A 54,561-nucleotide genomic window follows, 5' to 3' on the forward strand; every position below is an offset into this window, starting at 1 on the left:
GCGAGGCGTCGGTACCGAATACGCGCTTACCGGGTGCGTCCGTGTAAAACACCTCCCACGAGCGAATGGTGTCAACGGCGATTTTCGCCTCGCCGTCGTGTTCGATGAGGATGACCGACGAGCCATTGTTCTCGCCAAAGGCCTCGTCACCATCTGCCTTGTAGCGCTCGAACAGCCACTCTGCCGGTGGCTTCGTGACCGGATTTGGTGGGAACACTTCCCCCCAGATGACACAGAGGCCGTCGTCACCGTTGTAGATGGACGTGCGGCCGTCGATGCCAAGGCCGATGTCTCTGACACCGACGGTGACAACGTCGCCACTGAGCACGCGGTCGAACTCGTATTCCGAGCGATAGCGCGTGAAGTCGTCCCGGTCGCCGAACACACCGAATAGTTCTTTTTTCATTGTAGTCCCTCCTGAGAGCTCTTGCTGATTACTCGACCGTGACGCTCTTTGCAAGGTTCCGTGGCTTGTCGATAGACCGCTCTAAGGTCGCGGCCATGTGGTACGACAGCAACTGGAGATGCACGTTAGAGAGGAGCGCCGAGAGTTTTGGATGGGTGTCGGGCACCGCGAGGTGTGCATCTGCAACCTCGATTTCGGCGCTTGGCTCCTTCCCAACGGTGATGACCGGCGCACCACGAGCGGCGGCTTCCTCTGCGTTCTGAATCGTCTTCTCGTCTTTCTCACCCGTGAGGATGGCGAACACCGGCGTTTTGTCCGTGACGAGCGCGAGCGGGCCGTGTTTGAGTTCGCCCGCCGCGAAGCCCTCTGCGTGCTCGTAGGTGATCTCTTTGAACTTGAGCGCGCCTTCTAACGCCGTCGGGTGGCCGAGGCCACGACCGATGAAGAAGAACGACTCATCGTCGACGTAGTCCGCCATGAGCGGTTCTGCGCGGGTGGCCTCTAACACCTGGTCGAGGTGGCGCGGGAGTTCTTCGATACCGCGGAGCAACTCTTTGCGGTCTGCGGTTGGCTCGCCGCCGTCTACGTCTTCGAGGATGCGCTCTGCGAGGAGCGTGAGCGTGACCGCCTGTGAGGAGAACGTCTTGGTCGCGGCGACCCCGATCTCGGGACCGGCGCGGATGAACAGCGCGTCGTCTGCTTCGCGGGCAGCCGACGAGCCAACGACGTTCGTCACGGCGAGCGTGCGGGCACCGCGCTCTTTGGCGAGGCGCAGCGCGCTCATCGTGTCTGCGGTTTCACCACTCTGGGTGACGGCGATGACGAGCGAGTCCTCCGTGAGGAGTTCCGACTGGCCGTTGTACTCGCTGCCGAGGAACGGCTGGGCGTGGACGCCGCCCTCTGAGAGTTGATGTGCGCCGTACATCGCGGCGTGATACGACGTGCCGCACGCGACGAACTGGATGTGGTCTACGTCAGAGAATGCGCCTGCAGGGAAGTCTTCGAGCGTGACCTGCTCGTTTTCGACGTCCACGCGGCCTTTGATGGTTTTCGAGAGTGCCTCAGGCTGCGTGAAAATCTCCTTTTGCATGTAGTGGTCGTAGCCGTCTTTCTCTGCGTCCTCTGCGTCCCAATCGACTTCTTCGACTTCGCGCTCGATTGGGTTGCCTGCGAGGTCGGTGACTTCGACACCGTCTTCGTCTACGATGACCACGTCGCCCTCCTCGACGAACATGACCTTGTCCGTAAAGTCGAGGAACGCCGGAACGTCGCTCGCGATGTAGTACTCGCCGTCGTTGAGGCCAACGACCAGCGGCGATCCCTGTCGGGCGGTGTAAATCTTCTTTTCGCCCTCAGGGAGCATGGCGATGGCGTAGCTGCCTTCGAGTTTCCGGATGGTCTTGCGGAAGGCTTCGTCAGTCGTGTGGCCGTCTGCTTTGAACTCCTCGATGAGGTGTGGGATGACTTCCGTGTCCGTCTGACTCGTGAACGTGTGACCGTTCGCCTTCAGTTCGTTGCGGAGGGCTTCGTAGTTCTCGATGATGCCGTTGTGGACAACCGCAATGTCGCCCGTGCAGTCTTCGTGGGGGTGGGCGTTGTCCTGCGTCGGCTCGCCGTGGGTCGACCAGCGCGTGTGGCCAATTCCGGCGTTGCCGTTCGGGGCGTTGTTCCCGATGAGGTTCTTCAGCTCCGAAATCTCACCGGCTTCTTTGCGGATTTTGATGCCCGTACCGTTCTGGATGGCAATTCCGGCCGAATCGTACCCGCGGTACTCGAGGTTTTCGAGGCCGGTCAGGATGTCGTCGAATGCATCGTCGCTGCCGATGCGGGCAATAATGCCACACATTATCCGACCCTCCCGTCATGAGCTCGGGCACGTGGCTGTCTCGATTGGGCTGTCAGAAGCCACGCGGAGGGCTGCGGGGAGACAACGGCCGCAGTCGTGGCGGAGGTTGGCTGTCGGTTCATGGATGAATTGGATGAGTTCATTTGCATGGATGGGTGGGGCCAGTGGGCGACCCTTGAACTACCCTTCCGACTATGCCTCCCTTACTATACACCGGCTAAGCGGCCGTTTATTTATCATCTAAGCTTACCACTCGCGGGCGTGAGAGCGGCGTTTCATGAACAACGATGGCATTCAGGCCGCAAACTGTCCAAAAAAGCAGTCAGTCTTCGAGCTGTGATTTTGCGGCATCCGGCTCGTGACCGGAGAGCGTGACGATGTTGCCACGCCCGATACGGAAGCGGCTGATAGCGCCGTTTTCTTCCATCTTCGAGAGTTCGCGGCTGACTTTGGCCTTCGACCAGCCCGACTCATCGACGATGTCCGTCTGTTTCATCTGCCCGCCGCGTTGGGTGAGCAACTGATTGATGAATTTATCAGGCGGAACCAGGTCTGCGTCTGGGATGGCCGGTTCGTCCGTCTCTACGGGTTCGGGGTCGGGGCCTGCGTCTGCGGCTTCTGCCGGAACGGCCGGACTGAGCGAGTCTTTGGCCGCGCCGACCGGAATCACCTCTTCGCGTTGCCACCACGCGAGCCCGGCAATGCCACCGAGGCCAAGCAGTGTCCCGGTTCCGAGCATCCAAACGGTGAGACCGTTGAGTGGGTCTGTCCCCCAGGAATACTCAGTTTGGTCTGACAGTCCGTCGCCGTCGGTGTCTGTGATGAGCAGGCTCGTCCCCAGCCTCGATTCTAAGCCGTCGTTGAGCCCGTCACTGTCAGTATCTGCGTTGAGTGGGTCTGAATCGGTCTTCGCTTCGGTGGCGTCGTCGAGTCCATCGCTGTCGGTATCGACGCGCGTCGGGTCGGTGCCGAGCGACCGTTCTTCCCCGTCGGTCAGCCCGTCATTGTCCGTATCTGCGTCGAGTGGGTCGGTGACCTCTAACTCCTCACCGTCGGTGACGCCATCACCGTCAGAGTCGGGGTTGAGCGGGTCTGTCCCGCGCTGGAGTTCGATGCCATCGCGGGCACCGTCATCGTCTGAATCGTCCTTGTTGGCGATGGTTTGGTACTGCGTGACCTCCTCACCGTCGGTGAGGCCGTCTTGGTCTGTATCAGAGGCGGTGTAGTCGAGGCCGAGTGCGACCTCCTTCTCGTTGGTCAGGCCGTCGTCATCCTCATCGCCGCCTTTCTGCATCACGTAAATCGGGATGGTTTTCGTGTCGAGGAGTTTGCGATCGAATGACTGGATGTTGTAGAGGTCGATTTTGAGGTCGTGTGGTCCCGTTGTCTGTGCACTGAGATTCGCCACGGACAACGACACCGAGCCTGCAGAGTTCTGTGTTGATTTGTCTCTACAGGCGAGTTCCGTTGTCGTCCCGTCGCCAGATTCGACTTGTGACAGACAGATGCGATAGCTCTGGGTGTCTGCACTCGGCGTAAAGGTCACGTTAACGGCCTGTGCATCCGCTTGCCAGACGTACGTCGTCCCGTTTTTCGTTTCGACGATCCCTGCGCCGGTGTGCGTTACGTTCGTTATGCTAGCGGCGGCTTCTTGCTGATTGGTCGTGGCAACGGCCCCCCCGGCAAAGCCAGAGAAAAGAACGGCACAGGCGATAAAAAGCAACACGACGTGTCGTACTGACTCAGTTTTCATACCCGGGCTGCCCTCCAGCGAAACAGCCTGCCCGCAGACTGCCTCGACGTGGCGTTACCAGCGAAAACCCGGCGCTCTTGGCGAGTAGCCAACCCGTCCAGGAGTGCCGTGAATTGTGGTTCATTGTGTTTGTAATCGCGTCCACGCAACGGTGATTGATTGGCCCCTAAATGTACCGTGCCCACGACGGAACCGTTTTATTACTGGTTCAAAGGTGGTGAGAGGTTAATATATTTCGTCTGGAAGCCCCAACCGTCACAGATTACAGATGGTCTGTTTCTCGTATTAGTCTTTTGGAAAATATAAGGAAACGCGAATGTAATGATTAGTAGATACGAAAGCGAAGAAAGTCGGCGTGAAAACGGAGCGCAGTTACGCAATTCGGGCCATGACCGCCTGCCCTGCCGCACTCAAGGCGAACGCGGTGACGACGAGGACAACTATCGCAAACTGCGGAATAATCGAGGCGGGAATGAGGCCTGCAGAGGAGGCAAGAAGCGTGAGTGTGCTCAGCCCTGAGAGGCCGAGGTAGTAGTCGCTCCACTCAAACTCGTAGTCACCGAGCGGTGCGGTTGACGAGTCGGTCTCAACTGGAGCGGTGGTGTCAGCGTCGGCCTCGGCTGCGAGTTGGGGGATGTCGATGTACTCACAGAGGTCTGCGACGTGGGGCGTCGTCTCGATGAGACCACGGCTCTGGTTGTATTCGATGACGCCTTCGTCGTCGAGTTTGGGGAGGTGGGTCTGGTAGAGGGCGATGTAGACGCGCTGGCGCTCGTCAGAGTGCAGCTGTTGGACGGTGGTGTCGTTTTCCCACGCCGCAACCTGCTCTGCCACGTCGCGCATCTCGACGGTGCCCGTCTGCTCGTTCAGGTACGCGAGAGCCATGCGTCGGCGTTCGTTCTGGAGGAGGTGGAACGTGTTGTCTTTCGAGAGGGGGGTGACGGTTTCTGTGGGGTCGCCGCCAAATTCCGACGAGAGAGCGGCGTCGGTGTTCTGGGGTTGGGTGCTCATGGTTACTCCACTCTACCGGTGGTTCCACGATAAAGGGGGCCGGTGATTGCAGTAGGTTACGTCGTGTTTCAAGCGTTTAATTCGGTTGTAAAACCGTTTCTAAGCGTTCAAAACACCAGGATTCGAGACAACCTGATTTTAACCGGCAAATATTGCACTGTTCGTGCGCAGGAACGGCTTACGGAGGGGCAAAGCCGCGGTAAGCAATCACACGGTCAGCGCCTTAGCTGCCGTATAATAAGGAGGTTAGCCAGTTGAGCGAAGTACAGAGCCCGACTGCTGGGGACACCCCCGGCACGGGAGATCGAGAACCATGAAAGCAAAACAAAAACTCCTGACCATTGTCGGTGTGGTCGGAATCGTCCTCGCGTTGAAACGCCTCAGCTCGTCCGGTGAGCCAACCACGGAGGCGACAGCATGAACTCCACAGTTGACGACCTCGAAATCCAACAGTCGGCCGCCACCCAGAATGCGGACGTAACAGACGGTGCGACCATCGCCGTCGTCGGCCTCGGCTACGTTGGCCTCCCACTCGCTGTCGCGTTCGACCGCGTGGGTCACACCGTTATCGGCTTCGACATCAGCGAACAGAAGGTCGAAACCCTGAACGATGGCACGGACACCACTGGCGACCTCGGCGACGACGCAATCGCAGCGAGCGAAGTCGCGTTCACGACCGACCCGACGGCTATCAACGAGGCCGAGTACGTCACGATTGCCGTCCCGACGCCAATCGACGACCTGAAAAATCCGAATCTGGACTACGTCGAGAGCGCCGCGCGCACCGTTGGCAAACACATGTCCACCGGAACGACGGTCGTCCTCGAATCGACGGTCTACCCCGGCGCGACCCGCGACGTCGTCATCCCCGCCCTCGAAGACGAATCCGGTCTTCGCAACGGTGAGGACTTCTTCGTTGGCTACTCCCCAGAACGCGCAACCCCCGGCGACGAAGAACACGGCCTCGCGCAGGTCGTGAAAATCGTCTCCGGCCAGAACGACGCCGTCTGTGACGACCTCGCAGACCTCTACGGCACCGTCGTGGACGCAGGCATCCACAAGGCCGCCTCCATCGAGACCGCAGAGGCCGCAAAGGCCGTCGAGAACGTCCAGCGTGACATCAACATCGCACTCGTGAACGAACTCGCGATGATTTTCGACAAGATTGGCCTCGACACCCACGCGGTGCTCGAAGCCGCCGGGACGAAGTGGAACTTCCACGACTACCGCCCCGGCCTCGTCGGTGGTCACTGCATCCCCGTTGACCCGTTCTTCCTCGCCTACCGCGCAGAACAGGAAGGCGTCTCGCCCGACCTGACGCTCACGGGCCGCGAGGTCAACGAGCGCATGCCCGCTCACGTCGCAAACCAGACCATCAAGGCGCTCAACGAGAGCGGCAAAGTCCTCAAAGACAGCCGCATCCTCATCCTCGGCCTCTCGTACAAGCCGGATGTCGCAGACATCCGCACCTCGAAGGTCACGGAGATAATCGAGGCGCTCGACGAGTACCAAATCGACATCGCCGGGTTCGACCCACACGCGGACCCAGCTGCGATGCGCGAGGCCTTCGGCATCGACATCCAGGACGAACTCGACTTCGCCGACGTCGATGGTGTCCTCCTCACGACCGGTCACACGGCGTTCATGGACATCGACCTCGGTGACATGGTCAGCCAGATGACCGGCACCCCAGTGGTCGTCGACGTGGACAACTTCTTCGACCCAGCGGCTGCGGCTGACAAGGAGTTTACCTTCCGGAGGGTCTGAACATGTATCGGGGGCACACGGTCGGCGTTGTCGTGCCAGCGTACAATGAGGAGGGTTTCGTCGGTGACGTCATCGACGAGATTCCCGAATACGTTGACCGCATCTACGCTGTCGATGACGCCTCCGCAGACGGAACGTGGACGGAGATTCGTGAGGCAGCAGCCCGCCTGAACCGCGCCGAAGCAGATACGGCGCGCGTCGCGGACGGTGGCCTCGCGTTCGACCGTCGTGTCGTCCCGATACAGCACGAAATCAATCGGGGAGCCGGTGGTGCCCTCAAAACGGGCTACCGCCGCGCGCTGGAAGACGGCGTTGACGTGACTTCTACGTTGGACGCCGACGGCCAGATGGACCCCGACCGACTCACCGACCTTCTCGATCCCATCGTTGCCGGAGAGGCAGACTACACGAAAGGAAACCGGCTCGCAGAGCCCGCGTTTCTGGACGCCATGCCTCGCTTTCGGCTCGTCGGAAACGTGCTGCTCTCGTTTCTGACGAAAATTGCGAGTGGCTACTGGCAAATCGCCGATTCACAGAACGGCTACACCGCCATCAGCCACGACGCGCTCGAAGCCGTTGACATTCAAAGCCTCTACGAGTACTACGGCTACTGCAACGAGCTTCTGGTGCGACTCAACATCCACGACATGCGGGTCGCCGACGTGGCGATGCCCGCAGAGTACGGCGATGAGGAGAGTTCCATTGACTACACCAGCTACATCCCGAAGGTGTCTGGCATGTTGTTCCGGAACTTCCTCTCCCGACTCAAGAAAAAATACCTCGTGACGGGCTTTCACCCGCTGGCGCTGTTTTACCTCGCGGGCATCGGCACGCTCGGGTTGACGGGCATTTTCCTGCTCACAACCCTCGTGACCCTGTTTACCGCGGGGTCCGCGTTCGTGGCGTTCGCCACGACCATCGTGACGGGGCTGTTCGCAACGCTGTTCGTCCTGCTTGCGATTAGCTTCGACCACGCCGCAAATGAGCACCTGGAGGTGCCCGCCTGATGCGGGTGATGGTTACTATCCAACATCCGGCTCACGTCCACTTCTTCCGCCACGCAATCGCGGAGTTGGAGGACGACGGCCACGAAGTCCACGTCTTCGCCCGCGACAAGGAGATGGCCCTCGACTTGCTCTCCCGCTTCGACATCGACCACGAAGTGCTCGCGGGAACGGGCAGTGGCCTCTCCCAACTCGCCCGCGTGCAAGCCGTCTACGAGGCGCGCCTCCTGAACCGAGCCCGCGACATCGAACCCGACGTCATCACCGCCATCGGCGGGGTGGCGGCGGCCCACGTCTCACGGCTCGTCGGCGCGAAGAGTCTCGTGTTCTACGACACAGAACACGCAACCATCATCAAGGGGCTTGCCTACCCGTTCGCCCACCGCATCGCAACCCCTGATTGCTACCGCGACACGATTGGCCCCCACCAACGGCGCTACCCGAGCTATCACGAACTCGCCTACCTCCACCCCGACCGCTTCGAGGTGGACGAGTCGAAAGTGCCCGAGGTCGCGGAAACCGACGACAAGTTGGTCGTCCTCAGACTCATCGAGTGGGGCGCGTCCCACGACATGGGCAAGGGCGGCTTCGACGATGTCGAAGAAGTCGTCTCACGGCTCGAAGCCGCGGGCGCAGAAGTCGTCATCACCGCAGAGGGCGACTTCCCCGACGCGCTCGCCGCAAAGCAGATTTCGGTGGCTCCCCACGAAATTCACCACCTGCTCGGCGCAGCCGACCTATTTATCGGCGAGGGTGCGACGATGGCCGCCGAAAGTGCGGTGCTCGGCACGCCCGCCGTTTACGTAAACTCCCTCACTATGGGCTACACTGACGAATTAGACGAGGCGTACGGCCTCCTGTTCAACTGCAACGGCGAGAATCGCCACGAGCAGGCACTCGAGACGGCCGTCTCGCTCCTCGAAGGCGACACCGACTGGGCGGCAAAACGCGAATCCCTCCTCGCGGACAAGGTCGATACGACCGACGTCATCCGCGAGCAATTACGCGAGGTGACCGCATGAAAGCCCTCCAACTCGTCACGACCCCGCGCCCGTTTTTCGACCAGCAAGTTGAGGGCTTAGAATCGCGGGGTATTTCGGCCCCTGTTCGCGCGATTCCCCGGCCCGAAACCGGTGGCCGCGGCCCGCGCGAATTGCTCGAATACGTCCCCGATGTGCTCAAAGCCTCCCTTGATGGCGCAGACGTGGTGCATGCGAACTTCGGCCTCACAGCCCCGTTCGCGCTCGCCCAGCCGCGTCGCCCCGTCGTCATGACGTTTTGGGGCACCGACCTCATGGGGCCGACGTGGCTCCAGAAGGTTTCAGAGCAGTGTGCTCGCTACGCCGACGCGGTGGTCGTGCCCTCGAAGACGCTCTCTGAACGCCTCGACATCGAGCATACAGTGATCCCCTTTGGCGTTGACACAGACCTCTTCCGACCCATCGACCGTGCCGAAGCGCGCGAGCACCTTGGTTGGGACACAGACGAAACCGTGGCGCTGTTTCCGTACGAGACCGACCGCGACGTGAAAGACTACCCACGAGCAAAGCGGGTGGTCTCCGCCGCGGAAGGTACTGTTACCATCAAACCGATTTCAGGAGTTGACTACGACGAGATGCCGTACTATTTCAACGCAAGCGACCTCGTGCTCGTCACCTCGAAACGCGAGAGCGGGCCGATGGTCGTGAAAGAAGCCGCGGCGTGTAACGTGCCCGTGGTCTCGACCGACGTGGGGTTCGCCCGCGACGTGCTCGAACCGGTGGCGAACAGCTTCGTTGGCAACACCGACGCCGAACTCACCGCTGCCGTGGAGAAGGTTTCTGCCGCAGAAACCCGCTCTGACGGCCGTGAGACCATCGACTGTCTGAGCATCGACGAGATGACCGACCGGCTCCTGTCGGTGTATCACGACGTGACCTGCCCGATGGCGGAGGTGCGCCATGGGTAGACTCAAGCGATTGCTGGCCTACCGGCATCTCGACAAGGACGCCGCCATCCTCGGGCTCCTGCTAGCGATTGGGCTGTTCCCGCTGCGCTTTTTCGCCTCCCAAATCTATATCAAGACGATTCCGCTCGTCCTCGGGACGGCGTGTATCCTCTACTTGCTGACGCTGCGCTTCGAAGGCGGCGACACGGCAGGTCACCCGACGTTACCGGTTGGCCTCTCACGACTGCTCCCGAGCATCGTCTTCACCGGTATCGCGGCGCTCATCATGATTGCGTCGCTCGGCGGCGGGCGTGTCTCGATATTCTTCGACCTGTCGAGCATTATCGGGGTGCTCATCCTGTTCCAGATACTGTTCGCCCCGGACGAAGACATCCGCCCGCGGTGGTTGCTCGCCCAGATTGTGACGTTCGCCGTCGTGCTCCGACTCTCCGCGCTGTTCACCTCGCCGGGGTACATCGGCATCGACATCTGGACGCACATGGAGCAGATTGCGCGGCCGATTTACGAACAGCGCAGTCTGGCGGCGATTTCCGATGACAAACACTACGCTGCGCCGTTCTTCCACCTGCTGGTTGTCGGGGTCGCCATCCTGTTCGAGGTGTCGCTGCGCGACGCGCTCTACCTCTCGCTCGGGCTGGCGATGCCGTTTGCCGTGTTGCTCATCTACTCGACGACAAGACTGCTCGTCGCCACCCGCTGGGCGCTGTTCGCCGCCGCCATCTACGGCGTGGGCGACTACGTGCTCGAATGGGGACTGCACCTCATTCCGACGAGCCACGGCCTCCTGCTGTTCCTCGCCGTGCTCTATGCGATGGTACGGGTGATGCAGACTGAACACGAACTCAAAGACCTCGTGTTGCTGTTGTTCTTCAGCATGGCACTCATCATGACCCACCAGGTGTCGTCGTTCATCATGATGGTGGTCGTCGGCTCTGCGGTCGTCGCCCAAATAATCCTAAGCCTCGACCTGTTCAAGCCCGATGCCGTCCGTCCCGACGCGGTGAGCTTCACTCCGGCGGTAAACCTCTCGGGGCTGCTCGTGTTCGACGCCGGGTTCATCACGTTCATGTGGTCGTTCACCCCGTATCGCGGGAACTCGTTCCTCGAAACGGTGTTGAGCTATCTGAGTCGAACGCTCGGTGACACCGCTGGCTTCCTGAACCTTGCGAGCGGTAGCGGAGCGGGAAGCTCTGCCGGAGCCAGTTCTGGCCCGACGCTCGTCGAGCAAATCGCGCTCTACGTGGACACGATTGGCTTCCTCCTCTTGCTGTTTGTCGCAATCGTCGGGTGTCTCTACGTCCTGCGCCGCGAGCGCTCCAGACACTCGGTGTTCACCCTGCTCATCGCGAGCGTCATCATGCTCGTGTTCGTGCTTGGCCTGCCGATGTTCGGGATTCGTAACTTCATCCCACAACGCTGGTTCGCGTTCCTCTACGCACCGCTCGCCATCATGGGTGCAATTGGCGTCCGGCACATGTCCTTTAACCTCTATCCGAAGGTCGTGGTCGCCGTCATGCTCATGTTCGTCCTCATCTTCCCGGGGATGATGATTATGTCGAGCCACGGGGCCATCGACAACCCGGTCTTCGACCAAGACCGTGCTCGGCTCAGCTACACCGAACAGGAACTCGACGCCGTCCACACAGTCGGGACGATGACTGGCCGCCCGGATTCAGAGGAGATTCGCCCGAACGAGGTGATCTACACGGACCATCCGTACCAGACGGTGTTCTTCCGCTCTGACACCTACATGGCCGATGCGGCCGTCGTGAACGATACAGACCCCGTCACCCACGACGTGGTGATGTATCGCGCGGCCCAGAACGAGGAAGCGACGTTCTTCCAGAACTATCCGGAAGGAAGCAACACGAGCGTCGCGAAAATCCGCAACATCCCGCAAGACCGCCTCTGCCGGGTGGGCATGGACAACCTCTACTCGAACGGCGACGTGGTGCTCTGTTCGAACGGGGCGATCTAATCGCGGCTTTGTATTGAAATCACGCGACCACTTCTTGGACATTGACGCTGTAGAGCGTCTCCTCGATTGTACAGTAGTACTGGTTTCGTTCGCCCCATCGTCCCTTTGCAGTGAGACGGAATTTGAGTTCCATCGCGGCGTCGGGAACGGGGTCTGAAGCGTCATAGTGGTGATTCTCCAAGAGGTCGTCCAACACCGCCCGCTCCTCGCTTGGAAGGTCGTCCGGGTTCAGCGTCGCAGCCACAAACGGCGCGATACGCTTGCCGAGTGCGGTCGGCGAGCCTGCGTCAAGCCGGGCTGCTGCGTACTCGTAGGTGACCATCTCGACCGACTGTGTCCCGCGGAATTCGATGGCGTAGTACTCGGCATCGTATTCGACGAAGGAGGGGTCGTCATCGATGAGTTGTGACTGTTCGACGGCTGTCTTTGAGTCGTACACGTAGCCGTACCCGGCGCTGAAACAGCCCTCTTGGGCGAACGTATCTTCTCCGAGAAACAGGAACGATGCTTGGTCTTCCGCAGAGAGATTTTCGAAGGCAACCGCTTCGTTTCGCGCGCGTTGGGCGTCCCATTTCGCACTGCGCGGGCACTTCGAAATAGCGTCGAGAGTGAATTGCTGTGCGGTCGCCTCCTGCCGTTCGGTCGCTTCGACCGACAGGTGATACGTCTCGTCACCTGTGGAGACGAACTCGTGGCCGTTCATTCCGGGGCCATCGTACGACTGTCTGGTGGCGGTTCCCTCCTCGACGAGGTCCGTGATTAGCACCTGCGTCGCTTCGTCAAACGAGCCGATATCGCGTGTAACTCGCTTCCCGAGGTGTTCGTACGTGGGTTCGAACAGCGTGAGTTCGAGGGACCGGCCGCCGCCCGTCACCGCCTGTTGGTCTTCTGTGGTCGTGCTCGTCGTGGGCGTCTGCGTCTCGTCGGTTGGCACTGGCGCAGGCGGCGGCGTGTCCGTCTCTTCGGGCGTCCCTGAAGAAGCTCCGAGACAACCAGCGACCCCCACCGAGAGTGCGCCAGCGCACACAGCGAGGAGACGGCGACGGGTAGGCGGCGAGGGCATGATATGATACCTCACTAAGGTATTCGTATAAGTTTTCTGTGGCGTGGGTACTGTTTTCCCCACGCCTGAGAGACTGCCTGCCATGGAGAAAGCCCTGTACTTCGACCTCGACGGAACCCTGCTTCAGTACGGCGACTACTCGGCCATCGTTAGCGAGGCGTTCGAACAAGTGGTTGACCGCGTTGACCCCGCGTGGCACGAGATTCGGAGCAACGCATTCTTCGACGCCTTCGAGCGATTCGACCCAAACCCCTACGAGACGGGGATGGCCGCGGTGGTCGAACACGCGAACCTCGATGCGTCCGCAGAAACGCTTGCAGAGGCGTGGCTTGCGGCCGAGCTCGACGCGACAGAACCAACGCCTGCAGCCCACGACCTGCTCTCGGAGTTGGCAACGAAGTACCAACTCGGCGTGCTCACGAACGGCGTCACCCACGTCCAAGAGCGTAAGCTCGCCCACCACGGCCTCGACGAGTATTTTGATACCATCGTCTGCTCGTACGACGTGGGCGCGCACAAGCCCGACCCGGCGATGTTCGAGGTCGCAAAAGACCGACTCGACGCCGATGCGTACGTCATGGTTGGCGACGACCGCGATGCGGACATGCGCCCGGCTGTCGAGGCAGGATTCATGCCGATTTACGTAAACGAGGGTGCGGAACTGCCGGTGGAGGTTCGCGGTCTCTCAGGGCTTGCCGCGCTCGCGGGGCTGTTCGGATAAGTTAGTTTTCAGGCTGTGAGCCACCGGCGAGGAGGACGAACAGCAAGCCGAGGACAGCGACGAGGCCGACACCCGCGGCGAGAACGGTCTTTCCTTGGCCGTTCTCGCGGATGCCATTTTGCGTCGCCCAGAGGATGCCGGGGTAGTGGCGGGTGCGGGCGTTCGACCGGACGAAGTACTGGAGGCCGGTCATGATGTTGCCTTCGTTGAGATAGAGTTTGGCGAGCACGAGATTGTGGCTCCCGCGCACATCGTGACCTTTTGCCTCTAAGTCGTCAACGACGTCCGAGAATTTCTCTAAGTACTTCTCGTCGGCCTCACGCACGATGTCCGCCGGCGGGTCGCCCGATTCGTGACGGACGACGAGCGGTTCTGCGACGTGGGCGAGTTTCCCCTCGCGCAGGACGCGCATCAGGAACTCGGGGTCTTGGAACCGCCGGAAGGTGGTGTCGAAGCCCTCGATTTTGCGTGCCACGTCCGTCCGAACCATGAGCGTCGAACCCGCGCTCGTGTGCAGGCGGTCTGCGAGCACCTCTTCGACGAGTTCGTCGCCGCCTTCGGTCGGGGTGTCGGGGTCGGATTTCGAGAGGAACGAGGCGGCGAGCGAGCGCATCGGGCCGCTCGTGCCTTTCGTCTTCATGTCCACGTCGCAGTAGACCGCGACCCAGTCGTCGCCTTTCGATTCGAGATAGTCCACCTGTCGTTCGAGTTTGAGCGGCAGCCACTCGTCGTCAGAATCAAGGAAGGCGACGTATTCGCCCTCCGCGTGCTCGATACCAGTGTTTCGCGCGGCGGGTGCGCCCTGATTTTCCTCGTGTTCGACGAATTTTACGCGGTCGTCGTCGTAGCCGGTGACGACCTCCTTCGTGTCGTCCGTCGAGCCGTCGTCCACGACGAGTAGTTCGAAGTCGTCGTAGGTCTGGGCGAGGACGCTGTCGATGGCGTGAGTCACCTCTTCGCTGCGGTTGTAGGTTGGAATGACGACGCTTACGGTGGGCATCAGTGAGCGAACACAGACACTCCCCCACCGTTATTATCGGGGGATTAAGGTCAGTCTGCGCGAGCGTAGCGAACCATGTCCGAGAGCACCGGTGCGCCGTCGTACACCCAGAGCGCGATGACGCCGAATACGAGCGAGAGTTCGAACACGACCAACGGTGTGAGCCCCTGGGTGGCGAGGTGGTGTATCCAGCGGAAGAAGTACACCGCGGCCCGGCCGATGAGGCCGCCTTGGTCGGTGCTGTAGGCGGGTAGCGAGACGACCGGCCAGAGCACTCTGCCCACGATTAATGGCTCGTTGAGCAGCAGTGGCTCGTAGATGAGGTCGCCCACGAGGTGCGAGAGGTGTGCGATGGTGTACGCCGCCACCAGTCGGCGATTTCGCCCGTTCGTGAGCAACAACGCCCCGGCGAGCAGCGGCCCCATGATGAGGATGGAGTGCATGATGCCGTGGCCCGTCGGCGTGAGGCCGAACGTCCAGCTCAGGGGCTTATCGACGAGGTCGGGTGCCTGTGAGCCCAGCGCGACGAGGAACGCCGCGGCACCGTCGGGTGAGCGACGGTAGACGGTGTGGGCGAAAAGCGAGTACAACAGGTACGCGAAGGCGAGGTGTTCCCACGGCCACATTAGCTTGGGCGTGCGTAAACGGGCTGCGTGGATAGCTGTTGTGACGTGGCCGCGGGCGGCTCGATGTCGCCGCCGCCGTTTACCGTCACCCAGCGGTGGATGCTCCGGTAGGCGTTGTCAGCAGACGGGTTCTCCGGCACGTCGCCCTTGTAGAGGTAGAACGCCATCCGGAGGTTGCCGCCGGTCAGGGTCGGCTCGACGGTGAGGTTCTGGGTGGCGTTCTCACCGTCTGCGACCGATATCTCTTGGCGGAGGAGTTCCTCTTCTTCGACCACCTGTAACTCGCCGTTGTCGGCTTGCTCGACGCGCTGGAGTTCGCCAACGACGGTGTAAGTCACGTCTTCACCTTCTTCGTTGTTGATGCCGATTGGCACCGCAGCGGACTGGCCAGCGGCGAACGGGCCAGGAGCCTCCGCTGATTGGCCGGTCGGCACGGAGGCGTAGTAGAGCGCCGAGAACTCTTCAGACTGCGGCGGGACGGTCGCCGCGAACCCGGCGCTTGCGGCGACCAGCAGCAGGCTGACCGCGAGGAAGATAGTTGGAATTTTCGAGCGTCCCGAGCCAAGCGACCCGGTGTGGCTTGCCGAATCCGTGCGCATCCCGAGCGACGGACGATATTGGCGTTCTGCGGGGAGCAAGAGGCGAAGCACGAGCGCCACCACCGCCAACACGAGCGTGAGCGCGCTCACGCCGAGGAGGATTGGCGTGGCTTCGAGCGCCCACACAAAGTTCAGGACGAAGACGACGAACGGCACGAGCGCGAGGCTGGCAACGATAGACAGTCCAATGCGTTCGACCCCACTCATCCCGTAGTTTCCGGGGAGCTTGCGGAGTCCTTTTTTCGGGTCGTCGCGGTCGTGTGCGCCATCTTCAGGGATGCGACCGGGGTAGAGAGCAGAAACCATCGCATACCCCGGCAACACCAAGATGAGTGGCAGCCCAATGAGAATGCGAAGGGTGCCACTCACGCCCGCGACGAGGATGGCGGCGTCGGCAAGCAGCGTCAGCGCCACGACCAGCAGTAAGTCCGTCGGAAACGGCGTTCTCGACTCGCTCATTGATTCTTACCAGACTCCTCTCTACCTTTATTATCGGCTCCGTAAGCGCCGTCATCGCCGCGTCGTATGCGACGCAGTCCCACTCCTAACGTGGAGAGCCCAATGCCCACCGGGAGGGCGAATCCGGCTGTCGAGTTCGTGCTGGTGGTCGACTCGGTCGTTGATTCGGTCGTTGTCGAATTCACCAGTTCGGTCGTCGTTGTGGTGGTCGAAGTCGTCGTCGTTGTCGTCGTGGAAGTCGTGGTCGTCGTTGGCTCTTCCGTCGTCGTTGTCGTCGGCTCCTCTGTGGTCGTGGTTGTCGTCGGCTCTTCCGTAGTTGTTGTCGTCGGCTCCTCTGTGGTCGAGGTCGTCGGTTCCTCTGTCGTCGTGGTCGTACTCGTCGTTGGCTCTTCGGTGGTCGCCGTGGAAGTGGTGGCACTCTCAGTCGTCGTAGTCGAGGCTGTCGTACCGCCACCGTCGTCCGTTTGTGTGGTAGCTTCGGTCGGCTCTGTAGTCGCCGTGCTGTCGGTCTGCGTCGGCGTCTGCGTGGCTGCCGTACTCGTGTCGTTGGTCTGGTTCAGCCCGGGCACGTTCACGTCTGGGCTGTCCACCGAGCCGAGGTCTGGCCCCATGACGGCGAAGGCAATCCCCGAGATGAACAGCACCATGCCAATGAACACGAGGACGTACTGGAGCGAGTCGTTGCCGAACATCGACCCACTGCTCTCGTAGCGGTCGCGCAGCCGAACAACTGGGCGCGCAAGGCTGCCGGGCAGCGCAGACGAGAGGATGTCGAGCACCTCGCCGATGCCGAGAGCGCCCGTGACGAACGCCAAGGTGAGGAAGATGACGAGGCCGACCGGCGGCACGACGATGAGCGTCACGATGTCGCCAGAGATGAACGGCACGAGGGTCTGCGGGATGTAACTCGGCAGCGCGAGGATGGGAATGGCAGCGAGGCCGGTCGTGAGAGCGATTCGGCCGAGACGCGCATCAGAAAGCGGGTTAAACCCGATCTTCCGCGCAGACCAGATGTGAAACAGGAACATCGACGCGTAGCCGATACTCGTTGCAATCGCCGCGCCGTGCATCCCGTACATCGGAATGAGGACGATGTTTAATCCAAGGTTGATGACCGCGGCGGTCGCCGTGGCGATAATCGGCAGCTTCAGGTCGCCTTTCCCCTGTCCGATGGCGAGGATCGGGCGCGCAACGGCGAACCCGAGTGCTCCAGGAAGGAGGAGCAAGAGCGGTTCGACGGCGGGCGTCGCTGCCTCACCGAAGTACACCGGCACCGCGATGTGGGCAATCGAGTAGAGCCCGAGTGCCATCACGGCGGTGAGCAGGAGGGTGTACCGCGTCGCGCGTGCCGCGAGTTCTGAAATCTGTCCAGTCCGGTTTTGCGACCACATCTTCGAGGTCGAGTGAACGAATACCATCTGTATCGAGGTGGGGACGAACCACAGGAACTCAGCGAGTTTGAGCGCCGCTTTGTAGTGGCCAACCTGCGTGCTGTCGGTGAGCGCCCCGAGCAGGAGGATGTCCGTGTGATAAAGCGACATCAGACAGAAGATGAGGACAATCGAGAGCGAATTGAACGCGACCAGTTCGCGCCACGGGAAGCCCCGTGGGGTGCGCCGAACCACGTTCAACAGCGTGCTCTTGCGGTGGACGACGATGAATCCGAGAAACATCACGAGCGCACTGCCGAGCACCTGTCCGGCAAGCGCGCCCATGACCCCATAACCGTAGTAGACGGCGGGGATGGCGATGACGACAAACGTGACTTCATACAGGATTTTGAGCGGTTCAGAGTAGCGTTCGAGGCCGAATCCCATGAGCGTCCGTCTGACGAACGTCCGAAACTGCGCGACGATGACGAGCACCGCGAGGACGTAGAAGTACGGAACGAACTCCGCGGAGAAAAAGCGCGCGACGAGACCACTTTCTGCGAGGAGAACGAGCACACCCGCACCGGCCAGCGCGAGCACGAGCCCCATGCGGAAGTAAAAGCCGATGACGTGGCCACTCCAGTTGTCGAACGTACGGTCTTCGGGGATGTACTTGCGCACGCCGTCTGCGACCCCTGAGCTCACGAAAATCATGAACATCATGAAGATCGAGAGCACGAAGGCGTACTCACCATACTGGGCGGGGCCCATGAGACGATAGAGGATGGGCGTCGTCGCGAGTCCAAGGACGAGGATGAAAACCTTCGACCCGAAAATCGAGAGAAAGCCGCTTAGAATACTACGTTGCACACTATCACCTGTCGCTTGGTTTCGGCGGCGAGCGCACGCTGGCAGACCTGGGACGTGCGACGATTCATTCGCTTCTCGCTTGTGTTCACGGGGTGTTTATTATACGGGGGGTAAGGTTGGCTGGTTGCTGCGTTCGGTGGTGAGAAACGTGCGTGGCTATGCGTAGCCGAGGTCTTGCAGCCGCTCTTGGACCACGTCTGCGGTTTCCTCGCGCGCGGTGTCCTCCGTGTCGTCACCGACGGTTATCTCCTTTCGCTCGCCGTTCTGGTAGGTGTGCCACGGGATGGTCGTGAGTTCCGGCGTGTGGAGCTCCGTTGGATGACCGTACTCCTTCATCGGGATGGGCGAGGAGCGTTCGCCAATCATCTCGGCGTGGTCTGCGGTGACGACGGTCTTGCCTTGCAGAGTTTCTAAGAGGTCTTCGACGATTGGCATACAGAGGTCGAAGTTCTCCTCGTAGGCCTGCCAGAGGATGTCGTCGTCAAGCGTGACCTCGCCGTTTAAGACGCGATTCCAGAAGTCGAGGCTGTCTAAGTCCATGTACTTCTGGCCAGTCTCACCGATGAACGGGTAGTGGGGCTGGATGAAGTGGCCGACAATTTTCTTGTTTGGATAGGTCTCTGCGGCTTCCTTCATGCGTTTTGCCACGGTCTCCGGGCGGACGGTGCGGAACTCGTCGTCCCAGCCGTCGTCCTGCCAAATGTGTTCGACCGCATGGAACTGCACGTCCACGCGGTCGCGCTTGCGGTAGAGTTGGGGGTTCGCAGTGATGTACACCGTGTCGCGCAGGTCTGCGCCGTCAAGATACGTGTCGAGCCACTCGATGGTGGAGGACACTTTCGATTTTTTCTGTTCGAGCGTCCCGGGGAGGGTGTGGCGCTGGGCGAAGGTGTCGTAGCGACACGCATCGAGGATGATGAGGTTGTCCCAGTCTTCTTCGAACATCTCGACGCCGTCGTTTTTCCCCTTCTTCTTGCGCGAGCGATAGTAGTACTTGTTCAGCTCGCGGACGACCAGATGCGGTTCGCTCAGGCCACGGCGGATGCGGTTCGCCAGTGCGGACTTCTGCATGGCTGGTTCTCATCAACCTACCACCTTTCTTATTCGCCGCATAAACGGGGAGAAACGACCGAGGCGTGTTAGCTGGTGTCGTTGCCGTACATCCGTAAGCCAGCACAGCCTTTGTCCCAGACGCCGCGTCTGATGTCGCTCTTTTTGATGGTTACGTCAGAACTCTGGTCGTTTAGCTTGACGGCCTTGTACCCCGTCATCGATTGGGCGTCCATGCCCTCCATCCACGCGCCGGAGCCGTTTACGACGAACGGGATGTGCGAGGCGGTCTGTTTTCCTTTGTAGACGAGGGTGTTGTCGCCATTCAGCACCATTGCCCGGCGATAGTGTTCGCCCTGCTGGTTGAAGTTCACCACGCGGAACTCACAGTCATTGCGGTTACACCGGAGGGCGTGTCGCCACACGTCACCCTGTGCGTCGCCGGAGATATCGACGTACTCACAGAGGACGGTGCCCGCGTCAGAGCCGTTGATTTGGATGGCGTTGCCGCCGCGTTGAATCTCGATATCTGAGCGGATAATTTTTGTCGGCCCGGCGCTCGACTGCACGACGATGCCGTGGCAGGTTTCGTCGCCGACGGTCACGTCGAGATGGCTAAGGAAGGCGCTCTCACAGTCGTTCATCACCGTGAGCGCGTGGCCGTTTGGCTCCTCCAGACGAATCGTTGTATCGACCACGTTCATGTTGGGGCCTTCGTCGAGGCGGATGCCGCGCTGGTTCTGGTTTTCGTCGTGTTGCTGGTCGACGACGATGGTCGCGTCGGTGACGAGGCAGTCGTGGCCGCCGAGCCGGATGCTCGCCGCCTCGCTGTTGGCGTACCGGCCGCCGTTGACGATGACGCGGCCGTTCGTGAGCGCGTAGAGACCGTTGTCCGGCCAGTCGTCGAGTTCGCAATCTTTGTATTCGATTTGACCTTCGTGGTAGCGCGTGGACATCAGCCCGGAGGGGCCACGCCAGATGTCGCCCGGCGTGTTCTCGGAGAACGCCCCGCCATAGTTTGCGCGGAAGCGCTTTACCATGCCCGTGCCGTCTGGTGAAAGAATGTCGAACAGCCCCGGGCCGTAGGTGCCGCTGTCGTGGCGACCAACGACCGTGATGTCGTCGACGAACAACCCGTCTAGAACCTGTGCTTCGATGACGCGGATACCCGTGTCGTTTGCGCGGAGGTCAACGGCGAAGCCTTGGACGCGCAGGTCAACACCGGGGTCGTAATCGACGCCCAGTCGGAACAGCCGGTATTGGGGGCCGTCGTAGTTGTGGTAGTTCGCCGGGACGAGCGTGGCGTCGTCGCCGACCAGCCCGAAATTCCGGAAGTCGGTGAACCGGAACTGCGAGTCCATGTAGTAGCGCCCTGGTGGGAATTTGATGAGCGTGTCATTCGCCGCGTACTGCTCTAAAATCGGCGTGATGGATTCGTCGCCCGAGTTGTCTGCACCGGCGTCGTCGACGATGTCGATGACGCGGTCGTACTGGTCTTCGACGTGGGACGCTTCGGCTTTTCCCGACGCCAAGAGTGTGGCACCTGCCGCCGTTGCACCAACGGCCCCAAGGAAGGTTCGTCTGCCAAGGGTGAGAGAGTCGTTCGATTCGCGGTTCGAGTCTGTCGAGGGAGTCGTGTCGCGCGTGGTCATTGCAAACCCTAACTGGTAGATTCCCGGCTCGCGTATGGGGTATGAGTGGAGTCACAACCCGGGTAAAGTATCGAAATACCTTATTTTACTGCTTCCGTGACAGTAATTCACACGGGAATTACTCGCCACCCTCACGGAACCACTGGCACCACAAAGTTGTTATGGTGTGAGTATCAACCTGACAGGCGCGATTTTGAGTGGACTGAGCCACACCCCGAACTCGCATGGTAGCACACAACACGTTCTCCCAGAGCGGCCTGATTATCGGCCGCATAATAATGGGTGTCCTATCCCTGTCTCGCGATATATATGGGAACGCCGGGACGGCGAGTTGTACGTGACGGTGGGGCTCGATAGAAATGGATACGGATAGACTTCTCTCTGCGGTCGTTGCGGTGCTTTGCATCCTCTCGGTTGGCTTTGCTTCGACGACACTCGATGATTCAGTCGAGACGAAACCAGAGGATGTCATCAACATCGACTATGACAAATTGCCGATAAATCCGCAAGAAGCAGAAGAGTTCAAGGGCGATTCGGTGACAACTGCAGACCCGGAGTCGACTGGCACCCCTTCTACAGAGAGTAAAACAGAAACACAGGGCCAAACGGCGACTCCCGGCGAGGGCAACGAAGAACTTAGTGACCCTCAGAGCGGCGCTGAAAATCAGCAGACACAAACGTCCGGACAGGGGTCGAGTCCACGGCTTATCGAGGAGAGCCTCCTCGACAAACTCCTCTCGTTGCTCATGACGCTGTTGCCGTTCGTGCTCATCGGAGCCGTCCTCGCGGTCGCGGTCAAAAAGCGCGAGACGATTGCTGGCTGGCTCGAGACCGCAGAGCGAAACGATCCCGTTTCGACCCAACCGACCGTGGTTGCCCGTCCCGAAAACGAAGTGTATCACGCGTGGCACGAAGTTGCGAGCGCGATTCCATACGAGCGCCGGAAGGCAATGACGCCCGACGAAGTCGCGGCCGCGCTCAGAGACGAAACCGAACTCAAAGACGAGCTACTCATGGAGCTAACGAAGACGTTCAAACGCATTCGCTACGGCGGTGCGCCGGTGACCGACGACGACCGCGCGCTCGCCGCACGGGTCGAAGACCAACTGAACGCACAGCGGGTGGCAGAACAATGAGCTTCCGTCGCGTCGTCTTTGGCGTCCTCGGCGTTGGTACCTTCCTGCTTGCGTACCTCGCAACGGGCAACCCCGACCTCGCAGGCGCACTCCCGGGCGAGGCGTTGGTTTCCGCCCTCGGGAACGACTACCTCGTGCTCGTCGTCATCGCCATAATCGCCGCCGTGATTACCCTGTTCGTGACGGTGTCTGCGCGAAACGGCGCGCGCGACCACACCACGCCACCGGAAGCAGAACAGGTGACGGACGTCCCGCTCTCTGGTGACATCTACGACGACCTCCTCTCGAACTCGGCGCTGTGGGCGCTGACCCACCGTGAGGCGTGTGAGCGCGCAAAACAGCAGTTGACCGCGACGGCCGTGCGAGTCGTACAAGCAGAGCGTGGGTGTACCCAGAAGACGGCCAAAGAACGCGTCGCGCGCGGGACGTGGACCGACGACCCCTTCGCCGCCCGCTTTCTCGGAAGCGACGCCCCGCCGTTAGAGCCGGGCCAGTGGCTGACCACGGCCCTCAGACTGGAGACACCAACCCAGCGGGGTGCACGCCACGCGGCGACCGAACTCGTCGCCCGTGCCGGAGGTGACGCCCATGCTGCGTGAGACGAACCGCTGGCGCGGCGTCACCGCAATCAGCCTGCTCACCGCGATGGGCGGGCTGCTCGCAAACCGGCCGCTGTTGTTGCTCGTCGCCACCGTGGGCATCGTCTACCTCGTTTACCCGCGCGTGACCGGCACGCCAGACGGGACGCTCGAACTCGACCGCCGCCTGAGCACCGACACCCCCGGCCACGACGAGGTGGTCGAAGTGACGGTGACGCTCAGAAACACCGGTTCGTCGCTCCTCCCCGACGTGCGCATGGTGGACGGCGTCCCCGAAACGCTCACCGTGGCATCGGGGTCGCCCCGCCACAGCGCGACGCTGTTGCCCGGCAAAGAGACCACGTTCACCTACTCGATTACCGCAAAGCGCGGGGCGCACCCGTTCACGCCTGCGACGGTCATTTTGAACGACATCGCGGGCGCGCGCGAGGTGGAGACGAACGTCGCAAGCGAAACCGAACTCCGCTGTGACGCAGACGTCTCTGAGATGCCGCTTCGCCAGCAGACGACCCAACTCTACGGACGCGTGCTCACCGCAGACGGCGGCAGCGGCGTCGAGTTCCACCAGACCCGCGAGTATCGCCCCGGCGACTCCATCCACCAAATCGACTGGAATCGCCACGCGCGGACGGGCAAGCTCTCGACCATCGAGTTCCGTCAAGAGCGCGCTGGGCGCGTCGTCATCCTCGTTGACGCCCGCGAGCAGTCCTACCGACGGGCGTCAGCAGACGACCCACACGCGGTTGCCTACGCGCGCTACGCCGCAGAACAGCTGTTCGAGTCGTTGCTCGCCTCCCGCGACCAAGTCGGGCTCGCCGTCGTTGGCCGCGAGTTCGCGTGGCTTTCACCGGGAGCCGGGAACGACCACCGTATCCGCGGCAAAACCCTGCTCGCAACGTCGAACAGCCTCGCCCCACGCCCACCGGAGCGAGACGACTTCACCGACGGCCAGTACGCCGAGTTGCGCACGCAACTCTCGGCCTCGACGCAGGTGGTCGTCCTCTCGCCGTTGGTCGATGACGACATCGTGGGCGAGGTAAAGCGCCTCGACGCCCACGGCCACCGCGTGACGGTGCTCAGCCCGCGCGTGACGGGCGGGGACACGCTCGGGGGCGAAGTCGCCCACGTAGAGCGCGTCCAGCGGATTCGGCAGCTTCGCGCCGGTGACATTCCGGTCATCGACTGGAACCCAGACCGGCCGCTCGAAGCCGCCTTAGAGGACATCGGGAGGTGGCGGCTATGAGCGGACCCGTGCGGAAACCAACCCGCATTGCGAGCGTCGCGGCGGTGCTCGCAGCAGCGCTTCCGGCGTTTTTCATCGTCGACCTGCCCGCGATTCCGAGCGCGCTTGTCTTCATCCTTGGCGGCCTGTTCGTCGCCGGCCTTGGGGACGAAACGCGAACGCGGGGGTATCGCTGGCTCGGCAACGGTGTGCTCGCACTCGGCGTGGTCGTCGGCCTCGTCGGCGTCGTGCGTGGGTTCGCTGGAGCCCCGAGTCCGCGGTTCATGGTCGTCGTCGGCCCACTCCTGCTCGGCGCGTGGGTGCTCGGACTCGGCGTCATCCCGCTTCGGAAGGGGTCGCGCTGGCTCGTCAAGGCGGGGAGTTTCTTCCTGCTCGCGGGCGTCGTCATGGCAGGTGTCGTCCAGATGGGCGACCTCGGCACGTTCTTGCTCGCGACCATCGCACTCGTCGTCGCGTGGGACGCAGGCGACCACAGCATCACCCTTGGCCAGCAACTCGGCCGGGGGGCACAGACCGCACAGGTCGAAGTGACGCATCTCGTGGGAACGGTTGGTGCAGGAATCGTCGCGTATCTCGCCACAAAAGCAGTCGAAGGGTTCGGGACGCCCGGCGTCCCGCTTTCGGCCCTGCTTGGCTTACTCGTCGCGGTGCTCGTGTTGCTTATCGCGTTGCATAGGTAATCGTCGGCACGTCCACCGACGACAACACCGACTCGATAACGTCGTATTTCTCTGTGCCGTTCACCCGTGCGTCAGCGGTAAGCACGATACGGTGGTCGAGAACTGGGTGAGCCACGCTCTTTACGTGTTCTGGCGTGACGTACTCCTCGCCTTCGAGAACCGCACGAGCGCGCGCGGCTTCGAACAGCCGCTGGGTCGCACGCGGGGACGCGCCAACGGTCACGCGCTCGTCTCCGCGTGTCGCCCGCGAGAGGTCAACGATGTAGTCTTGGACGTCTTTTTGGACGCGCACTTGCTCTGAAACGCGCTGGAGGTCGAGCACTTCCTGTGGCGAGCAGACGGTGTTGACGGTTGGGCTCCGGTCTTCGCGCGATTCACGGCGTGCGAGCAGCTCGCGTTCGCCCTCGCGGTTTGGATAGCCCATGCTCGTCTTGATGATAAACCGGTCTTTCTGGGCTTCCGGAAGCGGGAATGTCCCCTCGTTTCGCTCTGCGGGGTTCTGCGTCGCGATGACAAAGAAGGGGTCGGGGAGTTTGTGGGTCTGACCGTCCACTGTCACCTGCTTTTCCTCCATCGCTTCGAGCAGCGCGGCTTGCGTCTTCGGCGAGGCGCGGTTGATCTCGTCTGCGAGGACGACGTTCGCGAAAATGGGACCTTTCTTGAACTCGAAATCGCGGTTCTTCTCGTTGAAGACGTGCGTCCCCGTCACGTCGGCTGGGAGCAAGTCAGGCGTGAACTGGATGCGCGAAAATGAGAGTCCAAGCGCCGTGCCAAGACTCCGGGCGGTGAGCGTCTTTCCCGTGCCGGGAACGTCCTCTAAGAGAACGTGCCCGCGGGCGAGCAGTCCGGTGAGAACGGTGTCTAAAAACGCTTGTTCGGTGATGACCGCGTTTCCAATCGTGTCGGTCACGCGACGGCTCAACTCGTGTGCCTCAGCAACTCGCATGTAGAGTGCCTATGGCGCTACCCCTTTTATTATCAGTGGGCTAAACCAGTCAGCTATTCTGGCTGTCGCTCAGGGTGAGCGGATGCGTGGGAGGTGAGCGGCCGGGACGTGGGTGCACACGCGAACCCGGGCAAAGTTCGCAGGTGGAGCGTCCGACCAGCCCACGTGACAGAAGTAACAGCCACGCAGTTGCGAACACGACGTACCGGGCAGATACGTCGCCTCGCGTCGCAGTAGGTGGCGTGAACACGTGGTTCAGAGCCACCGCCCGCGTCAACGCCACTGGCGCGAGAGAGATGTACGCGGACACCCCGGGCAAAGGCGTCTGGTACAGGCGCGTCCAGACGGGCGTTGGATGGCGGGTTTATTTCAAACCGCATCAACCAGTTAATTACGGGACTGTATAAGTATTACTGCCGCGTGTCGAGTCGCTTAGTTTTCGATTGCGGCTTCGATTTCGGCGCGGGTCTTTTCTGCGTCCACGGTTGGGCGAACCATCGTGCCGTCCTCGAAGACGAGGCGTGGAACCGTAGAGACGTTGACTTCGCCTGCGGCTTCGGTCGTGGCTTTCACATCTTCGAGGTAGGTCTCTTGCTCGATTGCCGTGGTGAGCGCCTCGACATCTTCGATGCCCGCTTCCTCTGCGAACACTTTCATCTGTGCTGTGGTCCCCCAGTCGAAGCGTTCCTGTGGCTGGTTTTTGAACACGTACGCGAAGTAAGACCAGTAGTTGTCTGGGTCTGTGTCCCACGCGGCAAGTCCGGCCTGAGCCGAGAGCGGAGCGTCCTCGCCGAGGAACGGCTCGCCACCGAGGTACGCGAGCGAGCGGTACTCGATCTGGAGGTCGCCGGGGGTGACGTACTCGCGGACGATTTCGTCGAGGAAGCCGCCGACGGCGAACTCTTGGGTGTATGGGCACTTCCAGTTACCATAGAACGTCACCTTCGCGGAGGCGTCACTCGACCCCATCACCGCGTACGTGGAGTCGGTCTCTTCTACGGGCGCGTCCATGAGCGCACCAGCTGGTTTCACGATTTCTTCACTCTTGCGCGTGACTGCTTGGCTGCTGTCGCCGTTGCCCTCGTCCGGCGACTGGTCGATGTTTTCGGCCGTCGTCGTGCCCGAAGTGTTCTGCTGGCTGTCTGCGGCCGTGGTGGTCTGTTGTTCTTCTTGGCTGTCAAGAGCGTTATCCGTGAGGCTCGCACAGCCTGCGAGGCTGAGCAGCGCAGCGCTACCGGTCAGTTGGAGGATTCGGCGTCTTGATTTTTTTGCTGTCATATCTCGTACTGACGGTGCTACCCCCATTATTATCCGTCAGCTAAGCCCGGGTTTCAGGGCGTCTGCGCACGGTTCACACACAACCGCGCGTCCTCGGATGGATTCCACCCGTCTGCAACGGTGAATACGGGTGAATGAGTCCAGTTTAGGCCCCAGATAATAAGGGAACTCGGGGACGGAAGACGGGTATGACCGGGACCAATCCGACCCGCCGCCACCTACTGGTGGTGTCTGGGTCGGCGCTCACCACTGCCCTTGCGGGGTGTGCGTCACAAGGAGGTGACGACGGCACCACGACCGACACAGAATCGGCCGCGGACGCCTCGTCAGATACACAATCGGCCACGCAAACGGCCACGAACGACACCGACGGAGCCGAAGAAAGTCAGTCAAATGCTTCGGAAACGACGATGACGCCAGACCCAGCGTCGTTCGAGGGTGAGTCAGTAACGTTCACCGCAGATGGCGACACCGAGATTCAGGGCACGCTCTACGGCGATGGCGACTACGGCGTTGTCATGGTGCCACAGATAAATTTCGACCGCGAGAGCTGGCGAGAACAGGCGCAGTTGCTCGCCGCGACCGGGCACGCGGCGCTCCCAATCGACGAAGGTGACAACCCGCCCGCAGCCGTTCTCGGCGCGATGGCCTACCTGAAAGAAGACGTCGGCGTCTCGAACGTCGTGTTCATCGGTGGGAGCTCGGGCGGCGAGGCTGTCGTCCGCGCGAACGCACAGGCACCGGACGGCGCCGTCGCTGGCGTCATGGGCATCTCTGCCGCCGGTGGCAGCGACGTCGCGGGCGACCTCCAAGGCCGAAAACTGTTCGTCGTGGGCAAAGACGACGACCAGCGCTTCGTCGACACGGCAAAACAGCTTCACGAGAACGCCCCCGACCCAAAACGCCTCGTGATTCTCGACAGCGACGCCCACGCCCAGCGCATTTTCGACTCGCCGCACGCAGACACGCTCACCGACCTGCTCCTCTCGTTCGTCGAAGAATCAAGCGGCGCTTAGAAGTGCTCGCGGAGGTAGGTCTGTGCGCGCGGGAACGCGCCAGAGAGCAGTTCTAACGCGGCGTCAGAGTCGGTTGAAAGGCCGCCATAGCGGTGAGCTTGTTCGGCCGTGAGATAGCCCACGGTGAGTTGTGAGAGCGTGGCGATGTCAACGGAGACGGTGGCGTCGTCGGTTGTTGGCGTGCACGTTGCGTTCCCGTTTTCGACGCTGAACGCGAATCGACCGTCGTTCCACGGCGCAATCGGGTCGCGGACGTCGAGAACGACGCGGCCGCTTGCCGCCTCCGGATAGGGCAACCTCGAAAGGCCAGCTTCGACGTCCGTGAGGCGGAACATCGGTCCAGTGAGTAGCTCGCAGTCGAGCGCGCGCGGGTCTGCCACGCGGTCGAACAGCGTGCTGTCTGCTGCGATGTGGAGTTCGATCTGCTTCATCTGCGAGAGATGGTGGTAGAAAAATCGCAGGAGCTGTGTGAACGCCGCGTCGTCACGGTAGGCAATATCCCACGCCTTGAGCGTGCGCTCGAACTCGCCGGTTTTCTCGACGGTGTAGACAACGGCGGCTCGGAGGTCGCCGTCGTGTTCCCAGCCATAGATGTAGGTGTCAGACCACGGCGGGTCGAAGATGCGCCGCTCCCACCACTCCTCGGTTCGACGCATCGCGAGATTCCAGCCCGCCGCGAACTGCTCTGTGAGGTCGCGCAGGGCAGGGATGTCGTCAGTCGAGAGTTTGCGGAAGGTTCCGGCCGCCTCCGGCAGGGCGTCTGCGAGTGCGTCGGGGGCGAACTCCCACTTCGTGCGCTTGTTGCACGTCCCCCAGCCGTACTTGCGGTAGAACTCGTACTCGAACGGCCAGAGCACAGAGTAGTCGATACCCTCCGCGCGGAACTCTGTAAGCATGGCCGCGAGCATCTGCTGGACGTAGCCCTTTCGTCGGTGTTCTGGTGGGGTCGCAACGTTCGAGACGCCGCCGACGCGCACCCACTCACCGCGCAGCGAGAAGGTGAAATCGTGCCACGCACTCGCCGCAAAGAGGTCGTCGCCGTCGTAGTACCCGCGCAGTTCGTGGGTGAAGGGCCGACGCTCCTCGAACGACTCCGCAGTCGGATGGTCTTCGGGGCTGAAGGCGTACTGCATCATATCGAAGAAGGCCCGTTCGTCTGCCTCGGGTATCGGGCGATAGTCCATAGAAGCCGTTGGATGTCGAACATAAAAAGCGAGCCGAAACCGTGTGATTCAGGCCTGTGGAGTACCATTGCCCTCCCATGAAGCAGCCACTGGAGGTGCGCGATGGCCTCTGAGAAGGTCAAGCTCGGGCTCGTGCTCATCGTGGGCGTACTCGGCTCTGGGCTCGCAGATTACTTCCTCACGACGTCCGGATATCCGGCCATCGGGCGCACTGTCTGGGCGATAGGCTACGTGACGATGGTGCTCGTCATCTGGTACGTCTGGATTCGCCCGCTTGACTTCTCAAGCCCAACCGGCTAACGGAAGTTTAAAGGCCTAAACAGCGGGAGTATCGACCAAGAATGTACGCGTTACCGATGCAGGTGGTGGACACGTTCTTGCTCCAGTACAATCTGGGGCAGGCAATTCTCTTCCTGTTCATTATGGCGACGCTGGGCGTCCTTCCCCTCAAATCACAGAAGGTCCTCGCGCTCCAGACGACCATGTTCGGGGTTCTGTTCATGATCATCCCGGCCATCGACGGCCCGTTCCACTTCGCGCTGCTCGGGCTCGTGCTGTTGTTGATTGGCCCCATCCTGCTCACGACCGCAAAGCGATAAGAACACCCCTCGAATTCGCCCCGACGTACCCCTCGTTTCTCACAGCGACGTAGCCGTGCGTTCAAACAACGCGGTACTCGCTTTCAACCAGTTCCTCGTACTGCGCACCCGTCTGTTTCCCGCTTTTTGCTCGTCGTGAACGCTTCGCGTACCGGTCCTCGAAAAACGTCGATGCACTCTTGTGCATCGTGCTTTCGTTCGAGTTCCTCACGAAAAAGTGGGCGAAAAAGGCCGCCACTCCCTTCTGTCGTGGCGGGAGACTTACTCGCTCTCCACTAACTCTTCGTACTGCGCGCCCGTCTGCTTCAACGTCTCCGTCGAATAGAGGCGTTCGTGGTCGAACGGGAGCACGTCGCGCGCCAACTCGTCTATTTTCTCGTCGACGGCGTCGGGGTCGCGCCCGTGAATCATGGTGAACAGGTTGTACGGCCAGCCCTGTGCCGGGCGGCGCGGGCGGTGATAGCACAGTGTGACGTACGGAAGGCCACCGGCTTCGAGGCCGCGGGTGTCTAACTCGTCGTCGGGCACGTCCCAAACGACCATGCAGTTCGCGTCGAAGCCGGTCACGATGTGGTTTACAACACAGCCGATGCGCTTGATTGCGCCGTCTGCGGTGAGGCGATTGATGGCATCGATGATCTCCTCGGTCGTAGCGTCTACGGCCGCGGCGATGTCGGCGTACGGCGTCGCCGTGAGCGGGAAGCCATCTTGGATTTCGAGGAGGAGGCGCGCGTCGAGCGCTGAAAGCGTTCCCGTGGCCTGCTCTGAGATGTTGGTCGCCTCGATGTCCGTGGCAATGCCTGCTCTCGGGTCGCTCCGCTCCCCGCTCGCGCGCTCCGAGACGCGTGGCGTCTCGCGGCTCTCTCGTGCAAAACGGTCTGCATTCACGACCGGGAACTCAAGATTGATGTAGAAATCGGTGAGCATCGGGAGATTCAACACCGCACACCCGGTTCGTTCCTCGATTTCCGCGAGGATACGGTCGCGGGTTGCTAAGGAACCCGCGGTCACGACGAACCACATGTTCCACTCGTGGGCGCGGCGGTAGTTGTGGTTCACCTGCTGGTAGCCATTGATAATCTCGGCCACCTCGGCGAAGCGGTCGTCGGGGGCTTTGACCGCCGCGAGCGTCGAGCTGCCGATGACCGGCGGGTTGAGCACCGCGCCGAAGCGCCGGAACACGCCTGCTTCGCGGAGGGCTTTCACCCGAGCGAGCGCGTCTGCTTCGGAGATGCCGAGTTCCGCGCCGACCACGCGAAACGGGCGTTCGCAGACGGGGAAGCCACTCTGGAACTCGTCTACGAGTCGGGCGTCCACGTCGTCGATGCTGGCGCGCCAGTCAACCGGCCTACTCATTGGCTGAAAATAGGACTCTGGAAATTACCCTTTGTCGGTCTGAGATGGCGTTATCAGGGTGAAGCCGAAGAGACTGGTATGAGCCTTCCCGACTGCTCGGGCCAGATGGTCATGGTCACCGGGGGAACGAGCGGTATCGGCCGTGAGACGGCCCGCGGCCTCGCAGCATTGGGCGCGACAGTGGTCATCACCGGACGTGACCGAGCGCGCAACTCGACTTTGACGACCTCTCGCTCTCGCAGTCGTACTCGGGGATGAAGGCGTATCGCCAATCGAAGCTGGCGAACGTGCTGTTCACCTACGAACTTTCCCGACAGCTCTCGGAGACGGGTGTCACCGCGAACGCGGTCCATCCGGGCGTCATCCCACAGACGGGACTGACGCGAAATTCCTCGGTGTTCGCACGACTTGGGTTCAATTCACTGCGATTGATTCCGGGCGTGACCACCTCAGAGCGTGGCGGAGCGCAGCCCAGCATCTATCTGGCCGTGTCACCCGAGGTGGAAGGAGTCTCTGGGAACTATTTTGACCGAACGAAGGCGGTCGAGAGTGCGCCCAGCACCTACGACACGGACTCCCAGCGGTGGCTCTGGAAGTGGACCGGAGCGCAGGCGGGAGTGCCCGAAACGCTGCCACTCAGTTAGCCCCGAAGTCGCGTTCCCATCACGACCATTTCGTTGCCGCCGTCTATGACGAACGGGCGGTGGATGGTCTCCCAGCCGAGGTTTTCGTACATCCGACGGGCGGCGACGTTGCCGACGTGGGTCGTGAGGACGCTTGTTTTGTGCGGGAGGTCACGAAGGAGCGTGTCGTGGAGCAAGCGGCCGATTCCGTTGCGTCTAGCCGGTCTCGACACGCCGAGTTCGACGAACTCGAAGCAGTCGCTGAGCCACGTTTCGGCCACGCTTGGTGGCATCGCTGCGCGGAGTGCCTCGTGGTAGTACTGCCCCGGCGTGGAAGTGTAGCCGTAGACGTAGCCGATGACTTCCCCACCGTCCACGGCGAGAAAACCGCGGTAGCCCGGGTAGGTCGTGTGGCGTTCAAAGCGGTCGTGCACCGCCGCTTCGTCGTTCGAGAAAATCTGACAGTAGAGCGCAATGGCTGCGGCAAATTCAGGAGTGTCGGCAACCAGCGGGTGGAGGCCAACCATGCGAGAACTTCGTGGGGGAGGACAAAGGGCGTTTCCCCGCCGCAAGCGGGACGCTTTTGCTCACCGCTTCCCAAGCCGCGACCATGACGAATACGACCGCGGAGTTCGGCGAGTGGCCGCTCAAACGCCTCATGACGGAGGTCGTCGGGTCGGGGCACAAATCCGCAGCTGACATGTCTCGCGCACAGGCGCGAGAGGCGTTTGCACGCATTCTAGCCAACGAGCCAGACCACACGACGCTCGGCGCGTTCTGGCTCGCAAACCGCTGGAAGCGCAACACCCCGGAGGAACTCGCCGCGTTCACCGACGTGATGGTCGAGGAGTCAGTCAAAGCTGCAGAACCGAAGTGTGACCCCGTCGATTGCGGGGCAAACTACGACGGCAAGCACTCGACTGCCCTGCTCGGCGTGGGCGCGGGACTCGTCGCCGCCGCGGCGGGAACGCCCGTCGTCGTCCACAGCGGCGACCGCGTGCCGACCCAGAAGGCGACGGCCTACAAACACGTCCTCGATGAGTTAGGCGTGCGGACCGACCTCTCGCCACAGGAAAGCGCCGACATGGTGGATGAAACCGGCTTTGGCTTCTACTACCAGCCGAACTTCAACCCCGGTATTCAGGGCATCTGGGAACGCCGCGACATGATGGGCGTGCGCACATTCGTGAACACCATCGAGACGCTCGCGAACCCCGCGAACGCGGACGTGCATCTCGGGAGTTTCTACCACCTCGCGTTCGCAAAGCGCATCATCGACACCTTCCAAGCGTGTGAGACGCAAGACCTCTCGCGCGTGGTCATGTTCCAAGGGATGGAAGGCTACGACGACATCCGTCCCGGTTCGACGAAAGTCGCCGTCTGGGACGATGGCGACTTCTCTGATTTCGAAATCGAGACGGCGAACTATGGCATGGACTTCGTGAGCGAAGACTTGGAAGTCGAGAACGTCGATGCGGACTCTGCGACCATCACCCGTGAGGTGCTCGCGGGCGAGCGCGACGACCAGTTCGCGGATGCAATTGCGCTGAACGGCGCGTTCCGTATCTTCGCGCGCGGCGACGTCGAAACGCTCGACGCAGGCCTCGAACAGGCCCGCGAAGTACTCGAAGACGGCAGTGCGCTCGCCGTCTTAGAAGAACTCCAGTCGTTCTAAAGAAAACAGCGAGAGTTCCACGGGTCACCTGACCCGTGGGTGAATCTCGTACGCTCGCCTAATGTTCAGTCTCCTCGATGTACCGACGAACCAAATCTTCGGAAACTGCACCAGTCGTTCCGACGTAGTATCCATCCTTCCACAAACCACTTCCCTATAAATACCGTTGTTTGAGTTCTGGGTGGCGTTTCAGAATCGTTCGACCCGAGTAGCCCTTGAATTGCTTGGCAATCTCGGAAGGACTCCATTTCGGGTCAGCCTCCACGAACAAGTGAACATGGTCGGTAGCAATCTCCATCGACACAATCTCGTGGTCGAACCGTTCGGAAGTTCCTCGAAACAACTCTGCAAGTTCGTCTCGAACCAACTCCAGCACTCCGTGTCGATACTGAGCGGAGCGAAGCTCCGCGAGGTACGCAAAGCTCTGCTTTGCTTGACTTCGGACACCACAAAATGATGTTTATACAAACTAATCGAATGTGCATGACTCCTGTACTCTTCCATCCCAATCCCTGCTTTTATTAACACTTAGTTCGATAGTCAAAGTATGGGTATCAAACCTGTCACAAAGACCGCACGCACTCGACTCTGCATCGAGTCTGGCGAGCGGTCGTGGCTCAAAGATGCCCGCTTCACCGCACGAGACATCACCAACGACACACTCTATCTCAAACAGCAAGGCTACACCAAGACCGAGATTCAACGCGAAGTTGACCGGGATGGTTTCCTTCGGAACAACAAGTGTGCTGTCGTTGCCAAGGCCCTGCAAGCGTGGGACTCCTACAAAGAACTCCTCAGCTGGTGGCACAACCAAGACGACACCAACGTCGGGAAGCCGTCGCCACCAGCCACGGACAAGAAAGGAGCCTACCCGCTCGTCATGGCACACACCGAAGGATACCGACTCACCTACAACGACGAGGACGACCGCATTCAGTTCCGTGTGAGTCCGAAGCCGTACAAGAAGGTGACCGGCCACGTTCAAGGGCGACCGGACGACCTCGCGTTGATTGAGAAAGCCTTGACTGAAGACGAGTGGTCGTTGGGACAGGCCGAACTTCTGTACCGAGATGGCGTGTACGACCTACACGTCACGGTCAAAACAGAACTCGAAGTACCTGAACCCGAAAACGCTGACTCACTCGTCGGCGTCGACATTAACGAACGTAACATCGCTCTCACCGCGCTTAATCGTGAGACGATGGAGACGCTCGGAACACTCGTGGTTGACTACGGCTCAGTGAAAGCCGAACGCCAACGCTACCACACCATCACGAAACGCTGTCAAGAACATGGTCAACACTCCATCCACCACCAACTTGGAGACAAAGAAGAACGCTACACAGAGTGGATTCTTCACCGACTCTCCCGAGTCGTGGTCGAGTTCGCCCAACAGTTCCCGAACCCGGTCATCGTGTTCGAGGACTTGAGTGGGATTCGAAACGCCATCAAATATGGCACGTATATGAACCGACGCTTGCACAAACTACCGTTCTACAAGTTTGAACAACAAGTTCGCTACAAAGCAACGTGGAATCAGATTCCGTGCGAGACGGTGGAATCACCATACAACTCGAAATCGTGTTCGTGCTGTGGTCACCGAGGATACCGTCAGGGTCGGCGGTTCCGTTGTACGAATGATTCGTGTGGGGTTCAGCAAGACCACGCTGACCGGAACGCGAGTGTGAATGTGGCATGGCGAGCGTGGGCGAAACACGCTGGTATCGGCCTTGAATCGGTTAATTACCGGACTCGCAAAATCCAACCGAGTGTTCGGAAGGTGAGCCTGTCTGGGTCGGGGCGCGCTGTAAACCGCCCATCCTCATCCCGCGACATCGCGTCGCGTGGAGTGCTATCGGCATAGGCTGAGGGAACAACAAAAGCCACGGGTCACCCGACCCATGGTCGTTTACCACCGGCACCGTTTTGTGACGCCGTTGCTAGGATGGGTGCATGAGCGACAACCCAACAGCGAAGATTCAAACGAACCACGGCACCATCGACGTCGAGCTGTTCAAAGACCGCGTCCCGAACACGGTTGACAACTTCATCGGCCTCGCCACTGGCTCGAAATCGTGGACGCACCCCGAGACGGGCGATGAGATGGACGAGCCACTCTACAACGACATCCTGTTCCACCGAATCATTGACAGCTTCATGATTCAGACCGGTGACCCGAAGGGCGACGGTACGGGTGGCCCCGGCTACACGTTCGACGACGAGTTCCACGACGAACTCAAGCACGACGCAGAAGGTGTGCTCTCGATGGCGAACCGCGGCCCGAACACGAACGGTTCGCAGTTCTTCATCACGCTCGCCCCACAGCCGCACCTCGACAACCGCCACGCCGTGTTCGGCAAGGTGACTGATGGAATGGACGTCGTCCGCGAAATCGGCAACGTCGAAACCGGCCCACGCGACAACCCAAAAGAGGACGTTGTCTTAGAGCAAGTGCAGGTCTACCGATAGACGCAAATCCGTTCGACCCTTTTTCCCGACAATGAGCGACGACGGACCGATAGACCCGAGTACAATCGGGGAGGCCGATGCGCCGCCGGTTGCAGAGAAGCCGTATAAAATCATCTTTGAGGCCAACAAGTGCATCGGCGCGGGCAAGTGCGCCGAGGTCTCTGCAAACTGGGACATGGACATCGTGACCGCACTCGCAAAGCCCGTCTCCTACTTCATCGCAGAAGAGGAGCTGGAGCACAACATCAAGGCCGCAGAGGTGTGCCCCGCAAAGAAAGACCGCGGCGTCATCCACATCGTGGACCGCCGGACGAACAAAGAGATCTCGCCCGACCCCAACGGGGACGGGACATTGTCCGTCGATTGGTAGCCGCAGACCGAAACGGACTTTTCATTCAAGCCAACAGTGAGAGTGTAGACGCGCGAGGGTGGCTGAGCTAGGCCAAAGGCGGCGGACTTAAGATCCGCTCTCGAAGGAGTTCGGGGGTTCAAATCCCCTCCCTCGCATTTTCTGTCGCGAACCACACGGTGAGCGACGAAAATCTAACTGGTGGGAATTGAACGAACGAGCGAACGGAGTGAGCGAGTGGCGTTCAAATCCCGATGCGGCGAAGCCGCATCGACCCTCGAAAACGCGAAGCGTTTGCTCAGTTCCCTCCCTCGCAGTTCTTGCTGTGAATGACTTGACTGGTACTGGTGGTTACTCAGCACCAAAGTACCTTACGGCCATTCGACACAAAGTGGACCGGAAAGAGGCGATGCAGACACGTCCGATAGACAGAGTGCAGAGGAGTTTCAACGTGTTTCGACACAGTGGACCTGGGTGGAAGAGGAAGAAACAATATAGAGATTGGTAGTTTAGAGGCGTGTTGATTTCGCCAATTTGTCAAAAGAATAAAATAGTTTGTGAAGGAGAATGTAGTGGTGATAGGGACGACGTGTTGTGTCATTCAAATAACTAGACATAGGCAGGCGCAACCCACGCGGGTTGAGAAAGACGTGAAAAGGACACAATATGCCGTGTACGGTCGATTTAGACAGTACCCTGTGAAGAGGGCCTCGCCAGTCTAGAACAACCTATTTAGAAGTTGTAGCATTCAGCGTCGGATAGAATTCGGTGATATCAAAATTCAAGATTCCATGTGTCCGAATGGAATACATTTTTGAGGGTGGGGGAATATGTCATGAGTAGTTTCGGTGAGAGGATGTCAAAACCGCTCGATGCTACCCCAGAGTCTGTTTCCCTCGGCCTAGAGGACGGTATCTACTACGCCTACCACGATATGGAGGAAGATGGACTCACGTTTACGATTACGAAGGCGATGTCCGAAGTCACTGGCAAAGAGCTCCACGAAGTCATTCCTCGCTTCGCAGAATACGTTGATCCAGACGCCCTGAACCGGCTGTTCACGTCGCGTCCCGACCGCGACCACTACAAAGCCGGACCACTCTATCTCACCATCGACGGCTACGAAGTATCGATTTACAGCGACGGAGAGATTCAGATTCGACCGAACGGCTGGTACGCAGACCGCGTCGAAGAATTGTAAGCGGCAGTGTCACCGAGTTCAACTCCCACCACGGAGTCGCAACGAGAATTCAACGGTGTGCTGCCGGAAACTATCCGCCGAATTTAGCCACCGGATAAGGAAGTGGTCGCCGACACAAGGGAGGGCAATGACCCACAAGAGTCGCCGTCGATTCGTACAGCTTGCAGGCAGTGTACTGGCCGTTGGACTCGCTGGCTGTTCGTCGCAAGGTGGCGAATCAGAGGGTGAAGAAACGACCACAACCGCAGAGTCTACAGAAACGACGAGCGCAGCGACCACCACAAGTCAAGAGACGACGACGGCAGAGACGACCACCGAGGCGACGACTGAAGACGACCACGAAAACGACAGCGACCACCCTGACGAACACGAGACGCCCGGTGAGGATGAAGAAGAGATTCACCAGCACGGCACGCTGTATCTCGAAATCGATGGCGAGCGCGTCGACTTCTCCCGCGAGAAGTTCTTAGACGGCCCGCTTGAGTTCCACTTCCACGACGACGGCAAGCAGTACGAGTGGCACAACGAGAAATCGTATATCACGCTCGCAGAGGCGCTCAACTACATCCCGGACATCTCCTACGAAAACAGCGGGAGCGACCACACGCTCACCGTCGAAGGGACGACCTACGATACGACGGGGGGCGCAAACATCACCTTCGCAGAGCGCGACACCGAAATCGACCCGAACTCCTACGAAATCAAAGAACTCGACATCTACTGGGTGCGCGTCGAAACAGACGCGAGTAGCTAACCGACACAACGCCCTTTTCTTGCGCTGTTTCCTATACTTGCCAATGACAGACACCGTTCCAGAGCGCGCCGTCCGCGCGTTCGACGCCCACGACGATTTCACGACCGACGAGGACAGATTTGTCTCGACGGAAAGTCAATTTCCCGCCCACGTCACGGTGGCAGAAACAGACGACTGGGCGCTCGTGTATCGTGTTATCGTCCGCGCGCCCATGCTGTCTGCGGTGGCCGAAGATGAGGTACACGAAGTCGTCGAGGATGGGTGGTTCGAGACGTTCGAATTACGGCTCGAAGACGCCCCCGGCGCGGTTGTTCAAGATATCGAGTTTTCAGAGTTCGACGTGACTGCTCGCGACGGCGACGTCGTCGTGACGTTCGGCTTCGAGTACGGCAATGCAGGGACGGCCCCCGAACTCGCCCACGCGCTCATCGACTACGTCGAAGGGACGTATATGGAAGGCGTCATTCCGGGCTACACCTACCGGTCGCCGGTCGCGGAGATGGTGTCGCGGGCCCACCAGTCGAGTGGCGGGTCGCCGCGCTAAAATAGCTTAGTCCATCGCGATGTACGTCTGGGTGTCTTCGACGCCACGAATGGCTTGAATCTGGGTCGCGGCAACGTCTTTTACCTGTGCCGGTGTCTCGACATCGACTTTGGCGATGAGGTCTACGTCGCCCGCGACGATCGAGGCGCTCGTGACGCCCTCGATGGCTTCGATTGATTGTTTGAGTCGGTCTGCTTCGCCAGTGGTCGCTTTGACCATCACGTATGCTCGTACCATGTTAGTTTCCTCCGGGAGTCGCTGGGGCCGCGTCGCCCACGATGATGCGTCGCACGTCTTCTAACACGTCGAAGTCGGTGAGGACGACGAGACGGTCGTGCAGTTCGAGCGAATCATCAGGCAGTGGCAGGCGCAGGCGGCCCTCCTCTTTGCCAAAGGCGATGAGTCGGGCGTGGGCAGGGAGTTCGAGTTCGCTAATCGAGTAGCCGAGCATCGGCGAGGCGTTCGTAATCGTCAGCTCGACTACCTGCAGGTTCTGGGCGATGTCGGCGATGGCGCGGATGTTCCCGCCAACGAGGGCGTTTTTCGCCCCAATTGCACCGAGACGCTCTGGGTAGACGATTTCGTCCACCTCGTCTGCGTATTTGCGGTAGATGTCTTCGCGGTAGTCCTCGTCGATGCGCATGATGGTTCGACAGCCGTGATGTTTCCCAATCATGCAGGCGACGAAGTTGACGTTCAAATCGCCAGAGAGCGCGCCAAGGGCGTCGGCAGCTTCGATACCGGCAGCCTCTAAGTTTGCCTCGACCGAGCCGTCACCCTGAATGACCTCAAAGCCCATCCCACGGGCGCGCTCCACGGCCGTTTCGTTCTCTTCGATGAGCGAGACCTCGTGTCCTTCCTCTCGCAACACACGCGCCGTCCGGAGACCAACACGACCAGCACCAATGATAACGAAGCGCATACGCACCCATACGCCGAGGTGGGTGAATAATGTTACTCACAACACAGTCTGTGCTCGAACAAACCTTTTTACCCTGACCCGTGGTATCACACGTCGGTTATGGTCCACGCGTTCATCATGATGAAAACGGCCGCGGGGAAGTCTGAGAAACTGCTCGAAGATATCCTCGACATGGAACACGTCGCGGAGGCCCACATCGTCGCGGGGAATTACGATATCATCGCCGAAGTGGACGCAGGTGAGGTGTACGAGGTCATGCACACCGTGTCGTCCGGACTGCGCGCGATGGAAGGCGTTTCCGACACGAAAACGTACATCTCGCTCGAATAGCGCCGAACTGTTTTCACAGCGGACAACCCCACCGCGTTCCGATACGCCAAAGCCTCCCGAGTGCCTAGCCCGGGTATGGTCTCGACTGTGGGGCTCATTGGACTGCTCGTCATCATCGGCGTCAACGCACTCGTCGCCGCCCTTATGACGCGCTTTTTCCGCGTTCGCCTCTCGACAACGTGGGGGACGGTGCTCTACTCACTCATCCTCATTCCTATTGTACTGGTCGTCCTCACGCTCATTTTAAGTGGCGTTGCTCGCCTCGGCCCGAATCTCGGAAGCACCGGTGCAGTGATGGCCGTGGCCGTTGCCCTCCCGTTCGCCCTTGGAGTGGCATTCGACTTCTTTTGGATGCCCGCGCCAGACGAGGTTGAACTGCCCGATACCGCGCGTTAGGCGAGCAACTCGTCAACAATCGATTCGACTTCGTCGAGCACGTCCTCCGGCGGTTGGGTCGCATCCACCCGGTAGAATCGGCCCGGCGAGACGTCGATGAGCCGTTCGTAGTTCTGCTGGACTTTCGAGAGATACGCGGCCTGCTCGAACTTGTTGGTCGCCCCGCTTCGCTCTGCACCCGTCTCCGGGTCGACGTCGAGGTAGATGGTCGCATCCGGTTCGCGGGTAAAGGGCAGGTGTACCCCGCGAATATACTCGACAGGACGCTTGATAATGCCGTCGAGCGTCGCGCCCTGATAGGCATAGCGCGAGTCGCAGTAGCGGTCTGAGATGACCACGTCGTCGTTTTCGAGCGCGGGACGAATCACCCGCGAGAGGTGGTCTGCGTGGTCTGCAGTGTAGAGAAAGAGTTCGGCGACGGGGTCTGCGTCGTCGTCGTGAATCGATTTGTAGACGGCGTCACCGTACCACGAGTCGGTGGGTTCGCGCGTGAAGACGGCCTCCGGGACGGCGTCGTGAAGTGCCTCCCAGACGGTGGTTTTCCCGCTCCCGTCTAATCCTTCGAGCGTGATGAGCATATGCGGCAATTGCCCGCCCGCGAGAAAAGGGTTCTCGAATGGCGCCCCGAGGAGCACGCTCAGTTAGGGGCCACCCTTTTGAGGGAATCGCGCCTATCAACGAGCATGAACGTTCTCGTCACTGGTGGGACTGGCTTCGTCGGAATGCACCTGTGTGCCGAACTCGCTGCTCGCGGCCACAACGTCACCGCCCTCGCCCGAACGCCGGACGACACTGCCCTCCCCGACGGCGTCACCACGGCGGTCGGTGACGTCACCGACTATGACTCTATCGAAGGCGCGTTCGAGGGCCAAGACGTGGTCGTGAACCTCGTTGCGCTCTCGCCGTTGTTCAAGCCCAAAAGCGGCACCAGCCACGAACAGGTCCACCTCGGCGGAACCGAAAACGTGGTGAAGGCTGCGGAGGCACACGATGTGCCAAAAATCATCCAGCAAAGCGCGCTTGGCGCGGACCCGAACGGGCCAACAGCGTACATCCGCGCGAAAGGGCGAGCAGAGCAGGTCGTCAAAGACTCCGACCTCGACTGGGTCATCTTCCAGCCGTCGGTCATCTTCGGTGACGGTGGTGAGTTCATCTCCTTTACGAAATCGCTCACGACACCGGTCGTGACCGCCCTTCCGGGGGCAAATTCAGCCAGATTCCAGCCCATCTGGATTGGTGATTTCACGCCGCTGCTCGCGGACGCCGTCGAGGATGGCGCGCACGTCGGACAAATCTACGAGATTGGCGGTCCAGAAGTGTTAACACTCGGAGATGTTACCCGGCTCATCTACCGGGCAAAGGGCAAATCCGTGACCGTCGTCCCGGTACCAATGGCGCTTGCCACCCTTGGGATGACGATGGCTGGGCCGCTCCCATTCGTGCCATTTGGGCCGGATCAGGCCCGCTCCTTGCGATTCGATAACACAACCTCACAAAATGACATCAGTGCATTTGGTGTGAGCGAACGTGAATTAACAACGCTTGAGACGTATCTCAGTGAAAACTAATAAATTGAGAGGTGTCCAACAGAGTGTAGGATTATTCTGACTGCATTAATTCACTCTTAAACCGGCAGACAGAGGTCGATTTTCGGTATGAAATTCTTTTTACAAGTACTTTCCGCATCACAAACTTTATATTATTGTTGCCACAGTATTCTCTGCAACGAATGGGCAAATTATGAAACTCGCGATGATCGGGTTCGGACAGGCAGGAGGTAAGATTGTAGACAAATTCCTGGAATACGACCAGCGAACAGGGAGCGGCATCGTCCGCGCCGCTGTCGCTGTGAACACGGCGAAAGCCGACCTGCTCGGACTCAAAAACATTCCGCAAGAACAGCGTGTCCTCATCGGCCAAGCCCGCGTCAAAGGCCATGGCGTCGGTGCCGACAACGAACTCGGCGCAGAAGTCGCAGAGGAAGACATCGATGAAGTCCAAGGTGCCATCGACAACATCCCCGTCCACGAGGTAGACGCCTTCCTCATCATCGCGGGCATGGGTGGCGGCACCGGCAGTGGTGGCGCACCAGTGCTCGCAAAGCACCTAAAGCGCATCTACACCGAACCCGTCTACGGGCTTGGCATCCTGCCCGGCGCAGACGAGGGTGGCATCTACACATTGAACGCCGCCCGCTCGTTCCAGACGTTCGTTCGCGAGGTGGACAACCTCCTCGTCTTCGACAACGACTCGTGGCGTAAGACCGGCGAGTCCGTCGAGAGCGGCTACAGCGAGATTAACGACGAAATCGTCCGCCGCTTTGGGATTCTCTTTGGCGCGGGCGAAGTCGAGGCTGGTGGCGAAGTCGCAGAGAGCGTCGTTGACTCCAGTGAAATCATCAACACGCTCGCTGGCGGTGGCGTTTCCACCGTGGGCTACGCGGCAGAAGAAGTCGAGAAGCAGTCCTCTGGTGGCCTGCTCTCGCGGTTCAAAGGCGGCAACAACGAGCAAGTAGACACCGCTCACACCACCAACCGTATCACGAGCCTCGTGCGCAAGGCCGCCCTCGGCCGGCTCACGCTCCCATGTGAAATCGAAGGAACGGAGCGCGCACTGCTCGTCATGAGCGGCCCACCGCAGCACCTGAATCGGAAAGGGATAGAGCGCGGTCGCAAGTGGTTAGAGGAGCAGACCGGGAGTATGGAAGTCCGCGGTGGCGACTACCCAGTCTCTGAGTCGCGCTACGTTGCGGGCGTGATTCTCCTCTCTGGCGTGACGAACGTCCCACGCATCAAGGAGCTCCAGCAGGTCGCCATCGAAGCACAGGACAATATCGAAGATATTCGCCAACAGTCTGAAGCAAACCTCCAATCTCTCGTCGAAGATGACTCTGATGAACTTGAGCCACTCTTTTAAACTCCTCCTCGTCGTATCGTTCGCGGTCTCGCTCGTGGCGGCCCCAGCCGCCGCTGTATCAGTCGCAGAAAGCGGCGTCCCACAGGAAGCCGAAGCCGGCTCCGAAGTCACGGCGACGTTTACGCTCACAGAACTGTACAAAGATTCGAGCAACGAGTGGACGCTCGCAGGCGAGACGGAGCTAGAAAACGTCTCGTGGACGGTCACAAAGTTCGGCTTAGACGACAGCCAACTCGAAAAGGAGTCCTTCGGTGGGTCTGCGTTCACGGCTGACGTGGCCGCAGACGACGACGTGACGCGCGTCGAAGTCACGGTGACGGGCACGGCTCCAACAGTCGAGAACTTCACCTACAGTCCGGAAGAGACGTTCCAACTCGCAAGCCTCTCGCGCCAGCAAGGCGACAACACGGAGGAACTGGAGAGCTGGGAGGTCCACCACTACACGGAAGACAGCAAGGAGGCTCGACAGGCCATTGCGAGCGCAGAGAGCGCCATCGAGCAAGCTGGCGGTGACGAAGACGCAGAAAAGCAGGTCACTCGCGCCATCTCCTCGTACAACAACGGCAACTTCGAGAACGCGGCTGACATCGCCGCGGACGCAGAGGAGTCCGCCTCCTCCACGAAGCAGTCCCAAGAGCGCAACGAGTTGCTCCTCTACGGTGGCATCGGTGCGGTTGCCCTGCTCGCCGTGGTGGGTGGCGTCTTCTACTGGCGCTCCCAGCAGGACACCTACGACAAACTCCGATAATCGCTTGTACGCAGGGCGCACACATAGAGGAAATGCGCGTCCTCGTGCCCTACGCGGAAGCAGAACCCAAAACGCGCCTTTCTCCACTATTTTCAGCCACAGAGCGCCGCGACTTCTCGCGCGCAATGCGCGATGACGTTCTCTCGACTATCGAAGACGCCGGTGGCGAGCCAACCGTACTCGCTCCCGAACCGCTCGACCTCGACGTGCCAGTCGTCGTAGACGACCGCTCGCTTTCGGACGCGGTGAACGCCCACCTCGAACCGACCACGGCCGTGGTGATGGCAGACCTCGCGCTCGCAACGCCCGACGCCCTCTCGCGGCTGTTCGATGCACCCGGTGACGTGGTCATCGCGCCCGGTCTCGGGGGTGGGACGAACGCGCTCGTTTCTCGCCATCCTGACTTCGTCGTGGATTATCACGGCGCGTCGTTTCGCGACCACCGCGAGATTTGTCGAGACCTCGGAGCAGAGCTGACCGGCGTCGATTCGTTTCGTCTCGCGGCGGACATAGACGAAGTCGCAGACCTCGCGGAGGTGTTACTCCACGGAAGCGGTCGCGCACACGACTGGCTCGTGGACGCAGGCGTGCGCATCGACACAGGCAGCGGCCGCGTTTCGGTCTGCCGGGAGTGACAGCCTTTTTGTGCCCGACGCGAGAGTCGAAGACAGATGATTCCCGGGGCGCGCGAATACGACATCGACATCGCGTTCGACGACCGTGCGGTGCAGCGACTGCTCGCGGTGACGCCGGCTGACGTCGATGCGGCCCCGGAACTGAGCTTTGCGAAAAACGTCTTTCTCCCGCTCACGACCGCCTGCCGGTACACCTGCACCTACTGCACCTACTACGACGTGCCCGGACAGGCAACGCTCATGACGCCTGAGCAGATACGCGAGCAGTGTCGCCTCGGCGCGGACGCCGGGTGTACGGAAGCCCTGTTTACCTTCGGTGACGACCCCGACGACCGCTACACCGAGATACACGACCAACTCACCGAATGGGGCCACGACTCGATTCACAGCTATCTGCGAGAAGCCTGTGAACTCGCCCTCGATGAAGGCCTGCTTCCCCACGCGAATCCGGGCGACCAGACGCCCGCACAGATGGAACTCGTCGCCGACGTGAACGCGAGCATGGGTGTGATGCTCGAAACCACCGCCGACGTACAGGCCCACGGCGGCCCACGGGCGAAATCGCCGGGCCAGCGCCTCGCCACGCTCCGGACCGCAGGCGAACTCGGCGTCCCGTTCACGACCGGGATTCTGGTCGGTATTGGCGAAACGTGGCGCGACCGTGCCGAGAGCCTGCTTGCCATCCGCGCGATGTACGAACGCTACGGGCACATCCAAGAGGTCATCGTCCAGAACGTGAGTCAGAACGAGCGCTGGCGACAGGACGGCCCCACTCTCGAGACGATGCGCCGCGTCGTAGCCATGGCCCGTGTCTGTCTGCCCGAAGAGATTTCGGTGCAGGTTCCGCCGAATCTGGCTCCCGTTCGCGAACTGCTCGACTGTGGCATTGACGATTTAGGCGGTGTGTCGCCGGTCACGGACGACTACATCAATCCCGATTACAAGTGGCCTGCACTGCGGGAACTCGAGGATATTGCTGCGGAAGCGGGCGTGCCGCTCCGCGAGCGATTGCCGGTGTACGAGCGCTTCCTCCCTGCCGAAAACGAAACGGAAAACCACTGGCTCTCTGCGCGGATTACGGAGGCGATTCGAGAGGATAGTAGGGCGGGCGAGCGCTACCGACGAGTGCTCAATCAGCCGTCGGCGTCTTCTTCGTGAACATCGGCGTGCCGTCGGCTTTGGGACCTAACATCGGCCCGGCGGGGCGGACGTCGGGGTCGATACGACGTTGCTGCCGGTAGTCGGTCGAGCGTTCGACGGGGACGCGCCCGATTGACGTGATCATGTCCACGTACTCGTCGAAGGTGCGGACTTCGCCGTACTGCCCGCCCGCGCGCTTGGTGATTTCTTCTGAGAGAATCGTCCCCATGAAGTCGTTCGCGCCGGCGTTCAACATGGCAAGGCCGTGTTCGTCGCCGTACTTGACCCATGACGACTGGATGTTGTCGATGTTGTCGAGATACAGTCGGGAGACGGCAATCATGAGCAGGTCTTCTGCACGACTCGCGCCTGCATCGACCATTCCCTTCTGTTTGAGCGGCGTGTTCTGGTGAATGAACGAAAGCGGGACGAACTCCGTGATGTTCCCCGTTCGGTCTTGGAGGGCACGGATTTTCTCGAGGTGAAGAATCCGGTGCATCTCGTTTTCGACGTGGCCGTACATGATGGTCGCCGTCGTATCGAGGCCGACGGTGGCGGCGGCTTCCATCGCGTCGAGCCAGCCTTGCGTGTCGATTTTCCCGGGACAAATGGCCTCGCGGACTTCATCGACGAGGATTTCTGCGGCCGTGCCGGGGACGCTTGCGAGCCCTGCGTTCTTTAGCTCGCGGTAGATTTCCGCATAGGTCCAGTCGGTCCCCCGACTGGCGTGATATACCTCCTCTGGCGTCATCGAATGGAGGTGTGCGCCGTCTGCGCTCATCGCTCGCATCTGTTCGACGTAGGTGCCGGGCGAGACGTTGTACGCTTCCGGCGGTTTGTAATTCACTGGCTCCTCGGCGGTTGCGAGAATTTCGTGGTGTTCGTCGTTGAGCGCGAACCCGGGATGCAGTCCCGACACCGAACACACCTCGTAGATGCCCATGTCGAGGGCGTCGCGGACGATTTCCCGTGATTCTGCGGGCGTTTTGGTGAACCCACCCATCTCGCCTTGATAGTCGGCTTCGAACTGCCCGGCCGGGTCTTTGAAGTTACAGAACAGACAGCCGACGTTGCACGCCGTCGTGACGTTGTTGTTGAGGTTTGCGACGAACGTCACATCCTCGCCACACACGGCTTCCCGCCTGCGGTCTGCGGCTTCTAAGACGCGTTCCATCCGCCGCGGGTCGATAGTGTCTGTCTCGGTGCCCGTAGTCAGCAGTTCGACGCCGTCGGCCACATCCAAGCGCTCGCCAGCGCGGGCTTTGGCGAGGGCGTTTTCGAACGATTGGTCCGTTTCAGGCAGGTGCGTAAACTCGAAAAGCCCTCTTGGAACGTTCGTTCTCGTGGGGAAGGCGTCGGTCATATCCACAGGTCTTTCTCAGGAAGTATAATGCAGGGGGTTGCGGTAGAACGCAGCCGATATGCGTGTTTGTGCATATTTCACCACCCGCTCAGCAAAAGTTGGACACGAGAGTGAAAGTTTCATTACGGACGCCCACACCGGTAGGAGTATGACGAGCGTCAAGGAGTTCCGCATTGCGGAGGCGGCCACGCCCGACTCACTCGGCCGGGGCGCGTTCTACTTCACCGACGACTACTCCGTGTTCGACTGGGGGAAGATGCCAGACCAGATTCCCGAGAAAGGCGCGAGCCTCTGTGCGATGGGTGCGTTCAACTTCGAGTTGCTCGAAGCGAACGGGATACCGACCCACTACCGCGGCGTCGTCGAAGACGACGAGACGGTTGCGCTCGCAGACGCTACCGAACCGCCCCGCGAGATGGCCATCGACCTCACGCAGGTGCCAGACCTCCCGAACGACGGGCGCACCTACGACTACGACGCCTACCACGACGCGGCGGGCGCAAACTATCTCATCCCGCTCGAAATCGTCTTCCGCAACACCGTACCCGTCGGGTCGAGCCTCAGACGGCGCACGGAACCCGCAGACCACGGCCTCGACTTCACGGAGTGGCCAGACGAAGTCGTCTCCCTCGACGAACCGATCATCGAGTTCTCCACGAAATACGAGAAGGGCGACCGCTATCTCGACACCGCAGAGGCAGCGAAAATCGCAGGCATCGCAGACCTTGAGGCGATTGCAGCTGTCGCCCGCGACGTGAACCGCCTCGTGACCGAGCAGGCCGCAAAGGCCGGACTTACTCACGAAGACGGGAAAATCGAATGCCTCTATTTCGACGGCGAGATTCGCGTCGCCGACGTGGTCGGCACGTTCGACGAAAACCGCTTTAGCTACGATGGGCAGCAACTCTCGAAGGAGGTCATCCGCCAGTACCACAAACGCACCCAGCCTGAGTGGGTCGAAGCCGTAAGCGAAGCGAAAGCAGAAGCAAAGCGCCGCGACATCGCTGACTGGAAATCCCTCTGCGACGTGGAGCCAGCCCCGCTCTCAGCGGACGTACTCACCGTCGCTCAGCACATGTATGCCGCCGGGACGAACGCCTACATCGACCGTGACCTCTTTGCCGCGCCGACACTCGCCGAGGCGGTTGCCGCCGTGCGCGACCTCTGAGACCAACGTTTTTACGCCCGCTTTTTGTGCACCTCCTAGGGAGTGGCAGGCGCGTATCTCGACCGCATCGACACTGGCACAGGCGGTCGGTATCACACGGGCAATCTTGTGACTGAGAGCGACGTGTTCGACGCCGTCGTGGCCGACCTGTGCGCGCCGTTCGAGGAGGGGAGTATCGACGCGGTCGCGGGCATCGACGCACTCGGGTTCGCGTTCGGGACGGCCGTAGCGCGAGAATTTGGCGTCCCGTTCGACCCGATTCGAAAGGGTGGGAAGCTTCCGATAGCCAACGAAAACCGGCTTTCACGGACGGTCACCGACTATACGGAGACGGAGAAGACGCTCGAACTCGACCGGTCGAGCGTGGCAGAAAACGCCCGCGTGCTCGTCGTTGACGACTGGACGGAGACGGGCGCGCAGCTGACCGCGGCAACGTCGCTCATCGAGGCGGCCGAGGCGAGGGTTGCTGGCATCGCCGTCCTCGGCGCAGACGATAATGCGGCGATTACCGAGCTTCGAGCCCGCTATGCGTTTCACGCGCTGAGCAACACCTGAATCTGCCAGAACGCTTTTCGCACGACTCGCCCGTCACAGCACACATCAATGAACCGCTCACGTCGGGAGTTTTTGCGATTGTGAGCCGCACAGGCCGGGCGAACCGTGCTCGTGACCGGAAAAGAGCCCACAGAAAAGCTCGCGGTTCGAGAGACGCTGCCGACGGCCGAGTAGCTCAGTCGTCTGCGAGAATATCTGCGAGGCCATCGACGGGACGGTCTGGGTTCGCGGCGTCTGCGGCCGCGGGAAGCCCGAGTTGGTAGTCCTCTGCGCCATCGCGGAGGTTTGTCCGGCCCCAGTGCACCGTCACGTCGTCGTTTAGGTGCAACTGCACGGCTTCTAACAGGGCGTCGGCTTCGAGCGGCTGGCCTTTGAGCTGTAAGTCCTCTACGTCCGCGTCGTCGGGCACCGAAAAGGCACGCTGGGTGATGATTGGCCCTTGGTCTAAGTCGGTCGTAACGTAGTGGGCGGTGACGCCTGCGACACGGACGCCTTCCTCGATGGCCTGTCGGTAGGCGGACGCGCCAGGGAACGACGGGAGCAGGGAAGGGTGGACGTTGATAATCCGACCCTCGTAGCGGAAGACGACGTTCGGCGAGAGGATGCGGATGTACCGGGCGAGGACGATGAGGTCTGCGTCGTACTCGTTGAGGAGGTTGAGGATGGCGTCCTCGTCCGGCGAGCCCTTCTCGTCACCCACGTCGTAGAACGGAATTTCGTAGTAGTCTGCGACTGGCTTGAGCGCGGAATGGTTTGCGATAATCACGGAGATGTCCGCGCCGAGGTCGCCGTTCGCCCACTCCCCGAGCAGGGCTTCGAGGCAGTGCGATTCCTTCGTTGCGAGGACGGCAATCTGCTTGGTTTCGCGGTCTGCGGGGAAGCGCACTTTCACGTCCACGCCGAGTTCGTCGCCGAGCGCGTGGAGCTTGTCGCGCAGGTCGTCTTTGCTCGTCGTCATCGCCGTTGCATCGACGTGCATCGTCATGCGGAAGAGTCCCTTCCTGACCGCCTGATCTAAGTCTTCGATGTTGATGCTGTGGTCGAACAGCAACGACGTGACGCGGGCGATGAGCCCCGTCTTGTCGTCGCCAACGACCGTGATTTCGGTGAGTTTGCGAGTCATCTGGCTACCTCGGTGCGCCGATAAGAGACGCTCATTGCACAAAATCAACAACGCCGAAGTATATGGGTATTGATCACCGAACCCGAGTAGCTATACAAAAACGTGTATAGACAAATCATTCCAAAAGGTCTTTTGCGCATGACCGCGCAACCTCAACCGATGACTGCCTACACCGCGACCGTCACTGTGCGGCTCAAGCAGGGTGTGCTTGACCCGGAAGCCGAGACGACCAAACGCGCCTTAGAGCGCCTTGGCTACGACCTCTCCGCGCTCCGCTCGACCGAGCGCTACGAGATTGACCTCGAAACGGCAGACGAAGCGGGTGCAGAGGAGCAAGCCGCAGAGATGGCAGAGCGACTCCTCGCAAACCCCACCATCCACGACTACACGGTCGAGGTGACCGAGCGGTGATTGCCATTGTCCAGTTCGGCGGGAGCAACTGTGACCGCGACGCCCTGCGCGCGTTTACCGAACTCGGACTGGATGCGCAACTCGTCTGGCATGAAGACGGCCTCCCCGAGGACACGACTGGCGTGATGCTCCCCGGCGGCTTTTCATACGGCGACTATCTCAGAGCCGGGGCGATGGCCTCGCGCTCGCCCATCATGGAGGAGGTGCGAGACGCCGCAGAAAACGGCGTGCCCGTCCTCGGCGTGTGCAACGGCGCACAGATTGGCTGTGAGTCGGGGCTGACGCCGGGTATGTTCACAACGAACAAGAGCGCCCGTTTCCAGTGTGAACACGTCTATCTGCGGGTCGAAAACGCGAACACGCCGTGGACGCGCGCCTACGACGAAGGCGAGGTTATCGAACTCCCAATCGCCCACGGCGAGGGACGCTTCGAAATCACGGACGACGAGCTCGCACAGCTCGAAGCAGACGACCGCATTCTGTTCAAATACTGTGACGAGGATGGCAACGTCACTGAAAAATCGAATCCGAATGGCTCAAAAGCGAATGTGGCAGGAGTTACGGGGCTCAAGCCGTCAGTCGCGGTACTAATGCCACACCCCGAGCGCGCCTCGTTGCCAGACATTGGCACCACAGACGGACAGGGCGTGTTGTTGGGTTTCAACTAAGCGGAACACAGGGCAGCCACCCGTGCTCCAGGGAACGTTATGGCAGGACCTCCATCGGTCTATCCGTGGCGATCCATTGGTCGGAGTTCTCACCGTCTCGAATCTCGATCCAGCCGTTTGACCAGACGAGAAGTTCGTACCGCGTCGTAGCTTGTCCCATATCCCCACACTCTTCGGCACCCCGAGCGAATACAGCGACCTACCCATGTCAACACCGTACTCTGTTCGGCCGTGCCGTATGACAGTGGATGTCAATTAGTGCCTTTGTTATAGGCTACCTGTAATGTGCTAACGACTGTTTACAAAAGTGGTAGGACTTCCTTACTGATGGTTCATTCAGTTCGTGAGTGGCATGTTGAAACTCGTTTCGTGCGCCATGACGAGGTCCCACGTCTCCTCGCATTCACAGGCTACCTGGTCGAACACCGAGGGGTCCTGGCGCAGGTCGAAGTCTTTTATCGCGAGTTGGACGCGGTCGTCACACTCCCCGCAGTTGTGCGCGCCGCGCTCTTGGCCGTGACCGACCGGGTCTGAGACGACGATGGCGTCTACGTCTGCGGTTTCGCGCAGGATGTGTGCGACACTCCAGAGCCACGGCGGGCGGTAGCCCGAGTTGTGGAACAGCTCGTTGACCATCGTGTAGCGCTGGACGTTGGTCGGGTTCATCGAGACGGTGTGGGCGTACTCCGCACAGCGCTCGATGGAGGAAATCATGTCGGAGACGGCTTCCGGTTCAGAGAGGAACGGGGGCTTGAACAGAAGGTAGGCTTTGATACCTGCACCCGCGCGGTCGGCTTCTTCGCTCGCTGCGATGAAGTCGTCGAAGTCGAAGTACTTGTTCACGCAGTCGCGGCGCACGCGGTCGGTGGCCGTTTCGAGGCCTACCGCGATGTCCGTGTTGAGGCCAACGTCCACGAAGTCTGCGACGCGGTCTTCTTTGACGAAGTCCGGGAGACTCTCGAGGACGATTCGCTTTCGGTCCGAAAAGGTCTCTGCGATGGCCTGTCGGCTCTCTGCAGGGACTTCGCGCTCATCTAAGAAACTGCCGGAGGTGTAGATTTTGATGAGGTCGGCTTTCTCGTCTGCGCGTTCTTCCTCGTGGTCGAGACAGACCTGAATCTGGTCCATCAACTGCTCGTGGGTGACGCTCCCGCCTTCGACAGATTCGGAGACGTAGCCACACATGGTGCAGCCACCGGCGCGTGCCCAGCGACAGCCACCGGTGTTCAGAATGATGGTCAACGACTGGTAGACGCCGTCTGGCGTGTTGTCCTCGTCCAGCCAGACGCGTGTTGGCTCGTGCGGGTCGTAGGTACGCTGTTTTTTCGCGCGAATCTCGCGCATCACCTTGTTGTGGGCGTCCATCCCGCGCCCCTGTTCGTACACGTCGGGGCCCTGCTTGCTCATTACCCGGACTATCGGCCGTGGGGCTAAATCGGCTTCGTCTGCGAACGCACCGTCCGAACCTTTCTTTGAACGGCGACAAGTATGACGACCAATGACCGCTCGGTTGGCTCTCGAATCTGACCTCCGCCAGTTCGTCTCCCGACTCCTGCGCTTCGATACGACCGCACCGAACGAGAAGGCCGCCCAAGCGTGGGTCGAACAAACCCTTGTGTCGTGGGGCTTTGAAACCTACACGTGGACGGCAGACGCCGCCCGCCTCGCCACACACCCGTCGTTTCCGGACGACCCGGCAGCAATCGACGTGGCAGACCGCCCGAGCGTCGGCGGCGTCCTCGAATTCGGCGACCCAGAAGCAGGCCCGACGGTCGTCTTGAACGGCCACGTCGACGTGGTTCCCGCAGAAGGTGAGTGGTCCTCAGACCCGTTCGAGCCGACGTGGGACGGCGACAATCTCACCGCGCGCGGTGCGGCAGACATGAAATCCGGCCTCTCTGCGTGTATCTTCGCCGCGCGAACGCTGGCCGAGAGCTCGGAAAATCTGAACGGCCGCGTCGTCGTCGAAAGCGTCGTTGGAGAGGAAGAAGGCGGCATCGGCGCGGCCGCGGCCGCCCTCGACAATCCCTACCCCTTCTCACGCGACATGGCGCTCATCGCAGAGCCGACCGAGTTGCGCCCCGTCCTCGCCGTCGAAGGGAGCGTTATGAAACGCCTCGAACTCGCGGGACGCTCGGCTCACGCCGCCCGCCGCTGGTGCGGTGAGTCCGTCCTCCCGCACTTCGAAGCCATCCGCCGTGCCTTCGAGGAACTCGAGGCTGAGCGTGCAGAGCGCATCCAACACCCACTCTACGACCGCTTCGAGAACCCGTGGCCGACCTCCTTCGGAACCGTCCACGCCGGGTCGTGGGCCTCGACGGTGCCCTCAGAACTCACCGCGGAGGTCAGAATCGGGGTCGCACCCGGTGAAACCGTTGCCGCTGTCGAAGCCGAGTACGAAGCGCGCCTCGCAGACGTGGTCGCGGAAAACGAGTGGCTGAGCGAACACCCACCGTCGTTCGAGCGTTTCTCTATCCAGTTCGAAGCCGGTGAGATTAGCGAAGCCGAACCGATTCACCGCGCGCTGCAGGCGGCGATGGCCGAGGCTGGCCTGTCGAACCGCGAGCCAATCGGTGAAACCTACGGCGCAGACTCGCGCCACTACATCGAAGCCGGAATCCCGACTGTGGTGTTCGGCCCCGGAACCATCGACCAAGCGCACTTCCCAGACGAGACAATCGACTTCCGCGAGGTCGTCACTGCGACGAGCGTGATTGCAGACACCGTCTCACGGCTACTGCAGACGGAGTAGTCTGCGCCCGACGAGCACCCACGCGAGCACGCCAATCGCCGCGCCGACGGAGTTTGCGGCGATGTCTGCGAGGTCGAAGCTCCGTTCGGGAAGCGGATACTGGATGAACTCGATGGTGATGCCATAGCCAAGGGCGAGCACAAAGGCGGCGAGTCGTCCGTGGCGATACTTGTTGAGCACCATCGCAAGCACTCCGGCCTGTCCGGCATACGCGAGGCTGTGGAGCCACTTATCGAGGTGGAACAGACCAAGTGGCCCCCACGAAGAGATGCCGGAGCTCGGCGGTTTTATCACCGACATGAAGAGGATGGCGCCGGCCACGGTCAGCGGAAGGGCGTAGCGGACGCGGCCGACTTCCAGACGGACTGGCTCCATTGTCGCTGTCGAAGCGTCGCAATGACAAAATACTGGTGCCTTCAACGACCGCGACGGTTCAGCACAGCAATTTTTCGACGTAATCACATCCAGTTACGTTCTCGTAAAAACTACCAACACCTCTCAGTGCGTATGTAAGTGCGAGACGTTACCATGAGTGATATTGGCGGCTTTCAAGACCATGTTGCGAGGATTGACCTGTCAGCTGGGTCAGTGGACTACGAGGGGATAGACGAGGAGGATGCGCGCAAGTATATCGGCGGTCGCGGCCTCGGCGTCAAGTA

58 protein-coding genes, 1 tRNA gene and 1 pseudogene (2 of these 60 cut by a window edge) are annotated in these 54,561 nt (G+C 60.7%); 36 read left to right on the top strand and 24 right to left on the bottom strand.

The features are described 5' to 3' along the window. The 4 genes from V5N47_RS04925 to V5N47_RS04940 form a co-directional block, all read right to left on the bottom strand. A protein-coding gene (locus tag V5N47_RS04925; RefSeq protein WP_338729745.1) for an asparagine synthase-related protein crosses the window boundary here: on the bottom strand, positions 1-406 show its start. The gene continues 1,283 nt to the left of window position 1, outside the view; 406 of the gene's 1,689 nt are visible here — the first part of the coding sequence; it begins with the start codon at positions 404-406; the stop codon falls past the left edge of the window. Positions 407-434: 28 nt separating this feature from the next. Beyond that, positions 435-2,252, bottom strand: coding sequence for a glutamine--fructose-6-phosphate transaminase (isomerizing) (gene glmS / locus V5N47_RS04930; RefSeq protein WP_338729746.1), 1,818 nt, complete (start codon positions 2,250-2,252; stop codon positions 435-437). 322 nt (positions 2,253-2,574) lie between these two features. Beyond that, positions 2,575-4,005, bottom strand: a complete 1,431-nt coding sequence (locus tag V5N47_RS04935; RefSeq protein WP_338729747.1) for a hypothetical protein — start codon at positions 4,003-4,005, stop codon at positions 2,575-2,577. Positions 4,006-4,377: 372 nt separating this feature from the next. Continuing rightward, positions 4,378-5,016 (bottom strand): hypothetical protein, encoded by a 639-nt coding sequence (locus tag V5N47_RS04940; protein ID WP_338729748.1) that lies wholly within the window; start codon positions 5,014-5,016, stop codon positions 4,378-4,380. 417 nt (positions 5,017-5,433) lie between these two features. On the opposite strand from V5N47_RS04940, the gene V5N47_RS04945 reads away from it, so the two are divergent. The 5 genes from V5N47_RS04945 to V5N47_RS04965 are packed head-to-tail and all read left to right on the top strand — an operon-like array spanning position 5,434 to position 11,713. Next, positions 5,434-6,783 (top strand): nucleotide sugar dehydrogenase, encoded by a 1,350-nt coding sequence (locus V5N47_RS04945; protein WP_338729749.1) that lies wholly within the window; start codon positions 5,434-5,436, stop codon positions 6,781-6,783. A gap of 2 nt (positions 6,784-6,785) precedes the next feature. Continuing rightward, entirely contained in the window at positions 6,786-7,790 is a 1,005-nt protein-coding gene (locus tag V5N47_RS04950; RefSeq protein ID WP_338729750.1) for a glycosyltransferase family 2 protein, read from the top strand. Next, the gene (locus V5N47_RS04955; protein ID WP_338729751.1) at positions 7,790-8,809 is read left to right on the top strand and encodes a DUF354 domain-containing protein; all 1,020 of its coding nucleotides are present in this window, start codon (positions 7,790-7,792) and stop codon (positions 8,807-8,809) included. Before V5N47_RS04950 ends, V5N47_RS04955 begins: the two co-directional genes overlap by 1 nt. Further along, positions 8,806-9,735, top strand: a complete 930-nt coding sequence (locus V5N47_RS04960; RefSeq protein WP_338729752.1) for a glycosyltransferase — start codon at positions 8,806-8,808, stop codon at positions 9,733-9,735. The genes V5N47_RS04955 and V5N47_RS04960 overlap by 4 nt, the downstream gene beginning before the upstream one ends. Next, complete coding sequence (locus V5N47_RS04965; protein WP_338729753.1) at positions 9,728-11,713, top strand: DUF2206 domain-containing protein; 1,986 nt, start codon at positions 9,728-9,730, stop codon at positions 11,711-11,713. Before V5N47_RS04960 ends, V5N47_RS04965 begins: the two co-directional genes overlap by 8 nt. A gap of 19 nt (positions 11,714-11,732) precedes the next feature. Here V5N47_RS04965 and V5N47_RS04970 read toward each other — a convergent pair whose 3' ends face one another. Continuing rightward, a complete protein-coding gene (locus tag V5N47_RS04970) occupies positions 11,733-12,776 on the bottom strand; it encodes a hypothetical protein (protein ID WP_338729754.1) in 1,044 nt (347 codons plus the stop codon). Between the two features lie 82 nt (positions 12,777-12,858). Here V5N47_RS04970 and V5N47_RS04975 point away from each other — a divergent pair, with 82 nt between their 5' ends. Beyond that, positions 12,859-13,497 (top strand): HAD family hydrolase, encoded by a 639-nt coding sequence (locus V5N47_RS04975; protein WP_338729755.1) that lies wholly within the window; start codon positions 12,859-12,861, stop codon positions 13,495-13,497. A 1-nt stretch (position 13,498) separates the two neighbouring features. Here the strand turns inward: V5N47_RS04975 and V5N47_RS04980 are convergent, their stop codons facing one another. The 6 genes from V5N47_RS04980 to V5N47_RS05005 all read right to left on the bottom strand — a co-directional run bounded on the left by V5N47_RS04980 (position 13,499) and on the right by V5N47_RS05005 (position 21,123). Next, entirely contained in the window at positions 13,499-14,497 is a 999-nt protein-coding gene (locus tag V5N47_RS04980) for a glycosyltransferase family A protein (protein ID WP_338729756.1), read from the bottom strand. Between the two features lie 50 nt (positions 14,498-14,547). Then, a complete protein-coding gene (locus V5N47_RS04985; protein WP_338729757.1) occupies positions 14,548-15,123 on the bottom strand; it encodes a metal-dependent hydrolase in 576 nt (191 codons plus the stop codon). Continuing rightward, positions 15,123-16,181, bottom strand: a complete 1,059-nt coding sequence (locus V5N47_RS04990) for a DUF1616 domain-containing protein (protein WP_338729758.1) — start codon at positions 16,179-16,181, stop codon at positions 15,123-15,125. Before V5N47_RS04990 ends, V5N47_RS04985 begins: the two co-directional genes overlap by 1 nt. Next, the gene (locus V5N47_RS04995; RefSeq protein WP_338729759.1) at positions 16,178-18,421 is read right to left on the bottom strand and encodes a polysaccharide biosynthesis C-terminal domain-containing protein; all 2,244 of its coding nucleotides are present in this window, start codon (positions 18,419-18,421) and stop codon (positions 16,178-16,180) included. The genes V5N47_RS04990 and V5N47_RS04995 overlap by 4 nt, the downstream gene beginning before the upstream one ends. 156 nt (positions 18,422-18,577) lie before the next feature. Continuing rightward, the gene (locus V5N47_RS05000; protein WP_338729760.1) at positions 18,578-19,492 is read right to left on the bottom strand and encodes a hypothetical protein; all 915 of its coding nucleotides are present in this window, start codon (positions 19,490-19,492) and stop codon (positions 18,578-18,580) included. A gap of 68 nt (positions 19,493-19,560) precedes the next feature. Then, positions 19,561-21,123, bottom strand: coding sequence for a hypothetical protein (locus V5N47_RS05005; RefSeq protein ID WP_338729762.1), 1,563 nt, complete (start codon positions 21,121-21,123; stop codon positions 19,561-19,563). 359 nt (positions 21,124-21,482) lie between these two features. On the opposite strand from V5N47_RS05005, the gene V5N47_RS05010 reads away from it, so the two are divergent. The 4 genes from V5N47_RS05010 to V5N47_RS05025 are packed head-to-tail and all read left to right on the top strand — an operon-like array spanning position 21,483 to position 24,781. Further along, positions 21,483-22,259: a DUF4129 domain-containing protein gene (locus V5N47_RS05010; RefSeq protein WP_338729763.1), complete on the top strand. Its 777-nt coding sequence runs from the start codon at positions 21,483-21,485 to the stop codon at positions 22,257-22,259. Then, complete coding sequence (locus V5N47_RS05015; RefSeq protein WP_338729764.1) at positions 22,256-22,858, top strand: hypothetical protein; 603 nt, start codon at positions 22,256-22,258, stop codon at positions 22,856-22,858. Before V5N47_RS05010 ends, V5N47_RS05015 begins: the two co-directional genes overlap by 4 nt. Beyond that, positions 22,848-24,101 (top strand): DUF58 domain-containing protein, encoded by a 1,254-nt coding sequence (locus tag V5N47_RS05020; protein ID WP_338729765.1) that lies wholly within the window; start codon positions 22,848-22,850, stop codon positions 24,099-24,101. Before V5N47_RS05015 ends, V5N47_RS05020 begins: the two co-directional genes overlap by 11 nt. Further along, positions 24,098-24,781: a hypothetical protein gene (locus V5N47_RS05025; RefSeq protein ID WP_338729766.1), complete on the top strand. Its 684-nt coding sequence runs from the start codon at positions 24,098-24,100 to the stop codon at positions 24,779-24,781. The genes V5N47_RS05020 and V5N47_RS05025 overlap by 4 nt, the downstream gene beginning before the upstream one ends. Here the strand turns inward: V5N47_RS05025 and V5N47_RS05030 are convergent. Together V5N47_RS05030 and V5N47_RS05035 are read right to left on the bottom strand one after the other, a co-directional pair. Beyond that, the gene (locus V5N47_RS05030) at positions 24,762-25,727 is read right to left on the bottom strand and encodes a MoxR family ATPase (RefSeq protein WP_338729767.1); all 966 of its coding nucleotides are present in this window, start codon (positions 25,725-25,727) and stop codon (positions 24,762-24,764) included. The genes V5N47_RS05025 and V5N47_RS05030 overlap by 20 nt on opposite strands. 432 nt (positions 25,728-26,159) lie before the next feature. Continuing rightward, on the bottom strand, positions 26,160-27,005 hold the full coding sequence (locus tag V5N47_RS05035) for a thioredoxin domain-containing protein (RefSeq protein WP_338729769.1): 846 nt from the start codon (positions 27,003-27,005) through the stop codon (positions 26,160-26,162). A gap of 188 nt (positions 27,006-27,193) precedes the next feature. Between V5N47_RS05035 and V5N47_RS05040 the strand changes: the two genes are divergently transcribed. Continuing rightward, on the top strand, positions 27,194-28,021 hold the full coding sequence (locus V5N47_RS05040) for an alpha/beta hydrolase (protein ID WP_338729770.1): 828 nt from the start codon (positions 27,194-27,196) through the stop codon (positions 28,019-28,021). Here V5N47_RS05040 and V5N47_RS05045 read toward each other — a convergent pair. Beyond that, positions 28,018-29,205 (bottom strand): GNAT family N-acetyltransferase, encoded by a 1,188-nt coding sequence (locus tag V5N47_RS05045; protein ID WP_338729771.1) that lies wholly within the window; start codon positions 29,203-29,205, stop codon positions 28,018-28,020. The genes V5N47_RS05040 and V5N47_RS05045 overlap by 4 nt on opposite strands. Before the next feature lie 102 nt (positions 29,206-29,307). On the opposite strand from V5N47_RS05045, the gene V5N47_RS05050 reads away from it, so the two are divergent. Further along, positions 29,308-29,505, top strand: a complete 198-nt coding sequence (locus V5N47_RS05050) for a hypothetical protein (protein ID WP_338729772.1) — start codon at positions 29,308-29,310, stop codon at positions 29,503-29,505. Positions 29,506-29,546: 41 nt separating this feature from the next. Then, on the top strand, positions 29,547-29,804 hold the full coding sequence (locus V5N47_RS05055; protein WP_332900010.1) for a hypothetical protein: 258 nt from the start codon (positions 29,547-29,549) through the stop codon (positions 29,802-29,804). A gap of 261 nt (positions 29,805-30,065) precedes the next feature. Here the strand turns inward: V5N47_RS05055 and V5N47_RS05060 are convergent, their stop codons facing one another. After that, positions 30,066-31,160, bottom strand: a complete 1,095-nt coding sequence (locus V5N47_RS05060; RefSeq protein ID WP_338729774.1) for an Lrp/AsnC family transcriptional regulator — start codon at positions 31,158-31,160, stop codon at positions 30,066-30,068. A 78-nt stretch (positions 31,161-31,238) separates the two neighbouring features. Here V5N47_RS05060 and V5N47_RS05065 point away from each other — a divergent pair, with 78 nt between their 5' ends. Both V5N47_RS05065 and V5N47_RS05070 read left to right on the top strand, forming a co-directional pair. Beyond that, on the top strand, positions 31,239-31,418 hold the full coding sequence (locus V5N47_RS05065; protein WP_338729775.1) for an SDR family NAD(P)-dependent oxidoreductase: 180 nt from the start codon (positions 31,239-31,241) through the stop codon (positions 31,416-31,418). Then, positions 31,415-31,804, top strand: coding sequence for a hypothetical protein (locus tag V5N47_RS05070; protein ID WP_338729776.1), 390 nt, complete (start codon positions 31,415-31,417; stop codon positions 31,802-31,804). Before V5N47_RS05065 ends, V5N47_RS05070 begins: the two co-directional genes overlap by 4 nt. On the opposite strand, the gene V5N47_RS05075 is transcribed toward V5N47_RS05070, so the two are convergent. After that, positions 31,801-32,310, bottom strand: a complete 510-nt coding sequence (locus V5N47_RS05075) for a GNAT family N-acetyltransferase (RefSeq protein ID WP_338729777.1) — start codon at positions 32,308-32,310, stop codon at positions 31,801-31,803. The genes V5N47_RS05070 and V5N47_RS05075 overlap by 4 nt on opposite strands. An 83-nt stretch (positions 32,311-32,393) precedes the next feature. Here V5N47_RS05075 and V5N47_RS05080 point away from each other — a divergent pair, with 83 nt between their 5' ends. Beyond that, positions 32,394-33,458: an anthranilate phosphoribosyltransferase gene (locus V5N47_RS05080; RefSeq protein WP_338729778.1), complete on the top strand. Its 1,065-nt coding sequence runs from the start codon at positions 32,394-32,396 to the stop codon at positions 33,456-33,458. Between the two features lie 58 nt (positions 33,459-33,516). On the opposite strand, the pseudogene tnpA reads toward V5N47_RS05080, so the two are convergent. Beyond that, positions 33,517-33,962, bottom strand: a pseudogene (gene tnpA / locus V5N47_RS05085) (IS200/IS605 family transposase). 43 nt (positions 33,963-34,005) lie between these two features. On the opposite strand from tnpA, the gene V5N47_RS05090 reads away from it, so the two are divergent. The 7 genes from V5N47_RS05090 to V5N47_RS05120 all read left to right on the top strand — a co-directional run bounded on the left by V5N47_RS05090 (position 34,006) and on the right by V5N47_RS05120 (position 38,775). Continuing rightward, positions 34,006-35,322 carry a transposase gene (locus tag V5N47_RS05090; RefSeq protein ID WP_338729779.1) on the top strand — a complete coding sequence of 439 codons (1,317 nt, stop codon included), beginning with the start codon at positions 34,006-34,008 and terminating at the stop codon, positions 35,320-35,322. 89 nt (positions 35,323-35,411) lie between these two features. Then, positions 35,412-35,927: a peptidylprolyl isomerase gene (locus tag V5N47_RS05095; protein WP_338729780.1), complete on the top strand. Its 516-nt coding sequence runs from the start codon at positions 35,412-35,414 to the stop codon at positions 35,925-35,927. A gap of 31 nt (positions 35,928-35,958) precedes the next feature. After that, a complete protein-coding gene (locus V5N47_RS05100) occupies positions 35,959-36,297 on the top strand; it encodes a ferredoxin (RefSeq protein ID WP_338729781.1) in 339 nt (112 codons plus the stop codon). 52 nt (positions 36,298-36,349) lie between these two features. Beyond that, a tRNA-Leu gene (locus V5N47_RS05105) sits at positions 36,350-36,434 on the top strand. 698 nt (positions 36,435-37,132) lie between these two features. Continuing rightward, positions 37,133-37,477, top strand: a complete 345-nt coding sequence (locus V5N47_RS05110) for a HalOD1 output domain-containing protein (RefSeq protein WP_338729782.1) — start codon at positions 37,133-37,135, stop codon at positions 37,475-37,477. A 127-nt stretch (positions 37,478-37,604) separates the two neighbouring features. Next, positions 37,605-38,231: a hypothetical protein gene (locus V5N47_RS05115; protein WP_338729783.1), complete on the top strand. Its 627-nt coding sequence runs from the start codon at positions 37,605-37,607 to the stop codon at positions 38,229-38,231. Between the two features lie 43 nt (positions 38,232-38,274). Then, a complete protein-coding gene (locus tag V5N47_RS05120) occupies positions 38,275-38,775 on the top strand; it encodes a DUF5813 family protein (protein WP_338729784.1) in 501 nt (166 codons plus the stop codon). 6 nt (positions 38,776-38,781) lie between these two features. Here V5N47_RS05120 and V5N47_RS05125 read toward each other — a convergent pair whose 3' ends face one another. Together V5N47_RS05125 and V5N47_RS05130 are read right to left on the bottom strand one after the other, a co-directional pair. Beyond that, positions 38,782-39,012, bottom strand: coding sequence for an Lrp/AsnC ligand binding domain-containing protein (locus V5N47_RS05125; protein ID WP_332900021.1), 231 nt, complete (start codon positions 39,010-39,012; stop codon positions 38,782-38,784). A 1-nt stretch (position 39,013) separates the two neighbouring features. Further along, positions 39,014-39,697: a TrkA family potassium uptake protein gene (locus V5N47_RS05130; RefSeq protein WP_338729785.1), complete on the bottom strand. Its 684-nt coding sequence runs from the start codon at positions 39,695-39,697 to the stop codon at positions 39,014-39,016. Positions 39,698-39,796: 99 nt separating this feature from the next. Between V5N47_RS05130 and V5N47_RS05135 the strand changes: the two genes are divergently transcribed. Together V5N47_RS05135 and V5N47_RS05140 are read left to right on the top strand one after the other, a co-directional pair. After that, complete coding sequence (locus tag V5N47_RS05135; protein WP_338729786.1) at positions 39,797-40,027, top strand: Lrp/AsnC ligand binding domain-containing protein; 231 nt, start codon at positions 39,797-39,799, stop codon at positions 40,025-40,027. Between the two features lie 75 nt (positions 40,028-40,102). Next, positions 40,103-40,423, top strand: coding sequence for a hypothetical protein (locus V5N47_RS05140; protein ID WP_338729787.1), 321 nt, complete (start codon positions 40,103-40,105; stop codon positions 40,421-40,423). On the opposite strand, the gene tmk is transcribed toward V5N47_RS05140, so the two are convergent. Next, a complete protein-coding gene (gene tmk / locus V5N47_RS05145) occupies positions 40,420-41,001 on the bottom strand; it encodes a dTMP kinase (RefSeq protein WP_338729788.1) in 582 nt (193 codons plus the stop codon). The genes V5N47_RS05140 and tmk overlap by 4 nt on opposite strands. A gap of 105 nt (positions 41,002-41,106) precedes the next feature. Between tmk and V5N47_RS05150 the strand changes: the two genes are divergently transcribed. The 5 genes from V5N47_RS05150 to cofG all read left to right on the top strand — a co-directional run bounded on the left by V5N47_RS05150 (position 41,107) and on the right by cofG (position 45,880). Continuing rightward, positions 41,107-41,991 (top strand): complex I NDUFA9 subunit family protein, encoded by an 885-nt coding sequence (locus V5N47_RS05150; RefSeq protein ID WP_338729789.1) that lies wholly within the window; start codon positions 41,107-41,109, stop codon positions 41,989-41,991. A 172-nt stretch (positions 41,992-42,163) separates the two neighbouring features. Beyond that, positions 42,164-43,339: a tubulin/FtsZ family protein gene (locus V5N47_RS05155; RefSeq protein WP_338729790.1), complete on the top strand. Its 1,176-nt coding sequence runs from the start codon at positions 42,164-42,166 to the stop codon at positions 43,337-43,339. After that, positions 43,317-44,087: a hypothetical protein gene (locus tag V5N47_RS05160; protein WP_338729791.1), complete on the top strand. Its 771-nt coding sequence runs from the start codon at positions 43,317-43,319 to the stop codon at positions 44,085-44,087. The genes V5N47_RS05155 and V5N47_RS05160 overlap by 23 nt, the downstream gene beginning before the upstream one ends. 32 nt (positions 44,088-44,119) lie before the next feature. Continuing rightward, positions 44,120-44,722 carry a 2-phospho-L-lactate guanylyltransferase gene (gene cofC / locus V5N47_RS05165; RefSeq protein WP_338729792.1) on the top strand — a complete coding sequence of 201 codons (603 nt, stop codon included), beginning with the start codon at positions 44,120-44,122 and terminating at the stop codon, positions 44,720-44,722. A 36-nt stretch (positions 44,723-44,758) separates the two neighbouring features. Next, a complete protein-coding gene (cofG, locus tag V5N47_RS05170; protein ID WP_338729793.1) occupies positions 44,759-45,880 on the top strand; it encodes a 7,8-didemethyl-8-hydroxy-5-deazariboflavin synthase subunit CofG in 1,122 nt (373 codons plus the stop codon). Here cofG and cofH read toward each other — a convergent pair. Continuing rightward, positions 45,852-47,225: a 7,8-didemethyl-8-hydroxy-5-deazariboflavin synthase subunit CofH gene (gene cofH / locus V5N47_RS05175; RefSeq protein WP_338729794.1), complete on the bottom strand. Its 1,374-nt coding sequence runs from the start codon at positions 47,223-47,225 to the stop codon at positions 45,852-45,854. The genes cofG and cofH overlap by 29 nt on opposite strands. Positions 47,226-47,373: 148 nt before the next feature. On the opposite strand from cofH, the gene V5N47_RS05180 reads away from it, so the two are divergent. After that, positions 47,374-48,393: a phosphoribosylaminoimidazolesuccinocarboxamide synthase gene (locus V5N47_RS05180; protein ID WP_338729795.1), complete on the top strand. Its 1,020-nt coding sequence runs from the start codon at positions 47,374-47,376 to the stop codon at positions 48,391-48,393. Positions 48,394-48,435: 42 nt separating this feature from the next. After that, the gene (locus tag V5N47_RS05185) at positions 48,436-48,948 is read left to right on the top strand and encodes a phosphoribosyltransferase family protein (protein ID WP_338729796.1); all 513 of its coding nucleotides are present in this window, start codon (positions 48,436-48,438) and stop codon (positions 48,946-48,948) included. A gap of 175 nt (positions 48,949-49,123) precedes the next feature. Here V5N47_RS05185 and V5N47_RS05190 read toward each other — a convergent pair whose 3' ends face one another. Next, positions 49,124-50,071: a formyltetrahydrofolate deformylase gene (locus tag V5N47_RS05190; protein WP_338729797.1), complete on the bottom strand. Its 948-nt coding sequence runs from the start codon at positions 50,069-50,071 to the stop codon at positions 49,124-49,126. Positions 50,072-50,230: 159 nt separating this feature from the next. Between V5N47_RS05190 and purS the strand changes: the two genes are divergently transcribed. Next, positions 50,231-50,482, top strand: coding sequence for a phosphoribosylformylglycinamidine synthase subunit PurS (gene purS, locus V5N47_RS05195; RefSeq protein ID WP_338730347.1), 252 nt, complete (start codon positions 50,231-50,233; stop codon positions 50,480-50,482). After that, complete coding sequence (gene purQ, locus V5N47_RS05200) at positions 50,479-51,150, top strand: phosphoribosylformylglycinamidine synthase I (protein ID WP_338729798.1); 672 nt, start codon at positions 50,479-50,481, stop codon at positions 51,148-51,150. Before purS ends, purQ begins: the two co-directional genes overlap by 4 nt. 336 nt (positions 51,151-51,486) lie before the next feature. Here purQ and V5N47_RS05205 read toward each other — a convergent pair whose 3' ends face one another. After that, positions 51,487-52,557 (bottom strand): archaeosine biosynthesis radical SAM protein RaSEA, encoded by a 1,071-nt coding sequence (locus tag V5N47_RS05205; RefSeq protein WP_338729799.1) that lies wholly within the window; start codon positions 52,555-52,557, stop codon positions 51,487-51,489. Positions 52,558-52,648: 91 nt separating this feature from the next. On the opposite strand from V5N47_RS05205, the gene V5N47_RS05210 reads away from it, so the two are divergent. Further along, positions 52,649-53,902, top strand: a complete 1,254-nt coding sequence (locus V5N47_RS05210) for a M20/M25/M40 family metallo-hydrolase (RefSeq protein ID WP_338729800.1) — start codon at positions 52,649-52,651, stop codon at positions 53,900-53,902. Here V5N47_RS05210 and V5N47_RS05215 read toward each other — a convergent pair. Beyond that, entirely contained in the window at positions 53,885-54,277 is a 393-nt protein-coding gene (locus V5N47_RS05215; protein ID WP_338729801.1) for a VanZ family protein, read from the bottom strand. The two genes, V5N47_RS05210 and V5N47_RS05215, sit on opposite strands and share 18 nt — an antisense overlap. A 153-nt stretch (positions 54,278-54,430) precedes the next feature. Between V5N47_RS05215 and V5N47_RS05220 the strand changes: the two genes are divergently transcribed. Then, positions 54,431-54,561, top strand: partial view of an aldehyde ferredoxin oxidoreductase family protein gene (locus V5N47_RS05220; protein WP_338729802.1) — the beginning only. It continues 1,807 nt past the right edge of the window; 131 of the gene's 1,938 nt are visible here — the first part of the coding sequence; its start codon is at positions 54,431-54,433; the stop codon falls past the right edge of the window.

Origin of the sequence: Haladaptatus sp. DJG-WS-42 (genome assembly GCF_037198285.1) — an archaeon.
Classification (GTDB): Archaea; Halobacteriota; Halobacteria; order Halobacteriales; family Halococcaceae; genus QDMS2.

What these genes read in the sequence shown, in the direction of transcription:
- glmS (WP_338729746.1), bottom strand. Translation starts at nt 2,252, where the DNA reads ATGTGTGGCATTATTGCCCGCATCGGCAGCGACGATGCATTCGACGAC.
- V5N47_RS05015 (WP_338729764.1), top strand. Translation starts at nt 22,256, where the DNA reads ATGAGCTTCCGTCGCGTCGTCTTTGGCGTCCTCGGCGTTGGTACCTTC.
- V5N47_RS05150 (WP_338729789.1), top strand. Translation starts at nt 41,107, where the DNA reads ATGAACGTTCTCGTCACTGGTGGGACTGGCTTCGTCGGAATGCACCTG.
- cofH (WP_338729794.1), bottom strand. Translation starts at nt 47,225, where the DNA reads ATGACCGACGCCTTCCCCACGAGAACGAACGTTCCAAGAGGGCTTTTC.
- V5N47_RS04990 (WP_338729758.1), bottom strand. Translation starts at nt 16,181, where the DNA reads ATGAGCGAGTCGAGAACGCCGTTTCCGACGGACTTACTGCTGGTCGTG.
- V5N47_RS05190 (WP_338729797.1), bottom strand. Translation starts at nt 50,071, where the DNA reads ATGACTCGCAAACTCACCGAAATCACGGTCGTTGGCGACGACAAGACG.
- V5N47_RS05035 (WP_338729769.1), bottom strand. Translation starts at nt 27,005, where the DNA reads ATGACAGCAAAAAAATCAAGACGCCGAATCCTCCAACTGACCGGTAGC.
- V5N47_RS04950 (WP_338729750.1), top strand. Translation starts at nt 6,786, where the DNA reads ATGTATCGGGGGCACACGGTCGGCGTTGTCGTGCCAGCGTACAATGAG.
- purS (WP_338730347.1), top strand. Translation starts at nt 50,231, where the DNA reads ATGACTGCCTACACCGCGACCGTCACTGTGCGGCTCAAGCAGGGTGTG.
- V5N47_RS05115 (WP_338729783.1), top strand. Translation starts at nt 37,605, where the DNA reads ATGACCCACAAGAGTCGCCGTCGATTCGTACAGCTTGCAGGCAGTGTA.
- cofC (WP_338729792.1), top strand. Translation starts at nt 44,120, where the DNA reads ATGCGCGTCCTCGTGCCCTACGCGGAAGCAGAACCCAAAACGCGCCTT.
- V5N47_RS05040 (WP_338729770.1), top strand. Translation starts at nt 27,194, where the DNA reads ATGACCGGGACCAATCCGACCCGCCGCCACCTACTGGTGGTGTCTGGG.
- V5N47_RS04960 (WP_338729752.1), top strand. Translation starts at nt 8,806, where the DNA reads ATGAAAGCCCTCCAACTCGTCACGACCCCGCGCCCGTTTTTCGACCAG.
- V5N47_RS05075 (WP_338729777.1), bottom strand. Translation starts at nt 32,310, where the DNA reads ATGGTTGGCCTCCACCCGCTGGTTGCCGACACTCCTGAATTTGCCGCA.
- V5N47_RS05215 (WP_338729801.1), bottom strand. Translation starts at nt 54,277, where the DNA reads ATGGAGCCAGTCCGTCTGGAAGTCGGCCGCGTCCGCTACGCCCTTCCG.
- V5N47_RS05135 (WP_338729786.1), top strand. Translation starts at nt 39,797, where the DNA reads ATGGTCCACGCGTTCATCATGATGAAAACGGCCGCGGGGAAGTCTGAG.
- V5N47_RS04935 (WP_338729747.1), bottom strand. Translation starts at nt 4,005, where the DNA reads ATGAAAACTGAGTCAGTACGACACGTCGTGTTGCTTTTTATCGCCTGT.
- V5N47_RS04980 (WP_338729756.1), bottom strand. Translation starts at nt 14,497, where the DNA reads ATGCCCACCGTAAGCGTCGTCATTCCAACCTACAACCGCAGCGAAGAG.
- V5N47_RS04945 (WP_338729749.1), top strand. Translation starts at nt 5,434, where the DNA reads ATGAACTCCACAGTTGACGACCTCGAAATCCAACAGTCGGCCGCCACC.
- V5N47_RS05090 (WP_338729779.1), top strand. Translation starts at nt 34,006, where the DNA reads ATGGGTATCAAACCTGTCACAAAGACCGCACGCACTCGACTCTGCATC.
- V5N47_RS05025 (WP_338729766.1), top strand. Translation starts at nt 24,098, where the DNA reads ATGAGCGGACCCGTGCGGAAACCAACCCGCATTGCGAGCGTCGCGGCG.
- V5N47_RS05130 (WP_338729785.1), bottom strand. Translation starts at nt 39,697, where the DNA reads ATGCGCTTCGTTATCATTGGTGCTGGTCGTGTTGGTCTCCGGACGGCG.
- V5N47_RS05140 (WP_338729787.1), top strand. Translation starts at nt 40,103, where the DNA reads ATGGTCTCGACTGTGGGGCTCATTGGACTGCTCGTCATCATCGGCGTC.
- V5N47_RS05095 (WP_338729780.1), top strand. Translation starts at nt 35,412, where the DNA reads ATGAGCGACAACCCAACAGCGAAGATTCAAACGAACCACGGCACCATC.
- V5N47_RS04970 (WP_338729754.1), bottom strand. Translation starts at nt 12,776, where the DNA reads ATGCCCTCGCCGCCTACCCGTCGCCGTCTCCTCGCTGTGTGCGCTGGC.
- V5N47_RS05155 (WP_338729790.1), top strand. Translation starts at nt 42,164, where the DNA reads ATGAAACTCGCGATGATCGGGTTCGGACAGGCAGGAGGTAAGATTGTA.
- tmk (WP_338729788.1), bottom strand. Translation starts at nt 41,001, where the DNA reads ATGCTCATCACGCTCGAAGGATTAGACGGGAGCGGGAAAACCACCGTC.
- V5N47_RS04975 (WP_338729755.1), top strand. Translation starts at nt 12,859, where the DNA reads ATGGAGAAAGCCCTGTACTTCGACCTCGACGGAACCCTGCTTCAGTAC.
- V5N47_RS05030 (WP_338729767.1), bottom strand. Translation starts at nt 25,727, where the DNA reads ATGCGAGTTGCTGAGGCACACGAGTTGAGCCGTCGCGTGACCGACACG.
- V5N47_RS05125 (WP_332900021.1), bottom strand. Translation starts at nt 39,012, where the DNA reads ATGGTACGAGCATACGTGATGGTCAAAGCGACCACTGGCGAAGCAGAC.
- V5N47_RS05160 (WP_338729791.1), top strand. Translation starts at nt 43,317, where the DNA reads ATGAACTTGAGCCACTCTTTTAAACTCCTCCTCGTCGTATCGTTCGCG.
- V5N47_RS05055 (WP_332900010.1), top strand. Translation starts at nt 29,547, where the DNA reads ATGTACGCGTTACCGATGCAGGTGGTGGACACGTTCTTGCTCCAGTAC.
- V5N47_RS05005 (WP_338729762.1), bottom strand. Translation starts at nt 21,123, where the DNA reads ATGACCACGCGCGACACGACTCCCTCGACAGACTCGAACCGCGAATCG.
- V5N47_RS04965 (WP_338729753.1), top strand. Translation starts at nt 9,728, where the DNA reads ATGGGTAGACTCAAGCGATTGCTGGCCTACCGGCATCTCGACAAGGAC.
- V5N47_RS05010 (WP_338729763.1), top strand. Translation starts at nt 21,483, where the DNA reads ATGGATACGGATAGACTTCTCTCTGCGGTCGTTGCGGTGCTTTGCATC.
- V5N47_RS05020 (WP_338729765.1), top strand. Translation starts at nt 22,848, where the DNA reads ATGCTGCGTGAGACGAACCGCTGGCGCGGCGTCACCGCAATCAGCCTG.
- V5N47_RS05100 (WP_338729781.1), top strand. Translation starts at nt 35,959, where the DNA reads ATGAGCGACGACGGACCGATAGACCCGAGTACAATCGGGGAGGCCGAT.
- cofG (WP_338729793.1), top strand. Translation starts at nt 44,759, where the DNA reads ATGATTCCCGGGGCGCGCGAATACGACATCGACATCGCGTTCGACGAC.
- V5N47_RS05080 (WP_338729778.1), top strand. Translation starts at nt 32,394, where the DNA reads ATGACGAATACGACCGCGGAGTTCGGCGAGTGGCCGCTCAAACGCCTC.
- V5N47_RS05070 (WP_338729776.1), top strand. Translation starts at nt 31,415, where the DNA reads ATGAAGGCGTATCGCCAATCGAAGCTGGCGAACGTGCTGTTCACCTAC.
- V5N47_RS05210 (WP_338729800.1), top strand. Translation starts at nt 52,649, where the DNA reads ATGACCGCTCGGTTGGCTCTCGAATCTGACCTCCGCCAGTTCGTCTCC.
- V5N47_RS05065 (WP_338729775.1), top strand. Translation starts at nt 31,239, where the DNA reads ATGAGCCTTCCCGACTGCTCGGGCCAGATGGTCATGGTCACCGGGGGA.
- V5N47_RS04940 (WP_338729748.1), bottom strand. Translation starts at nt 5,016, where the DNA reads ATGAGCACCCAACCCCAGAACACCGACGCCGCTCTCTCGTCGGAATTT.
- V5N47_RS04955 (WP_338729751.1), top strand. Translation starts at nt 7,790, where the DNA reads ATGCGGGTGATGGTTACTATCCAACATCCGGCTCACGTCCACTTCTTC.
- V5N47_RS05180 (WP_338729795.1), top strand. Translation starts at nt 47,374, where the DNA reads ATGACGAGCGTCAAGGAGTTCCGCATTGCGGAGGCGGCCACGCCCGAC.
- V5N47_RS05110 (WP_338729782.1), top strand. Translation starts at nt 37,133, where the DNA reads ATGTCAAAACCGCTCGATGCTACCCCAGAGTCTGTTTCCCTCGGCCTA.
- V5N47_RS04985 (WP_338729757.1), bottom strand. Translation starts at nt 15,123, where the DNA reads ATGTGGCCGTGGGAACACCTCGCCTTCGCGTACCTGTTGTACTCGCTT.
- V5N47_RS05045 (WP_338729771.1), bottom strand. Translation starts at nt 29,205, where the DNA reads ATGGACTATCGCCCGATACCCGAGGCAGACGAACGGGCCTTCTTCGAT.
- V5N47_RS05120 (WP_338729784.1), top strand. Translation starts at nt 38,275, where the DNA reads ATGACAGACACCGTTCCAGAGCGCGCCGTCCGCGCGTTCGACGCCCAC.
- V5N47_RS05050 (WP_338729772.1), top strand. Translation starts at nt 29,308, where the DNA reads ATGGCCTCTGAGAAGGTCAAGCTCGGGCTCGTGCTCATCGTGGGCGTA.
- V5N47_RS05000 (WP_338729760.1), bottom strand. Translation starts at nt 19,492, where the DNA reads ATGCAGAAGTCCGCACTGGCGAACCGCATCCGCCGTGGCCTGAGCGAA.
- V5N47_RS05060 (WP_338729774.1), bottom strand. Translation starts at nt 31,160, where the DNA reads ATGAGTAGGCCGGTTGACTGGCGCGCCAGCATCGACGACGTGGACGCC.
- V5N47_RS05205 (WP_338729799.1), bottom strand. Translation starts at nt 52,557, where the DNA reads ATGAGCAAGCAGGGCCCCGACGTGTACGAACAGGGGCGCGGGATGGAC.